Origin of the sequence: Bacillus sp. MMSF_3353 (genome assembly GCF_030733445.1) — a bacterium.
Taxonomy (GTDB): Bacteria; Bacillota; Bacilli; order Bacillales; family Bacillaceae_G; genus Bacillus_A; species Bacillus_A wiedmannii.
In genome coordinates this window covers 115344-173014 of record NZ_JASHJA010000001.1, presented here as the reverse complement: position 1 = coordinate 173014, position 57671 = coordinate 115344, and the positions used below count along the sequence as shown (strand labels likewise).

Genomic DNA, 57671 nt, shown 5'->3' with positions numbered 1-57671 from the left:
CGTTACGACTCTTATATTTCTTTTTCAGTAAACTAGACTTATAATAAAAAACAATACATATTTTATTAAGAAAGGACTGTGATTACAAGGTATCATGAAAAAGATAATCATTATTTCTGCCACTACTATTGTAATCGGTATCACTTCTTTCGCTTACTTTAGTTCTAAATCACCACTACAAAATGAGGCGAAAGCTGTCGAAAGTCAACAGCATAGTAATCACCAAAAAGAAGAGATTCCTGCTTTTCCAAAAGCTGATCATACTGCAAAGAAGCTAGAAAATGATTTTTCCGTTGTAACAAATCCAGAGTCTAATCTTGTCTTAGTTAATAAACATCGAAAACTACCAGACGGATACATACCTGAAGACTTAACAAGACCAAACGTACCATTTACTAGTCCAAAAGATAAAGAAAAAACATTGCTGCGTAAAGATGCTGCAGATGCGCTTGAAAATATGTTTGAAGCGGCAAAGAAAGAAGGACTTGAACTTACAGCTGTATCTGGTTATCGTTCATACAAACGCCAAAAATCATTACATGATACATACGTTAGACGTCAAGGAAAAGCTGAAGCTGATTCAGTAAGTGCCATTCCTGGTACGAGTGAACATCAAACTGGTTTAGCAATGGATATTAGTTCAAAATCTGCTAAATTCCAATTAGAACCTATTTTTGGAGAGACAGCCGAAGGAAAATGGGTTGCAAAACATGCCCATGAATTTGGCTTTGTAATTCGTTATTTAGAAGATAAAACAGAAACAACAGAATATTCATATGAACCGTGGCATTTGCGCTACGTTGGTAATCCATACGCTACATACATATATAAACATCATTTAACATTAGAAGAAGCAATGAAAGACAAAAAATAAGAGAGCAAATTGCTCTCTTATTTTTCTTTCACTCTATCATTGTAGTAATTTTTTCTTCCATTCTTCAGGCCACGGTTCGCCTTTTCCCGTTTTTTTCGATGCTTGAACCATCATTCCACGGCCGACTAAACATGCTTCTCCTTCTGCATTCTTCACCATGTAATGCAAATCTAAAGAAGAATTCCCAACCGATCCCGCTTTTACATACACCTTCAACTGTTCATCAAAATATATTTGCTTAATAAAATTACATTGTAAATCTGCAACAACGATCATCGTTTCTGAAGATTCATGCGTCCATTCTTGCATAAATCCAAGTTCTTTAAACAATGCGATACGTGCTTCTTCAAAATAGGTAAAGGCAACGACATTATTTACATGCCCAAACATATCTACTTCACCAAAACGAACTTTTACAGGATTGTAAAATGAAAAACCACTTTCCCATCGCTCAAAGTCTTCAATATAAGAAATCCTCTTCATTGTTTCCTCTCCTTTTCGCCTTCAAAATAAACAGAATAAACAGAAAAATAAAGTTATAAATATTGCCTCTTCAACATGAAGAGGCAATATTTATTAATAGTTATTGTCGCTACCAAAGAAATCTTTAAACGATTGAATTGTTGTATCACGGTTTAATGCCGCAATTGAAGTTGTTAATGGAATACCCTTCGGACATGATTGCACACAGTTTTGAGAGTTACCACAGTTTGCAAGTCCTCCATCTCCCATAATTGCACGTAAGCGATCTGCTTTATGCATTTCACCCGTTGGATGTGAGTTGAATAAACGAGCTTGTGATAACGGTGCTGGTCCAATAAAGTCAGATTTACTATTTACGTTTGGACATGATTCTAAGCAAACACCACATGTCATACATTTTGAAAGCTCATAAGCCCATTGACGTTTCTTCTCAGGCATTCTTGGTCCTGGTCCTAAGTCATACGTACCATCAATTGGAATCCAAGCTTTAACGCGTTTTAGAGCGTTAAACATGCGACTACGGTCAACTTGTAAGTCACGTACAACTGGGAATGTCTTCATCGGTTTTAAGCGAATTGGTTGTTCTAACTGATCAATAAGAGCTGTACATGATTGACGTGGTTTTCCGTTAATCACCATCGAACATGCGCCACATACTTCCTCTAAACAGTTCATATCCCATGCAATCGGAGTCGTTTGGTTTCCTTTTGAATCAACAGGATTACGACGAATTTCCATCAGTGCCGAAATAATGTTCATATTTGGACGATATGGAATTTCAAACTCTTGGTCAAACGCTTGAGCGTCTGGTCCATCTTGTCTCGTAATGATGAGGCGGATTGTTTTCTCAGACATGTTGCTTATCCCCCTTCTCTTCACCCTTAGCAGCTACATCATGTTTTGAGGAATAGTCACGTTTACGTGGTTTAATTAATGAAACATCCACTTCTTCGTAATGGAATGCTGGTGCATTTCCTTCTCCTTCAAATTTCGCCATCGTAGTTTTTAAGAAGTTTGCATCATCACGATTTGGGAATTCAGGTTTGTAATGCGCCCCGCGGCTCTCATTACGGTTATATGCGCCAATTGTAATAACACGTGCTAACTCAAACATATTTGCAAGTTGGCGTGTAAATGAAGCACCTTGGTTACTCCATCTCGCTGTATCGTTAATGTTAATGCGTTTGTAACGCGCCATTAACTCTTCAATTTTCGCATCAGTTTCTAGTAGCTTTTTATTTTCACGAACTACTGTAACGTTATCTGTCATCCATTCTCCAAGCTCTTTATGAAGAACATATGCATTTTCGTTACCATCAAGCGTTAAAATATTGTTAAATTTCTCTGTTTCGATTAATTCATTTTGCTCATATACAGTAGATGAAACAGCATCAGACGATTTAGAAAGACCTTTCATATACTCAATCGCGTTCGGTCCTGCTACCATACCACCGTAAATTGCTGATAATAGTGAGTTCGCACCAAGGCGGTTACCACCGTGCATAGAATAATCACACTCACCTGCTGCAAATAAACCTGGAATACTTGTCATCTGCTTATAATCAACCCATAGTCCGCCCATTGAATAGTGAACTGCTGGGAAGATTTTCATTGGTAGTTTACGAGGATCATCACCTGTAAACTTCTCATAGATTTCAATAATTCCACCAAGTTTAATATCTAGTTCTTTCGGATCTTTATGAGAAAGATCTAAGTACACCATGTTTTCACCGTTAATACCTAGTTTTTGCTCTACGCAAACGTCAAAGATTTCACGCGTTGCAATATCACGAGGTACAAGGTTTCCGTAAGCCGGATATTTTTCTTCTAGGAAGTACCATGGTTTACCATCTTTATATGTCCAAACACGGCCACCTTCACCACGTGCCGATTCACTCATAAGACGTAATTTATCGTCTCCAGGAATTGCCGTTGGATGAATTTGAATGAACTCGCCGTTTGCATAATATGCGCCTTGTTGATATACAGCAGAAGCTGCTGTACCTGTATTAATAATAGAGTTAGTTGATTTCCCAAAGATGATACCAGGGCCCCCTGTTGCCATAATCACAGCATCAGCTTGGAAACTTTTAATCTCCATTGTTTGTAAGTCTTGTGCAACGATTCCTCGGCACACACCTTCGTCATCAACAACAGCTCGTAAGAAATCCCAACCTTCATATTTCGTTACAAGTCCTGCTACTTCGTGACGACGTACTTGCTCATCTAATGCGTATAGTAATTGCTGTCCAGTTGTTGCACCAGCAAATGCTGTGCGGTGATGTTGTGTTCCACCAAAACGACGGAAATCAAGAAGCCCTTCTTCCGTACGGTTGAACATAACACCCATACGGTCCATTAAATGAATGATACCAGGTGCTGCTTCACACATTGCTTTAACTGGCGGTTGGTTCGCTAAGAAGTCCCCACCATAAATTGTATCGTCAAAGTGGATCCATGGAGAATCCCCTTCACCTTTCGTATTTACGGCACCGTTAATTCCACCTTGGGCACATACAGAATGTGAACGTTTTACTGGTACTAAAGAAAATAGTTCAACATTTACTCCTGCTTCCGCCGCTTTAATCGTTGCCATTAAGCCGGCCAAGCCACCGCCGACTACTATAAGTTTCCCTTTCATGCTCTCCCACTCCTTACTGGTTTGCTAGCTGTGGATCGATGAACGCTAATAATGCACTCACACCTACATAAGATAGACCTAAGAAAATAGCTAATGTTACATAAGTAGAGATTCTTTGTGAACGTGGAGATACTGTAATTCCCCAGCTTATGCAGAATGTCCATAGTCCATTTGCAAAGTGGAAAATTGTTGAAACAACACCAACTAAGTAGAATGCAAACATAGCTGGATTGTTTAAAATATCTGCCATCATATCATAGTTTACCTCTTTACCTAGCATTGCTTGAATACGAGTTTCCCAGACGTGCCAAGAAATGAAAATCAGTGTAACGATACCTGAAATTCTTTGGAAGACGAACATCCAGTTACGGAAATAACCGTAAGAAACCGCATTGTTCTTAGCTGTAAATGCAATATATAAGCCATATATAGCATGGTACAGTATCGGTAAAAAGATGATGAAAATCTCTAGCGCATACCGGAATGGAAGGAGCTCCATAAAGCCTGCAGCTTTGTTAAAAGCCTCTGCTCCTCTTGTTGCAAAGTTGTTTACAATTAGATGTTGCGTCAAAAAGACACCAACCGGGATGACCCCCATTAATGAGTGCCACTTACGAAACGTATACTCGCGGCCTTTCATGTCCCCATTACCCCCTTGAATGTTTGACTGCTGTTTTCAGATTAATTTACAACAATAATGTTTTTTCACTATTGGCATAAGAAAAACTGAAAAAATTATTCGAAATATTTCAGCATAATTTGATAACAAGTTCATTTTACCCCTATTTTTGTCGAAGCGTCAAGAAAACGTATACATAATTTGCATATAATTTGCCAATTCTTTTTCCCTTCTTATATATTCAGATTTTCCCAAAGAAAAATCTGTTTTTATAAATGAGAAATGTTATATAATAATCCCTATAGAAAGAGGGGAATATTGTGAGTAAAAATACAATCGATACAACATCTTTAGAAGATGTTTCATTGAACGCCTTCGCTTATGAATTGCTACGTGAAGAATTACTACCTGATTTAATCGGTAACGATTTAGATGGTATTTTATACTGGTCTGGTAGAAACCTTGCAAGAAAATATCCACTAGAAACAATTGAAGAAGTCATTCAGTTCTTTGAAAAAGCTGGCTGGGGCACTTTAAGCATTATTGAACATAAGCGTCGTGAAATGCAGTTCCAACTTAAAGGCACACTCATCGCTGAACGTCAAAAACAAAACAGACATTCTTCTTATCAATTAGAAGCTGGATTCATCGCTGAACAAATTCAAAAGCAACGAAACGTAGTTGCAGAGTCCTATGAAGAAAAGAAAAAACGTTCAGACTCTATTACATTTCTTGTGAAATGGGATATAAAAGATCTCATTGAAGTGTAGCATTACCTACAGTCAACTAGACATATAAGTTTAGTTGACTTTTTTGTATTTTCATTCAGTTAGGTTTATTTTAAATCTTCAGAAATTATACCAAAAAATAGAAGACGTTGTAAACTACAACGTCTTCTTATCCGCTAAATAAGTATAAATCGTCTCTGCGACATTTTTCGGCATACCCGCTTCGACAAATTCCGTTACAGAAGCTTCTTTCATCTTTTTTAGCGACCCAAAATGTTTCAACAATATCTTTTTTCGTTTATCTCCAATTCCAGGAATATCATCCAGTGCTGATTGAATGACAGATTTCCCGTGTAATTGACGATGGAATGTAATCGCAAATCGATGCACTTCATCTTGAATGCGCTGCAATAAATAAAATTCTTGGCTATTTCGCTCAAGCATCACAGGTTCAGGTGGATCTCCAATAATTAAATGGGAAGTTTTATGTTTGTCATCTTTTACAAGCCCTGCCATCGGAATATATAAACCGAGTTCGTTTTCTAGAACATCACTTACAGCTGCCAGATGCCCTTTTCCACCATCAATAATGATTAAATCTGGTAAAGGCAAACTCTCTTTCAGCGCCCTTGTATAACGGCGTCTCACAACTTCTCTCATAGACTCATAATCATCTGGTCCTTGAACCGTTTTAATTTTATATTTCCTATATTCTTTTTTAGCTGGTTTCCCATCGATAAAAGCAATCATTGCAGAAACAGGATTTGTCCCTTGAATATTTGAGTTATCAAACGCCTCAATACGATAAGGTGTTTCAATCCCGAGCTGCTTCCCTAAATGATCTACCGCCTTAATCGTTCGCTCTTCATCACGTTCAATTAAGTAGAATTTCTCTTCAAGAGCAATCTTCGCATTTTTATTTGCTAATTCTACAAGATCTTTTTTCTTACCACGTTTCGGCTGTGTCGCTTCAACTTCTAAAAAGCGCTCTACTAACTCTGAGTCTATACTTCCTGGAACGACAATTTCCTTCGGCTTAAAATGACTGCTGTTCTCATAAAATTGACCGATAAACGTTAAAAATCCCTCTTCTGGTTCATCGTAGATTGGAAACATAGAAACATCACGTTCAATTAGCTTTCCTTTTCGAACGAAGAAAACTTGAACACACATCCATCCTTTATCAACTGCATACCCAAACACATCACGATCCACTAAGTCACTCATAATCATTTTTTGTTTTTCCATAATCGCATCGATATGAGCAATTTGATCCCGCAACTCTTTTGCACGTTCAAATTCTAGTTTCTCTGAAGCTTCATACATCTTTGTTTCTAATTCTGAACGAACTTCTTTATGCCCACCATTTAGAAACTTAATAATTTCATCTACAATTTCTTTGTTTTGTTCTTCCGTCACTTCTTTCACACAAGGCGCTAAACATTGACCCATATGATAATATAAACAAACTTTATCTGGCATATTTGAGCACTTACGAAGCGGATACATACGATCTAGCAGCTTTTTCGTTTCATGAGCTGATTGTGCATTCGGATAAGGACCAAAATACTTTCCCTTATCCTTTTTTACATTTCGCGTAATAAGTAATCGCGGCTGTTTCTCAGCTGTAATTTTAATAAAAGGATATGTTTTATCATCTTTTAATTGAATATTATATTTTGGATCATGTTTTTTTATTAAGTTTAACTCTAAAATGAGAGCCTCTAGATTTGAGGAGGTTACAATATATTCAAAATCTACAATTTCTCCTACAAGCCGCAGTGTTTTTCCATCATGCGAACCAGTAAAGTACGAGCGCACACGATTTTTAAGCACTTTTGCCTTTCCGACATATATAACCGTTCCTTGCTTATCTTTCATTAAATAACAACCAGGTTGATCTGGTAAAATAGCCAATTTTTCTTTTAAATGTTCGTGCACTCGTTACCCTCCATTTCTACATGCTTAGCATCTTTATTTTCACATGAAAACATACTATGCCAAAACACCCAACATACGTTCTTTTATTGTAACGGAAAGGTGTAAAAAAGGAAAATAAAAAAGGCTACCAAATGGTAGCCCTTTATTTTAGAAGTGTTTAGAAACTAATTCTACTAACGCTTCTTTCGGTTTGTAACCTAACGCTTGATCAACTACTTTACCGTCTTTTAATACGAAAAGAGCTGGAATGCTCATTACTTCGAATTGACGAGCAGTTTCTTGGTTTTCATCCACGTCTACTTTTACTACTTTTACTTTTTCGCCTAATTCTGCATCAATTTCCTCTAATACAGGAGCGATCATTTTACAAGGTCCACACCAAGGTGCCCAGAAATCTAATAATACAACACCTTCGCTAGTTTCAGCTGCGAAGCTTTGGTCATTTGCATTTACAATTGCCATTTTATTTCCTCCTTCAAGTATATTCTACCAAGAGTATATCATTAACTTATATACGTGGCGAATAATATGTATCGTTATGTATTGTAACAAAAAAGTGTTCCTTTATACTATATAAAAATACGGATTAAATACTAAAAAGATGAGAGACAGGGGATCTCTCACCTTTTCTATATATAGGGGTACTTCACTTGGAACTCAAGGGTACTCAAATCATGAATGTACTTTTAACTTTTTAAACTCTTCTGTTAAAAGAGGTAAGACTTCAAATAGATCGCCAACAATACCATAGTCAGCTACTTTGAAGATACTTGCTTCTGGGTCTTTATTAATCGCAACGATTATTTTTGAGTTAGACATACCAGCTAAATGCTGAATCGCACCAGAAATACCGCATGCAATGTATAGGTCTGGCGTAACAACTTTACCAGTTTGACCAATTTGTAATGAGTAATCGCAATACTCAGCGTCACAAGCACCACGAGATGCTCCAACAGCGCCGCCTAATACGTCAGCTAACTCTTTTAATGGCTTGAATCCTTCTTCACTCTTCACACCGCGTCCACCAGCGATAATAACTTTCGCTTCAGAAAGGTCAACACCTTCTGCCGTCTTACGGACGACATCTTGAATAATTGTACGTAAATCTTTCACATCTACTGTAATAGAAGACACGTCACCACTGCGAGACTCATCTTTTTCAAGCGTCGCAATGTTATTTGGACGCACTGTCGCAAATAAGATACCGTCTGTTACAATCTTCTTCTCAAACGCTTTACCAGAGTAAATTGGACGAGTAAAGATAACATTTCCACCTTCAACATCTAAAGCAGTTACGTCAGAAACTAGACCAGCTTCAAGCTTCGCTGCTAATTTTGGTGATAAATCTTTACCCAGTGCTGTATGTCCAAATACAATACCTTCTGGCTTTTCTTCAGCATATACAGCTGAAAATGCTTGTGCATAACCATCAGATGTATATGATTTTAATTTATCATTTTCAACTGTCACAACGCGATCTGCACCGTAATGAATCAATTCATTTGCAAAAGAGGCAACGCTGTCTCCAACTAGCAGCCCTACTACTTCACCGCCTTCTGCAATTGTTTTTGCTGCTGCTACTGCTTCAAACGAAACGTTACGTAGCGATCCATCACGAACCTCACCCATTACTAATACTTTACGAGCCATAGATTTTCCCTCCTGCATATATAATTTCGTATTTTATTAGATTACTTTCGCTTCTGTATGGAGCAACGATACAAGTTCTTTTACTTGATCTTGCAGCTCGCCTTGTAACACTTTTCCTGCATCTTTCTTAGGAGGCAAATAGATTTCAATTGTTTTTGTCTTTGCTTCCACATCATCTTCTTCTAAATCTAAATCATCTAATTCTACTTCTTCTAGTGGCTTTTTCTTCGCTTTCATAATACCTGGAAGCGATGGATAACGAGGTTCATTTAAACCTTGTTGTGCTGTTACTAAAACTGGTAATGAAGTTTCAATCACTTCCGTATCACCTTCAACATCACGCTCAATCTTCACGTTTGTACCGTCAATTTCAAGTTTTGTAATTGTCGTTACGTACGGAATATTTAACGCTTCTGCTACGCGTGGACCAACTTGTCCAGATGCACCATCAATTGCAACGTTCCCGCCTAAAATTAAATCTACATCTTTATCTTTTAAATATTCAGCAAGTACTTTTGCTGTCGTGAACTGGTCACCATTTTCCACATCATCTTCAATATTAATTAATACAGCTTTATCGCAGCCCATCGCTAATGCCGTACGAAGTTCTTTCTCACTATCTTCGCCACCGACTGTTACAACAGTAACTTCGCCACCTTGTGCGTCTCTTACTTGAATTGCTTCTTCAATCGCATATTCGTCGTAAGGGTTGATGATGAATTCCGCTTCGCCATCGTAAATTGCACCGTTTTTAATTACGATTTTTTCTTCTGTATCAAATGTTCGTTTCATGAGTACGTAGATGTTCATTCCATTTACCCCCTTGTTTTTCAGAAAGATTCTATCAATTTTAATTTTCTGTTAATTTATATTAAAAAAATAATTGAACTACCTGCCACTAAATGAAGGCTTACGTTTTTCTAAAAACGCTGCTACACCTTCTCTTCCATCTTCACCCGTAAATACTTCACCAAAGATTTGAGCTTCGCGTTGTACACCTTCATAATAATGAGACGATTTCGTCGTTTGCAATAACTCTAGTACAGCACGAGTCGTCGCTGGGCTTTTTCCAGCAATCTGTTTTGCAACTTTAAGCGTATCATCTAAAAATGTTTCTTCAGCAAAAACTCCGTTAACAAGTCCCCATTTTAATGCTTCTGCACCAGTAATCGGTGTACTTGTTAACATCATTTCACAAGCTTTCGCTTTCCCAACATAACGTGGTAATCGCTGTGTACCTGCAAATCCAGGAATTAATCCAAGTGTTAATTCAGGTAAACCAAGTTTTGCACTTTCAGTTGCAAAGCGCATGTGGCAAGACATAGCAAACTCAAGGCCGCCGCCAAGTGCCGCTCCATGAATTGCCGCGATAACTGGTTTTGAACATTTTTCAACACGCTCAAACGTAACTTGTCCAAGCTGCGCTAATTCTGTCGCTTGCTTCGCTTCAGTAACAGATGTAAATTCTTTAATATCTGCTCCCGCCGAGAAGAAGCGCCCTTCACCGTGAATAACAACAACACGAATGTTATCATCCTTCTCCACTTGATCAATTAATTCAGTAACGTCATGCATAACTTGTGAAGACATCGCGTTTGCCGGCGCATGATTTAACGTCGCCACCGCGATATGATCTTCAACTCTTACAGATAGGAATTTCAACATGATCCCTCCCATTATTGACGATAACCACAAGCTGCAATAAGTAGCCCATGTACCGTTTTTGAAAGTGCGACCAGATCATACTTATGATCGCTCATTACCCAATTGGTCACAACTTCATCTACTGTTCCAAAGATCATTTGTCTTGCCACGCGAACATTTAAATCCGCTTGGAATTCACCTTGCCTTATACCTGTCTCTAAAATCTCATCCATAACTTGTAAGTAGCCTTTTAATACTTCATTTATTTTTAGGCGTAAGTCTTGATTGGACTGTCTTAGCTCTAATTGCGTAACGATAGCAAGAGGATCATTTTGTGATAACAGCAAGAAGTGCGTTTCTACCAACATGAATAACTTCGATACAGCGCTTTCAATTCCTGCTGTTTTTTGACGAATTGTTTCGACAAAATCTCCCATCTTCTCTTGGAATAAGGATATTAATATATCTTCTTTATTTTTAAAATATAAATAAATCGTGCCATCAGCTACCCCAGCTTGCTTTGCTATTTTAGAAACTTGCGCTTGGTGGTACCCATTCTCCGCAATCACAATGACTGCCGCATCAATAATTTGATTGTATTTCGGTCTATTTTTCTTCACTTTACTGTCCCCTTCAAGAAGATGACTGAATGAATAGTCATTCATATTCTTATAATACTGACTATTTAGAAAAGTGTCAATCCTATTTTTTCAAAAAGAAAGGGCCTTAGCCCGTTTGCTCATCCTCATTTTTTCTTTTCTCTTCATCTATTAGGACACGGCGTAAAATTTTTCCGACTGTCGTTTTCGGCAGTTCATCTCTAAACTCATATACTTTCGGCACTTTATAAGCCGCTAAATATTTACGCGCAAACTGGTTTAATTCTTCCTCAGAACACTCCGCACCTTCTTTTAACACAACAAATGCTTTAACTGTCTCTCCCCGGTACGGATCGGGAACTCCAATCGTCACTACTTCTTGCACTTTTTCATGCTCATATAATACTTCTTCTACTTCGCGAGGATACACATTAAATCCACTCGCAACAATCATATCTTTCTTACGGTCTTTCACATAGAAAAATCCATCTTCATCCATGTAACCAACATCCCCTGTATGAAGCCATCCGTCTTGTAATACAGCCGCTGTTTCTTCTGGCTTATTCCAATACCCTTTCATAATTTGAGGACCCTTTACAACAATTTCACCAATTTCACCCGGAGGTAAAGCCTCTCCAGTTTCAAGTGACATAATGTTTGCCTCTGTATCTGGCCACGGCACACCAATACTTCCTGGCACGCGTTTTTCCCACAAAAAATTCCCATGTGTAACTGGCGACGACTCCGTTAATCCATAACCTTCTACCAATTTCCCACCTGTAACTCTCTCAAACTCTTCCTGTACTTCTACAGGAAGCGGGGCAGATCCACTAATACAAGCTTGAATAGAAGAAATATCATATTCTTTTAAGAGGGGACTATTTAATAGAGCAATATAAATGGTCGGTGCCCCTGGAAATAGTGTGACTTTATGTTTTTTTATCGCTTCAAAAACCATTTTCATATCAAACTTCGGAATCAGCACCATTTTATATCCTTGCATAATACTTAAATTCATTACAGCTGTCATCCCATACACATGAAAGAACGGAAGGACACCAAGAATTACTTCTTCCCCTTCTTTACAATTATATAGCCAATGAGCTCCCATTAAAGTGTTCGAAACAAGGTTTTTATGCGTCAACATAACGCCTTTCGGAAATCCAGTTGTTCCTCCTGTGTACTGTAAAAGGGCTAGATCATTTTCAGGATCACAAGGAACTTCAACATTAACATTACTTTCTCTTTCTACTGATTTCCATAGATGAATCGTTTCGCTTTCCGACACATTCACAACAAGATTTGCCTGCTTTTTTTGTACAAATGGATAAAGTAAATTTTTAGGGAAGGGTAAAAAGTCCGCAATCCGAGTTACGATAATATGTTCAATTTTTGTAGCAGATTGAATATTCGTTACTCTTGGAAACACTAAATCGAGACAAAGAATTACTTTTGCTCCCGAGTCATGAAGCTGGTATTCTAATTCTCTTTCTGTATATAGTGGATTTGTTTGTACTACGATACCTCCCGCAAGTAATGTACCATAATAACCAATTACAGATTGCGGACAGTTCGGCAACATAATAGCAACTCGATCCCCCTTTTCCACACCGAGCTTTTGAAGATAATTTGCAAACCTCTTCACCTTATCGTGGAAGTCTGAAAATGTAATATCCTTCCCCAAAAAGTGAAGCGCTTTCTTTTCTGGATAACGAGAAGCCACCTGTTCCACATATCTATGAAGCGGCTGAATATCATAAGAAATCATACTTGGAATTTCTTCTGGATAACTTTTCAACCATGGTTTTTCCATCTTCATTCCCCCTTCAAATACATAAAAATAAATGAATGTTCATTCATGATGGTTGGTTTCATTATATTATAGTCGCCATAACGTTACAATCATAATATTCTGACTTTTATATAACTATGCTTCACTCCATTAACTTCTTATTATATGTACAAACTCTCCTAATCTATAAAAAAATAAGAGAGTTATTGTTTAGCTTAATCTTATTATCGTTAACACAGCTCCTGGTGTAGTTGTTGATAATGTTGCAACAGCTAACAAACCAAATAGTTGCAAACTAATAGCATCTCCTGCTGCAAGAGTTGTAATGATTGTTGCACTAAATGATGTAGTTGCTACCGCAGGAGAATTAATTGTCCCAGCAAGTGGTGCTCCATTAATTGTAATCCGTGAACTGACTAATAATGAAGCCGTTATATTAATCGTGTATGAAATATAATAATTCCCAGCATTTGCAACCGTAAATACTGTATTCCCCCCAGAAACAGTAATACCTGGACCGATGTTTTGATTATTTGGAAGCGGGACATTCGTTCCACCAAGAAGTACCGATATAGCTGTTCCTGACGTATTATTTGCAAATGCATACGTCGCCGTGATACTTGTACCTGTTATTCCCGTTGCTCCTGTTGAACCCGTTGGACCTGTTGGACCCGTTGCTCCTGTTATTCCTGTTGCTCCCGTTATTCCTGTTGCTCCCGTCGGACCCGTTGTTCCTGTTATTCCCGTCGCTCCTGTTGGACCTGTTGCTCCTGTTACTCCCGTCGCTCCTGTTGGACCTGTTGCTCCCGTTACTCCCGTTGGACCTGTTGCTCCTGTTATTCCTGTCGCTCCTGTTGAACCTGTTGAACCTGTTACTCCCGTCGGACCTGTTGGGCCCAGCTTAGGAACTGTCCCATCACAACTAAAACAGCAAGAATCAACATGTACACCATTTTGATTATTACACTCACAATACCCATTGATATTATTGCGCCATGAAGACATGTTGACCACTTCCTTCACATTCAATCTTTTAAGTACAATCGCCGAGTTAAAAAACATCTATTTAAATAACAAAGAAATACTTTACCTAGTCGGGATAAACACAGATTTATTCCATACATTCTAGTAATTATTACATGCGATTCGCTCTCTTTTTGCTTGTACTTTCGCCTTCTTGCTCAAACGAAATTCTTTTTCTTCATTCTGCATATCCATATAAACTTCAATCCAATTAGTGTATTCATCAGTGGACTACTTGCAGTTGAAATTTTCCTTTTTTTCATGGAAATTAGGATTTAGCTCAACAGCCCTTGCTTTAATAGAAATCGGTATTTCAGCTCTCGGCTCAACAATTATTCAACTCTTTATCGTTACGCAAATTTGAATGTTGCTGTACTTGGAGCACCTTATTTCTTATGGTTGGTGAGAAAAAGTTGGAAGAAAGTTAAAAAGGAGCTTCTTGGAAGTCTCCTTTTTTATTCATTCTTATAAGGTCAAAAGGAAACTATCTTTTTTTCACGAATGTAACCTATGAACTAACTAGGAGGGATAAATATGTACCAAACTATTGAAGGCTTCTTGCAATCATGGACATACGAGGCTGAGTCTACTCAAAAGATGCTCGATACATTAACAGATGAGTCTTTATCACAAGAAATTGCACCTGGGCACTGGACATTAGGCAGAGTTGCTTGGCATATCGTGACTGCAATTCCAGTTATGCTATCTGGCACAGGGCTTAAGTTTGAAGGAGAATCGAAGGATTATCCTGTACCAACTTCTGCAACAACAATTGCTGATCAATACCGTAAAGTGAATGTAGCTTTTGTTGAAGCTCTTCAAGGCGAATGGACTGATAAAGACTTAGCTACTATTAATGACTTCTTTGGTCGTCCTATGCCGAATTCTATATTTTTAATGACACTCATTAATCATCAAAATCACCATCGCGGACAAATGACTGTTTTAATGCGCCAAGCTGGTTTAACCGTCCCTGGCGTATATGGTCCTGCAAAAGAAGAATGGGCCGCGGCTGGAATGGAAGCTCCTAAAATGTAACCACAAAAAAAGACAAGGTGTTTACACATCTTGTCTTTTTCTGTAACTTGTTTCATGTGAAACTATTTTTTGCTAAATGGTTGTTTTATGGAAAAAATACGTTAAAATGAATACATATTATGAGGAGGGGCAACCAAATTGAATACAAAAAATAAAAAAATAGCTATGGGAACTATTTTACTAACTTCTATTATCGGAGTTATCAGTGTGTCTCTTTATTGCACAAGTTATGGTACCCCTTGGGGAAAACAAACAGCAGTTACGGAATCAAAAGAATATATTACAAAATACTTTAATCTAGATGCGGAAGTCAAAAATACTTCTTACGATGCTAAAATGAATAGCTATGCAATCTCCTTTGAAACAAGTAAAGACGGAGAGTTTACTATTGAATATAAAAGTCCTAATAACTTTAATATTTCTCCAGGAGTACAAGCGTATTTAAGCAAACACTCCAAGTTTACAGAGTAGTAACGAAGCATGCATATACAAAAAAGAGTTGGTGTAACGCCAACTCTTTTTTCTTATTCTTGTCATACAGTTACATCTTCCTTCTCTATATTTTTAATTCCGTAACATGCAATCACAACTCCAATTGCTGCCAATGCTAGTTGAAGAGGAAGGAAAGTTGCTACAGAAAACGTAGTGCTATTCATTGCAATTGATACAACGATAAGGGATGAAACAATTGTAGTTGGCACTGAACGTTTACGCATTCCGAAATATAGTGGGATTAAACTTATTCCCGCAGTTGCAACGGCTAAAGGAACAAGGTTTATCCCTTCTTGCATCAATTGATCTACTGTGAATGAATTAGGAAGAATTGAAAAATAGCTATCTACCCCAAAGAACATTCCTACTACTAAAATATTAGATAAAATAACTGTTATAAATGTTAATGTTGCTGTAATAACCAACTTACTAACCATCATTTTCTTTCGGTTAATTGGATAAGAAAACATAAGTAGTATTGTTTTGTTTTTATATTCACTAATTATTAACCTTGCGATTAACACACTACCAAAAATAATAAATGTTGCTCTTACTAATGTACTAGCCATTAACAAAACCATCTGTGGATCTCTTATTTCTGGATCTCCTTCTATTTGAGAAACGATGCTCGTAAAGATCAGTAATGCCAGTATAGCGATATTTGCAATAATCGCTCCCCTCACATACCATCCAATCTTAAATTTCTTCAGTTCTAGCTTCATAAGACGTAGCATAATAGTCCTCCTTTCATTTACATTTTAATCGATATAAATTACCCCTGTTTTACTTAAAATCTCCACTTTGTTTTTTGCATCACCAATCGTTCCTGCTTTTATCTTTTCTGTATTTTTATCTTTCGTAAGTCCTTTTAAATCTATCATTACGTCAGACGAATTACTTTTAGCCGTAAGTTTCAATGAAGCTGGAACACCTTTATATCTTACGCCAATATCTCCTGACTTTGTTTCTACAAATAATGATTTTCCTTCTTTCATATCTTTCAGTAATACTTCACCGGATGTTGAAGTGATGTTCATATTTTCGTTTTTTATATTTTTCACATAATTATCGCCAGTAGTAGAAGTTATATTTACTTCTTGTAATGAACTATCTTTTAACATTAAATCTCCGCTTTCGGATGTAAATTCACCCTTCTCTGCCGATAGTCCTACAACCATTCCATCTCCAGACTCACTTTTTGTCACAATATTTTTCACTTCTATATCCCTTATTTTCACATCACCCGATTTATTATTTAATACAATTTTATCTATTTCTTTCTTCGGAACAACTATAGATATACTATTTTTCTTCCTAAACGTAAAACCATTAAAGAATCTGGTCGCCTTTTGTTTTTGCTTAACTATAACTTTATTCCCTTCATGTTCTATTTCGACAGGATCTATCTCTTCATCTACTCGTTTACCTTGAGCCAAAATTACTATTTTGTTAGCGTCTGTACTTTTAAATTCAATATCCCAGTTTTCATTGTCTACTTCTATTTCTTTTATATGATTTATCTCAAAAGACTTTTCTTTCTTAAAATCTTTCCCCTGAAACACCTTAAAACCAAAAACCGCACTAGCAATTGTAATTACTAATATTGCAATTACTATTATTTTTTTCACCAGTCATACCCCAGTTCGTTGTTGTTTTATGCTTGCTTCACGCCACATCGATTTTGTCGATTTTACGATACGATAGATAACTAATGAAAATCCCTAATAAACAGAGCACTATTGGGATAGCTATAAAATCAAACATACTTACTTGATTGCTTTCAGCCCCAACGTTACCACTAATCAGCATCCCAATTATTACTGCAGAAGTAATCGTTGTCGGTGTCGATTTCTTTCTCATCCCAAAAAATAAAGGAATTAAACTTATACCAGATATCATAAATGCACTTATAATAGTAACTGGAACGATAGCTATTATTTCACCTATCGTAGCTGGCGTTTCAATCAGTCCCATCATTGGACTCACAAAATATACGAGCAAACTAATAATAAAAGTAGCGATAATCGTGCTCACAAAACAAAAACAAAAAACAATTGTTAATTTCGCTCTCATTAACATTTTCCTTTGCAGTGGGTACATAAATGATAGTTGGATCGTTTTGTTCTTATACTCATCAATTACTAAACGTGATAAAATGACCGAACTAAAAATAATGAATGTTATTCTAATAAAAATATTTACTAAAGCCATGTTCTGTGTAAAGTCAGAGAAGAGCATGTCTTCCTCAGCTTTCATTCCCCATGCCATAAGGCTTACTGCAACGAAAATTGCTATAATACAAATTGCTACACTTTTAAAGTAACTAGATAATTGATGTTTCTTCCATTCGAGCTTCATTAATTTAAACATATAAACCACGCCTCCATTCTTTATATAACTGTCTCTACACTGGTAACATTCTAATTCCAGCCGTAACTACGCTTAACATTCCTATCATTAGTAGAATCAACAACCATTTCCTCTCTGGTTTCCTATAATATAAAATCCCACTTATGAACAGTACGATCAATCCGCTTACTAGATTCACTAACAATCCGTTAAGCATGAATACCCTCTCCATCCATTACATTTAAGAAATATTCTTCTAAGGAACTATGTTTCTTATTAATACTTTCAATTTCTACATCGTTCATAATAAGTGCTTTTGAAATGGCTTGCTGTGTCGCCGCCAATTCATACACACGAATCATATTTCCACTCATTATTTTGTAATTTTTTATACCGAGTTTATCTTCTAAAATATAAGCTGCACGCTTCACATCAAGAACAGTAATTTCAATGTACTCTGTTTGTTTTCCGTTAATACTCTTCATTGAAACTTCTTTTATTAGTTTTCCATTTTGAATTACACCAATTGTATCCGCCATTTGTTCCATCTCGCCTAAAATATGACTAGAGACTAATAACGTAATACCATATTCTTTGCAGAGCATTTTAAATAAGTCTCGTAATTCTTTAATACCAATTGGATCTAAGCCGTTAATAGGTTCATCTAAAATGAGTAATTCTGGCTTTGTCATGATTGCCCTTGCAATACCAAGTCGTTGCTTCATACCTAATGAAAAATCTTTTACTTTTTTATCATCTATACCGTGCAATTTCACTAAATTTAAAGCATGATCAATTGCGTTCTTGTCGTAATACCCCATATATTCACAATGTAATTCTAAGTTTTCCTTCGCCGTTAATTTATCATAAAAGATTGGATATTCGATAATTGTCCCCATGCGCTTTAACAATTCATAAGATGTATCCGTTAACTTCTCACCAAAAATTTCAATATCACCGCTCGTCGGTTTTATTAAATTTGTAATCATTTTCATAATCGTTGTTTTACCTGCACCATTCGGTCCTAAGAAACCGTATATCTCTCCTTTTTTCACATGCATGTTGACGCTAGAAATAACTTCTTTCCCTTTAAACACTTTCGTTAACTGATTCGTTTTTAATATATATGTCATGTCACTGTCTCCTTTCGCACTACCTTATACTTCTATAATAGACAACGGAAATCTCTTTTTTCTTACCCGTTCCTTACAAATTCCTTACGCTGAAAAAAGCTTGTAGAATCTACTTCTCTACAAGCTAAAACAGCATCTTTTTTAATACAACTGTAAAAATCGTTTTTTTATATGGCTTACTAGAAAGGTTAATTTTTCCATCCATCGCTTCCACAAGCCGTTTCGTAATCGTTAACCCTAAACCGCTCCCTTGGTACAATCTATTTCTTGAATCTTCAAGTGTGTACATACGCTCAAACACTTTATCAATATGAGATTCATCAATTCCTTTCCCTGTATCCCATACATCTATATACACACTCGTTTCATCATCTCTTAACCTCACACCAAGTGTCTTTCCATCGTCTCCATATGTAATTGCATTTGATATTAAATTATTCAATACTCTACCTAATACTTCTACATTTCCAAGTGCATATATATTTCTTTCTGGTATATCAATATGAACTTGAAACCCTTTCGCCGTCACTAAATCATAAAAAGATAAAATCTTCTCACGACAAACTTCATTCATATTTACTTTTGTCATCTCGATTGCCTTGTCACCAGATTCTAATTTTGCTAAATCAAAAAACTTATGAATCAATTCCATTACTTCTAGTGTTTTTACATGCACCTTTTCAAGTAATATTTGCTGTTCTTCTTTACTCATCGCTTTATCCTTATTTAACATTTCTGTATATCCAAGAATAACTGTTAGTGGCGTCTTTAAATCATGTGAAATATTTGAAAGCATTTTTCTCATCGAAATTTCTACTTTTGCATGATCTGCATTCGTTTTCTGTTTTGCAGCTAGTAATTGATTAATTGCCACTAATAATTTTTGTAATTGTAGATTATCTGTCATAACGAGTAACTTCTCGCCTGTTTGTTCATTTACAATACTTTCTAGCTTTTCATATGTGTATCGTAAATTTTTGCTACTGTTTTTTCTCATTTTATACTGTATGTAAATGACACATAACAATGTAAAAATAATACCTATTAACAAATTGACCATATTACATCACTTCCAACTTATAGCCGATGCCCCATAACGTTTTAATATACTCTGGATTAGATGGATCACTTTCAATTTTCTCGCGCAATCTTCTCATATGAACATTTATAACATTATCATCACCGTAATACTCTTCGTTCCAAACTAACGTATATATTTGCGCTTTCGTAAATACACGATTTTGATTCTTTACGAATAGCTTTAAAATCTCAAATTCTTTTAAAGTAAGTTTGAGCGGCTTTCCGTTTTTTTCAACCGTAAAATTAATTGGATTAATTGCTAAATCACCAATTTGAATCATCTTTTCTGTTGTTTCTGTAGCTGAATATTTCGTAGACCTCCGAATACCCGCTTTTACACGTGCAGCCAATTCAATCATAGAAAACGGCTTACAAATGTAATCATCTGCTCCAAGTCCTAATCCAACAGCTTTATCAACATCTGTATCTTTTGCCGACATCATTAAAATCGGAACGGCACTTTTTTCCCGAATGATTCGCACAACCTCTAAGCCATCTAGCTTTGGCATCATAATGTCGAGGATAACTAAATCAAAGGATGATTTAAAAAATGCTTGCACCCCTTCTTCTCCGTCAGACGCGATTGTAACTTGAAAACCTTCCTTTATTAAATACTTTTCCACCATCTCTTGAATTGAAATATCATCTTCAACTAATAAAATATGATGTGACATATGTCTATCCCCTTTTTTACAAACATTAACATTTCAATTGTATCGTAACGAATGAATACTGGAAAGAATTATATGAATTTTCAAACCAACTTCCCTTCCTTCCTTAACAATGATATGATAAAATTCACTACTATTGTTCATAATTAACTTTATATAAAGGAGACTTATCATGTCAGAAAACAAAAAAGTAAGCTTAGCTGATTTAATGCGTGAACAACTTGCAAAGAAAAAGCAAGGAAATGGAAATGGTGCAAATAATACAAATCAAAGCCAAGCAACGAAAAAATTACAAAACCAACAAACGAAGAAAACAAACAACCAACGTAGACGTACAGGTGTATAAATGAACGGACAAAAACGTTCTAATATCGCACCCGGTCTTGAAGTTGATATTGTATTAAAACAAGATCAACGCACCGGTAAATTAACACGTGGAATTGTAAAAGATATTTTAACAAACTCCCCTTCCCACCCTCATGGCATTAAAGTACGATTGCAGGACGGGCAAGTCGGTAGAGTACAAAATATCGTTCAATAAGAAAAGGAGCTCAAATAAACTCGAGCTCCTTTTTCTTTATTACCCTTTAATTTTCTCAATGAAAACTACTTTTAAATAGTCTCCTTCTTTGAATTGATCAATGGTACGAAAATCTTCTGGTAAAGAATGTTCTTCTAATATTTTATATTTGCCATTCATTTCTTTAAATGCCGTATCGATAAATCCTTTAAACTTTTTCATATCAAATGCGCTACAGTTTGTAGAAGCAACGATAATCCCGTTATTTTCTGTAATCGCAATTGTTTCTTTTAGTAAGTTTTTATAATCTTTCGCTGCACTAAATGTATATTTTTTTGAGCGTGCAAAACTTGGAGGATCAAGTACGACCATATCAAATTTCATCTTTTTCTTAGCTGCATATTTGAAGTAAAGAAATACATCTTCTACAATAATATCTTGCGCTTCATAATCAACTTCATTTACACTAAACTGCTCAATCGTTTTACTTAAACTACGATTTGCAAGGTCGACACTCGTCGTTTTACTCGCTCCGCCAAGCGCTGCAAATACAGAGAAAGCACCTGTATAAGAGAACATATTTAATACTGTTCTCCCCTTTGCATATTTATCACGAATTTGTTTTCGAACGTTACGCTGATCTAAAAATACACCAACCATCGCTCCGTCATTTAAATAAACAGCAAAGTTCACACCGTTCTCTTTTACGATAAGCGGGAACTCACCGCGTACTCCTGCTACGAAATCATCGCCTTCAATGTATTTCCCTTTCGTATCAAAACGCTTTTTCTCATAAATACCTTTAAAGTTTGCTACTTTTTGAAGAGCTGCTATAATCTCATCTCTGAAAGTATAAATCCCTTCACTATACCAACTTACTACATAATAGCCGTCATAATAATCAATAATTAAGCCTCCAAGACCATCACCTTCACCATTTAGGGCACGGAATGCTGTCGTATCACTTGATTTGTAAAATTGCTTTCGTTTATGTAAGGCAGATTTTATTTTACTTTCAAAGAAAGATTGATTAATTTGTTCACTCTCTTTTCTCGTTAAAATCCAGCCGTATCCTTTATTTTGTTTTCCATAATAACCTTTTCCGACAAAATTGTTCTTCTCATCTACTACTTTAATGATTGTTCCTTCTTCCTGAACATCATTTAAATTTTGAATCGCATCTTTTAAAATAAGCGGATATCCACTTTTAATTTCTTTTATAAATTTCGGTTTTATTTTTACAGTTACTTCTGATCGCATATAATAACTTCCTTTCCATTTGCATGCTTTCTCTATAGGAAGCATTTAAAAAACGAGCCTGAAAAAACAGCCTCGTTTCACTATACCATATTATTGCTTTGCTAGTACAACTCGCTCATTCCCTCACTTAACCGCCACATATTTACTACATTTTGAAATGGAAATCTTACTGTCCAAAATAATCAAAAAACTTATTTATTTCACATTTACCATTGACATTGATAATGATTTTCATTATCATTTAATGTATATGAGTTCTCGAAAATAAAGGCTACATTTATAGGAGGAATAAAACATGATTATTGTTACAAATACAGCTAAAATTACAAAGGGAAATGGACATAAATTAATTGAGCGTTTTAATAAAGTAGGTCAAGTCGAAACGATGCCAGGCTTTTTAGGATTAGAAGTTCTTTTAACGCAAAATACAGTTGATTATGATGAAGTAACAATTAGCACACGCTGGAATGCAAAAGAAGATTTCCAAGGTTGGACGAAGAGCTCAGCATTTAAAGATGCTCATTCACATCAAGGTGGGATGCCAGAATATATTCTTGATAATAAAATCACTTACTACAATGTTGAAGTTGTACGTATGCCAATGGCTGCAGCACAGTAAACATATTTCTTTTTTAAAGTATAGAATATGAGAAGCGTTACCACTTCTCATATTCTATACTTTTTTTACTATCTCTTTACTAGTTTCGCATGCACGACTAACCTTCCTGCTTCCGGATCAAGTGCATAGTCACACGTCGAAAGTGTTACGATTTGATCACTCGCTGTCAATTTTGTATCCGTTTTGTACAGCGATTTTTCTTGAATTTTCTCCAAAAACGATGTGTATTCCGTATCATTGCTAAAATCCGTTTCAATGTAATAAAAATCAGTTGTTGTTGTATACACCGAGAACACTTCAAGATCATATCCTTCAAATAATGTATCGTAATATAATTTACGATGCGACATGAAGAACTCTTCATCTAACATTTTCTTTAAACTTCCAAACATAGAACCATCTTTCATACGGTGACCATATAAAATAGTATTTCGATTTTGAGATTTCACATCATTACGATAGTCCATAAAAATGCTGCCTGCTCTCATATCTTCACCTTTATAATTACGAAATAAATAGTAATCATTGTCTTTCGCCTGAACGATTGGATAATTAATTTGTGTATCATCCATCGTAATCCATCCAACTATTTCTTGGTTAATTTGCTGCAGAGCTTTGAACTGTTTACGTACTTCCCCGTCTTGTGATTGCTCTTCCATCGGACTCTTTTCATAAATGTTTTGTGCTTCGGCCATTACTTTACGATTTTCATAGTAATCCATGAAAATATCACCTAATTCATATACTGAATAGAAAAAGGTACCTAAAAAAACAACTGTAAGTATTCGTTGAAAAAAAGAATTCTTCTTCCGTTCTTTTTTACTACTCAAATCATCACCTCAAAACGGATTGTTCGCATATTTAAATACCCATTGGGACCATATACAACCCTGTATCTTCATCTTGCTTTACAACGACATCTACACCGTATATCGTCTTTATCATACTTTCTGTCACAACATCATTCGGCTTACCTTTCGTAACAATTTCGCCGTCTTTCATAACAATAATATGATCACTATAGCGAATCGCCTGATTGATATCATGTAATACCATAACGATCGTCAATCCATGTACTTCATTTAACTCTTTTACTAGCTCTAATATTTCAAGTTGATAATAAATATCTAAATATGTTGTCGGTTCATCTAAAAAGAGCATTGGTGTTTTCTGAGCTAACGTCATGGCAATCCAAACACGTTGTCTTTCTCCACCAGATAAGGCGTGAATCTCTTTATCACGTTTACTTAGCAAATTCGTACATGCTAAAGCCCTTTCGATTGCTTCTCTATCTTCATCAGTTTGCGAGGAAAAAATATTTTTATGAGGCATACGACCATAACTTGTTAATTTCTCTACCGTCATGTCTGCCGGTGCTTCATTTTGTTGATGGACAACGGCTAACTTTCTAGCAAACTCTTTCGGTTTATATTGACTAATCGCCTTCCCATCGAGTATTATCTCTCCGCTACGAGGGTCGTGATTTCTTGACATCACACCAAGTAATGTCGATTTCCCGCAACCGTTTGGACCAATAATTGTTGTAATTTTACCAATTTCTATTTCACTACTAACCGACTTTAATCGATCCGTTACATTATCATACGAAAAGGTTACATTTTTAATTTCCATGAACTTTATCACTCTTTCTAAGCAAGAATATTAAGAATGGGCCACCAATCACTGCCATAATCGTCGCTGCTGGAATTTCGTTAGGTGGCACAATTAACCTTCCAATCGTATCCGCCGTCAAAATTAATAACGCTCCTGCAAGAGCAGAAAATGGAATTAATACTTTATGATCCGAACCGACTAGTTGTCTTGAAATGTGCGGAACGAGTAATCCTACGAAAGCAATAACACCTGCAATTGCTGTTGATACTGCTGCTAAAAGTACTGCAATAGCAGAAATAATAAGACGAACTCTCGTCACGTGCAAACCTAAGTTTTTCGCAGTCTTATCTTGTAGCGATAATAAGTTACACCAAGCTCCTACAAACAGAGCAAGAATAAGACCAATCGTTCCATATGTAACCATTATTTCTACATCGTCCCACGTCTTCATCGTTATGTTAGAAGTCGTCGTTTGCTTAATACTCTTAATGAAGTATCCGCAAATCGTAATGAACGATTCATTTAATCCAGTGAACATTGCATTAATAGCTATACCAACTAAAATAATGCGAAGCGGACTTAACCCTGACTTCCATGAAAATGCATAAACGAGATAACATGCAAACGCACCACCTAAAAAGGCGAATACTGGTGTCCAGAAAAAGAATTGCGGGAATAGCGTAATAATAACAAGTGTCATAAAACTTGCTCCAGAAGATATCCCGATTACCCCAGCATCAGCAAGTGGATTTTTCATAACAGCTTGAAAAAGCACACCTGAAACGGCCAGAGCTGCTCCAGTAAATAGTGCAATAATAATACGTGGGAAACGTAAATCTTTAATCACTTCAACATCTTCATTTCCCCCTGTAAATATCCCTTGCACAAGCTCAACAATACCTATTTCTAAACTCCCTTTCATCGCTGACAATGATGTCATAACAATAAGCAATGCAGTAACAATGAGGAAACTCCAAGTTTTTTTATTCATTCCACTCTTCCTTTATATTAAAATGCATCACGGATACATCATTTTTTTCAATTCATCTAACGCTTCCATTGCTGCTAAATTACCTGTCGTCCCAAATAAGCGCTCTTCTAAATCGTAAACACGGTTATTTTTAACGGCAACGAAATGTTTCCAAATATCATTTGTTTTAAATTCTTTATCAAACATTTTCACAACTTCATCAGGCATACCATGAGCTGCTCGTAAAATAATATCTGGATCAGCTTTTTTTAAATACTCTGTATTAGAAGCTAAATACTCTACTTGTTCACCTTGCGCAATATTTTTGCCACCTAGTTGTTTCACTAGATCTCCAATATAAGAATGCTCTGTTGCTACTAAATAACTCCCTGGTACACCTAATAAAATAAGCACTGTCGGTTCTTTCTTTCCCTTTACTGCTTTTTTAATCTCTGCAACCTTGTTATCTAACTTCGTTACAACTGCTTCAGCCTGCTTTTCACGTCCATATTGCTTACCTAAATCGCTAATGGAATTTTGCATATTTTTCAAGCTTGTTAAATCTAAAAAATTTGCTTTCGTGCCCACACCATCAAAAACTGGCTTTAATTCATATTCAAGTGTTGTCACGGATAATACTTCTGACGGCTTTAATGACTTTACCTTTTCCATATCAGGACTCATCGGATTCCCGACTTCAGGTAAACCTTTATATCTCTTTGGTAAATCTTTCGTACTTGTTGGAATACCAATTAAATCTACTTCTAACGCATCCATAATTTCAGTAACAGCAACTGTCGTTGCAACAATTCTCTCTTTACTCTCACTCTTTACCTGTTTTGCTGCTTCTTTTTTGGGCGCCGAGCATCCAGCTATACTCACTAATAGAATGATAGCCATTAGTACACTAGCAATTTTCTTCACTCTCAATCACCACTCCTTTCCAAACAATATGAAACAAGTCTTGATGCATGCGAACATGCATCAAGACTCCAAAAATTACAATCTTCCTGCTCTATATTTACGAACTAGTAAAGCAAGTGACCCAAGCAATAGCACCATGTATAAACCTAGTTGTGCTGTATCTGCCGTTTTTGAGTTTTTCTCTTTTTTTGAATCATTTTTTTGATCTTCTTTTTTCTTCTTATCATCTGCATTTCGGTTAAAATCAGGATTATCTACTTTTTTTACATTATCTACTTTCGGTGTAATCACTGGATTGTTCGGATTATTTTTTGGATCCTCTTTAATCGTGCCTAACACACCAATATTATTTGTATCAAATTGAATTTGGACATCGTAGAAATGATGGTAGTTCATTTCGTTGATATCAACTTTTACTTTTGCATTTAATTTTGCAAATAAATCACTTACTTCAAATTGCACTACTCTCCTATTTGCATTTTTATCTTCGCTTACTACTTTCGCATCAGCAAAAAGACTGTTATTTTCCGTTTGGAATTTTGTAATCCATGCACTATTTTTCAACGTCATCTCAATGTACTTTTTACCATCTTTAACGATTAATTTTGCTGGGTGTACAGTATAGTCATGCATCTTTGAAAGCTCATTTGTTTTATCTTTTAACACTTTAAATGGAATATCATATTGACCATCCACTAAATTTCTTGGATCAACTATTACTTTTGGCTTACTATTTCCGCCTTGGTTATCGTTTCCGCCTTGGTTATCGTTTCCGCCTTGGTTATCGTTTCCGCCTTGGTTGTCGTTTTCGCCTTGGTTACCTAAAACTTTAATACTATCTTGATCAAATACAAATTGAACATCGTAGAAATGGTGATAATTCATCGCATCAATATCTACTTTTACTTTTGCGTTTAATTTTTTAGATAAATCATCTACTTCTAACTCTACTACTTTTGTATTTTGCTCTTTATTCTCACTTAATACTTTTGCATTAACAAAAGAACTATTCTTCTCAAACTCAAACTTTGTAATCCATGCACTATTCGTTAATGTAAACGATACATACTTCTTACCATCTTTCACTTTTAGTACAGCTGGACTCTTTGTATATGTGTTCATCATTGAAATTTCTTCTGTTTGATCTTTTAGAACTTTGAAGCCAATGCTGTATTCACCATCTTTAAGGGCTTTTGGATCAATGGTTGCGTTGTTACCTTGGTTGTTGTTTCCACCTTGGTTATTGTTTCCGCCTTGGTTATTGTTTCCGCCTTGGTTATCTAACGGTTTAATGCTACCTTTATCAAATGCAAATTGAATGTCATAAAAATGGTGATAATTCATTGAATCGATATCTACTTTTACTTTTGCATTTAACTTTTTAGATACATCGTCTACTTCTACTTCCACTACGCGTGTATCAGCTTTTTTATCTTCACTTAATACACTCGCATCAACGAACGAACCATTTTTCTCAAATTCAAACTTTGTAATCCATGCACTATTCGTTAATGTGAATGATACATATTTTTTACCATCTTTCACCTTTAACACGCCCGGACTCTTCGTATACGTGTTCATCATTGAAATTTCTTCTGTTTGATCTTTTAAAGCTTTGAAACTGATGCTGTATTCACCGTCTTTAATTGTTTCAACATTCGGCTTCTCTACTTCTGGTTTCTCTACCTCTGGCTTTTTATCACCGTCTGGTTGCTTTTCTTCGTTCTTAATTGGCTCAAGTTTATCTTGTTCAAATAAAAGTTGTACATCATGTGTTTGCTTATAGTTTCTTGATGCCATTTCGATAAATACTTTTGTATTTAATTTTTTTGATAAATCGTCCACTTCAAACTCTACTACTCTTGTATCTTTTTCTTTATCTTCACTCACTACTTTTGCATCAGCAAATGCGCCATCTTTTTCCGTTTGGAAATTTTTAATTAATGAGCTACTTGTTAGTGTTACAATTGCCTTTTTCTTACCGTTTTCTACTTTTAATACTCCTGGATTTACCATGTAATTATTCATCTTAGATTCTTCATCTGTCTTATCTTTTAACACTTTAAATGGAATACTATAATTCCCATCGCTAATTGTGTTAGAATTGGGTTGTTGATCTGGGTCAGGCTTTTGGTCGGGCTTCTGACTTGGATCCGGTTTTTCATTTGGATCTGGCTTATTTGCTGGATCCTCTTTTTCATTTGGTTTTTCTACATGAATCGGTGTAATACTATTTTGATCAAATGCAATACGCACATCATAGTCATGATGATAATTTAAAAAGTCTATGTCTACTTTTACTTTCGCATTTAATACTTTCTCTACATCGTCCACTTCAAATTCTACTACTCGTGTATCTTTTTCTTTATCTTCACTACTTACATTTGTCGCAACAAACTGGCCACTTTTTTCTGTTTCAAACTTCGTGATCCATGAACTATGTTCTAACGTAAAGGATACCTTCTTCTTCCCATCCTTCACTTTTAAAGTTCCTGGACTTACAGAGTATTGATTCATCATAGATTCTTCATCTGATGTATCCTTAAGAACTTTGAAACCGATTGAATATTCACCGTCAGCTAGTTGGCTTGCTGCTTGAACTGCAAGAGGTTGTAATGTTGATACGAATGTAAATATCATTAAACACATCGCAACAACAATTTTAAGATATCTATTCAATGGAATAACGCTCCTTTATTTAGTTTTGACGTACTTTACGAATTAAGAAAACACCTGAAATAAGAATTAACACTGCAAATAATCCGATGCGTGCTTCATCGCCTGTTTTTGGGTTATCTGTTTTTTCAGCTTTTCCACTTTCATTTGTTCCTTTGCTTGCCTCTTTATTTGCTTCTTTACTCTCTTCTTTCTTCACTTCTTCTTTTACTTTTGTATCTGTTTTTGTTTGATCATTATTCTTTGTTACAGTAGTTGCTTTATTTTCTCCACCTACCGCTTTTACATTTGCATCAAATGCAAAGCGAATTGTGTAGTTATGGTCATAATTTACGTTAGGTACAACAACATGAATTTTTACAGCTGCTGGTTTAGATAGGTCGTCTATTTTAAACTCTACAATTCTTTTATCTGCAGATTCATCTTTACTAACAACTTTTGCATCAACAAAGTTTCCGTTCTCTGGTGCTTTAAATTCTGTAATCCAAGCACTATGATTCATAGGAATTTGTACTCTCATCTCACCATTTTTCACAATTAACTTAGCTGGTTTTTCAAAATAATCATTTGCCATTGAAGCTGAATCATTTTCTGCTTTTTGTATGACATAGTTAATATCGTAAATACCGTCAGCTACATTTGCCGAAGCTTGTCCAAATGGCACTACGAAAAAAGCTAGCATACATACGAATGTCATAATAAAAGCGGGTAATACAGAAATCTTTCTCATTTGGCTTACTTCCTCCTTGTTTATCTTTCATCCATACTCTTTGAAAATGATAATTATTCTCAATATATAAGAAAAAATAATAATCCTCTATCATTATTTAATTGTAATTTATTTATTTATGTAATATAGATATTATTGATTATCATTCTCACTAAGTGTTAAAAATAATATCCCTCCCTATTCCTTATAAAGAGCGATTTACATTTTAACATAAGTCCCTATTTCTTTTGATGATTATCATTCTCAATGAAGGTCAAAAAAAATAAAACTAACCATTCTCCTACTCTATCACCTCTATCTACAAAATGATATCGTTATAGAAAACCTTATACCTTTCACTCCTCACTTTCCTTCTAATATTTCCACAACTAAGTCAATCTTAGCCTAATGCTAATTTTTTTGTCAACTATATTACGTATAAAATTTTTAATATCTAAATTTCCCTATATGCAATTTTTCCTACAAAAAAAGAGACTTTCTTTCATAGAAAGCCTCTTTTCACTATTTTTCTACAGCAACTTCTTGCTTTTGAAATAAAGAAACTACATATCCAATTGCAATTCCAATGATACCCGGAACTAGCCAACCAATCCCTACACTATATAGTGGAATTTTATCTAAGATAGGAGCAAGGGCCGCTACTTGAAGATTTGCATTATGCAATCCATCAAAGAAGCTAATTGCAAATGCTCCTACAATACCGCCTACATACATAGCTAATGGAAGACGAATATAGTTTTCAACAAGTGATAATACAATCAGTACGATACCAATTGGGTAAATTGCAATTAAAATCGGTAATGCTAATGCGTTTAACTGAGTTAACCCAAGGTTTGCTACCATAAATGCTAATACACAGAAGATGAAAACAACCTTTTGATAAGAAAGCTTTGGTAATAAGGAAGAAAAATATTCCCCACAAGCTGCAACAATACCTACAGAAGTTGTTAAACATGCCGCTGTAATTGCGATCCCTAATAATAAAGTTCCGTAACTACCAAATAAATGATTTACAACGTTTGTTAAAATAATTCCTCCATTTGCTCCCATTCCAAGAGACACACTAGAAGCTCCCAGATAAGCAAGTGCTAAATAAACAAGTAGTAAACCGAGCGCTGCAATAAATCCTGCAAAGATTGTTACTTTTGCAATGCTGTTCTTATTTGTAACGCCTTTTGCTTTTAAAGCATTAATAACAACATTTCCAAAAACAAGTGCTGCAAGTCCATCTAAAGTTAAATATCCATCAATAAAACCTTTAAAGAGCGGAGCATTATACGCTTCTGTCGGTGCACCAAATTCTCCAATTGGTGTAATAATTGCTTTACCTACGATAATTGCTATAACAGCTAACAAAATTGGAGTTAATACTTTACCTATGCGGCCCACTAATTTCGATGGGTTTAAAGCTAAATAGAAAGTTACTGCAAAGAAAATGAATGTAAAGATAACAAGTGGATACGATTGACCAGCTATATCACTTGGTAAAAATGGTGCAACACTCATTTCATAAGCAACTGTTCCTGTACGCGGAACACTTACGAATACGCCTAAACATAAATAAATTGCAGTGATAAAAACAAGTGCGAATACAGGGTGTACACGTCCCGCTAGCTCATTAATATCTCCCTTTAGAGCTATAACAATTACCCCTAATAAAGGTAATCCAACACCTGTTACGATAAAGCCAAATAACGCGATCCATACGTCTGTTCCAGCACCTTGCCCTAAAGCTGGCGGGAAAATCATATTACCTGCACCGAAAAATAGTGCAAACAACATTAAACTTATTGCAAACATCTCAGAAAACTTTAAAGATGATTTCATTTCTACTAACCTCCTAAATATTCTTGCATTGACAAAATATTCTGAATTAAAGACCGTCACATATCCTCTTTCAAGCATACTTCCCCGTAAAAGAACGCAAAAAACACCCGTCCCTAACAAAGGGACGAGTGTTGAAATCGTGGTTCCACCCTTATTCTAATAAAATGAATTTATAACAAAATAAACTCATTTTATAGCTCGTGTAAATTGATAACGGTTTTATCCGCCAAGAATTACAATGCATCATGCAGTTCACTCTTGAAGTTTAGAGGTGGTAAGTTTGTCTTTCCGTATTAGGAAGCTCACAGCCTAGGCTTCCCTCTCTGAGAATCGTCAAAAACAACTCATGTCCTCATCATTACTTTTATAAAATATCTTGTCGAAACTTGTTGTTTTTTATTATATGGGCTATTTTTTAAAAAATCAATAGTTTTATTTTTTCTGACAAAAAAATATAGGGAGAAAATTTTTCCTCCCTAAAACTGATTTATTAAAATGTCTAATTCCTCAGATGTAACGCTCCGCCATTTTCCCACTTCAAGATCGTCTATCTCTATATTCAGAATACGAACCCGCTTTAGCTTTGTTACAGTAAATCCGAAAGCACGGCTCATTCTACGAATTTGTCTGTTCATTCCTTGCGTTAAAACGATGCGAAATGTAGACTGATCCACTCTCGTCACTTTACAAGGCTTCGTCATGCCATCCTTAATCTTTACACCGCTGGACATCTCATCAATAAACCAATCTGTAAACGGCTTATCAACCGTAACAATATATTCTTTCTCGTGTTCATGATCTCCGTGTAAAATTTGATTCGCAATCGCACCGTCATTCGTTAATAAAATTAATCCTTCCGACGCTTTATCTAATCGTCCAACAGGAAAGATACGCTCTGGGTAATTGATATAATCAATAATGTTATCTTCAATATGCTCGGCTGCTGTACAAGTAATACCAACTGGTTTATGAAAGGCGATATACACCTTTTCTTTCTCTTCTTTTACAATAACCTGTCCATCAATCGTTACCACATCACCATCGCTCACGAGTGCACCGTGCGTACATATTTCACCGTTAATAGCCACGCGTCCTGCTTTAATGAGACGGTCTGCTTCGCGTCTTGAACAGGATTTTGCTTCGCTTATGTATTGGTTGATTTTCATAGCTTATTCCTTTTCCTATATATTAAAAGCGTCAATCTATGGCAATATCACTCTGCCACGATTGACGCTCTTTTACTTCGCAAAAACAACTAAATAAATAACCCCAATTACCAAAAATATTCCGCAACAAGCTAACAATACTTTTGCAAGTTTGTCCATAAACATATAATGGTTCCCCTTTGTTTCGTTGTTTGCTATTTTAATTCGACAACTGTTACGCCTAGGCCTCCCTCGCCCATGTCACCGTAGCGGTAGTTTTTCACACCGCGGTGTTTCTTCAAGTAATCTTGTACACCTTGGCGAAGCGCTCCTGTTCCTTTACCGTGAATAATTGATACGCGCGGATAGCTTGCAAGCTGTGCATCGTCTAAATATTTTTCAACGCGCATCATTGCATCTTCATAACGTTCACCGCGAAGATCGAGCTCTAACGAAACGTGATAATCTCTACCCTTCACACTTGCGACTGCTTTTTTCTCAGTTTGCTTCGGTGTATTAATGTATTCCATATTGGATTCTTTCACTTTCATCTTCAGAATACCAATTTGTACGCTCCACTCTGTATCACTTACCTTTTCAAGTAATTGACCTTTTTGGCCGAACGTTAATACTTTTACTTCATCGCCTGCGCGTAATTGTTGTTTTGGCGCTGTGTTTTTCACGTTTACTTTTTGTTTCTTCACAAGCTCTGGCGCCGTACCTTCTAGACGGCTCTTCGCTTCAATAAGCTCATGGTCTTTCACGTTTATAAGCTGTGCTTTACGCAATTGACGAAGTTCTTGAATAATGCCTTCTGCTTCTTTCTTTGCAGCTTCGACTTTTTCTTCCCCTTCTTTTTGCACTTTTAATAATTTTTCATCGCGCTCATCATTAAATTCAATAATTTGACGCTGTAATTCGCGATGCAGTTTTTCAGATTGCTTGCGAAGTGCTTCTGCTTCGTTCCAGTCACGCTCTGCATTCTTTTGACTTTCTTCTAACTTCGCAATCATATTTTCAATTTTGTTTGTATCTGTACTAATGTGGTTACGAGCTTGATCAATCACGCGATCAGATAGTCCAAGGCGCTTCGAAATTTCAAAAGCATTACTACGTCCTGGTACACCGATTAATAATTTATACGTTGGGCTTAATGTATTCACGTCGAACTCAACGCTCGCATTAATAACTTTCTCACGGTTATATCCGTATGCTTTTAATTCTGGGTAATGCGTCGTAGCAACAACGCGAGCACCACGATTACATACTTCATCTAAAATTGAAATTGCTAATGCAGCCCCTTCTTGCGGGTCTGTTCCAGCACCTAATTCATCGAATAAAACTAAGCTTTCAAAATCAGCTTTTTCTAAAATATCAACAATGTTCACCATATGTGAGGAGAACGTACTTAAACTTTGTTCAATCGATTGCTCATCACCGATATCGGCAAAGATATTTTTAAATACACAAATCTCTGACTCATCCATTACTGGAATGTGAAGGCCAGATTGCGCCATTAATACACAAATACCAACTGTTTTCAGCGTAACTGTTTTACCACCTGTATTCGGCCCCGTAATAACAATTGTCGTGAAATCTTTACCCAACATAATGTTATTTGGCACGATAATTTCTGGATCAATAAGCGGATGACGTGCTTGTCTTAAATCCATATAGCGCTCGTTATTTACAATTGGCTTCGTTGCTTTTATACGCTTCGCATAAAAAGCTTTCGCAAAAATAAAGTCAAGATTCGCAACTACTTCTACGTTAGATAAAACGATATCTGCTTCTACTGCCACTTCTTCTGTTAACATCAATAAGATGCGTTCAATTTCTTGTTTTTCTTTCACTCGTGCTTCTTGAAGCGCGTTATTTAACTCTACAATGACTTGTGGTTCAATAAATAACGTTTGCCCAGAAGCTGATTGATCGTGAACAATACCGCCATATACACCGCGGTATTCTTGTTTTACTGGGATTACGTAACGTTCGTTACGAATCGTTACAATCGCGTCAGACAGCATCTTTTGCGCGTTAGAAGAACGCGTCATGTTTTCTAACTTTTCACGAATACGACTTTCCGCAGTACGAATTTGAGTACGAATACCACGCAGTTTATCACTTGCGCTATCGACTACTTCACCGCCATCACCGATGCAATTTGTAATTTTCTTTTCTAAATCATATAAAGATATAATTTGAGCGACATGAGTTTCTAAAATAGGAAGCTCAACACCATTATCAACCATATCTTCAATGAAACGTTTCATATTGCGACTACCATACATCGTATTTGCAATATCAAGTAGTTCATTTGGACTTAACATACTCCCAATCTTTGCACGCTTCACATTTGAGCGAATATCCGTAATACCACCTAATGGTGCACTACCTTTTAAACGAATGACTTTCGCTGCTTCATCCGTTGTATCTTGCATTTCTACAATTTCTTCAAAATCAGTGCTTGGCACTAAATGCTTCACTTTGTCACGGCCAAGTGAAGAGGCTGTATGTTCAAGTAATTGTTCTTTTACTTTATTGTATTCTAATACACGCAACGTTCTTTCTAACATGTTGCAGGTCCCCCTTGTGTTACTTATTACGTTTAATATAGTCTAATAAACGTTCGATATCCCACGTGTTAATCACGTTATCTTTTTGAATCCAACCTTTACGTGCTGCGGCTACACCTGTTTCCATATCTTCTAACATTTCAAGCGTATGAGCATCTGTATTAATCGCTACTTTTACACCAGCATCTTGTGCTTGTTTTAATAATTTCGCGCTTAAATCTAGACGATTTGGATTCGCATTTAATTCTAAAACTGTATTTGTCTCTTTTGCGAGTTCAATTAATAAATCTGTATCTACATCGTAACCCTCACGACGCCCAAGAAGGCGTCCTGTCGGATGGGCAATCATTGTGACATGCTTATTCTCCAGCGCAGCACGAAGACGTTTCATAATCGTTTCACGGTCTTGTGAGAAGCTAGAGTGAATCGCTCCAATGACATAATCTAATTCTGCTAATACTTCATCATCAAAATCAAGTGTTGCATCTGGTAAAATGTCCATTTCAATTCCGCGTAAAATTGTAATGTCTGGATACTTTTCGTTCATACGTTCAATTTCTTTCGCTTGTTCACGAAGGCGCTCTTTCGTTAAACCATTCGCTACTTTTAAGTATTGTGAATGGTCGGTAATTGCCATAAATTTATAACCACGAGCACGACATGCCTGTACCATTTCCTCAATCGAAAAGGCACCGTCACTCCACGTTGTATGCATATGTAAATCACCTTGTATATCAGAGAACTGAATTAAGTTCGGATACTCTTTAATTAATTCAATTTCTTTTCCATCTTCACGCACTTCTGGTGGAATGAATGGAAGACCGAAATGAGAGAAGAACTCCTCTTCTGTTTCAAATGTTCTCACTTCACCTGTTTCTAAGTTTTCTACACCGTACTCACTAATTTTCTCGCCTCTATCTTTCGCGATTTGGCGCATTTTTACGTTATGGTCTTTTGATCCTGTGAAATGATGAAGAGTTGTAATAAATTCTTCAGGTTTTACTAAACGGAAATCGATTGAAATATCATATTCATATTGAAGACGAACAGAAACTTTCGTATCTCCACTTGCGATTACTTCAATCATATTATTGAATTGCAGTAAATGCTCACGTACTGTAGCTGGTTCTGACGTTGCAATGATAAAGTCTAAATCTTTCACTGTTTCACGAACTCGGCGCAAACTACCAGCGCGAGAGAAACGAATTACTTCAGCAATATTCGACAATTTCTCCTCTATTTCCCCGGCAATAGGCAATACCATTGCGATTGGTAAACGCTCTGGACGAGATCCTACTTGATCGATTGCTTCTAATATTTTCTCTTCTGTCTTCTTACCGAAACCTGCTAAAGCTTGTACTTTATTTTCCTCACAAACCGCTTTTAGCGATTCCATATCAACAACACCAAGTTCTTTATATAACTTAGCTACCTTTTTACCACCAAGGCCTGGCAATTTTAATAACGGTAATAAACTACTTGGCACTTCTTTCTCAAGCTCTTGTAATACTTCAGATGTTCCCGATTCTATATATTCTTGAATAACTGCCGCTGTTCCTTTTCCAATGCCCGAAATCTTCGTGAAATCTTCAATTTCAGAAAGACTGCGATCGTCACTTTCTAACGCTGCCGCCGCCTTACGAAATGCAGATATTTTAAATGGATTCGCGCCCTTTAGTTCCATAAACAGACCGATTGTCTCTAATAATTTAATAACTTGTTTTTTATTTACCTTCATCATTGCCCCGCCTTTCTTTCATAGAAAAAAACTCCTCTTTCCGAAAAAAGAGAAGTTATACTCTGCTACCTGTCTGCCATAGTTCCTTCACCTTTTCAGAAAGAATCGGTGTATCGTCTACAATTATTTTGCTAATTGATGATTTTTGTAATGGTGTTTGTATTTGTTCAATTGGAAGAATGTTTCCAACGATAATTAAAACAAACAAAATAATATATACTTCTAAAAATCCGAGGATTGCCCCCGCAAACGCATTGACTTGCTTTAAAACCGGTATTTCTGCAAACATATTTAACAAATTACCAAGTAATGAAAGTGCAATTTTTGTAATAATAAACAATATGATAAACGCAAGCGCTTGATAAAATACTGTCTCAATATTATTTGCATCAATCCATTCTGGAACAGATACATTTTTATCAAATGGATACGGAATAAATTTCGCAAGTGCTGGCGCTAAATCTTTACAGTACCAGTATGCAACAAGGTATGCGATAATAAAGCTTGTTAACTTTACAAGTTGCAGAATAAACCCTCTGCGTAAGCCGAGGAAAAATCCCATAACAAGCAGTAAAATGATAATAATATCAATCATGTTATTCCATTCCTTTTTTTGTCATACTTTCTTTCAATTTCTCATGTTCTTCTTTTAATTTTATGTAATCGTGTATGACGTTTACCGCCGTCAATACCGCTAGTCTACTCGTGTCAAGCGAAGGATTCTTGGCATTGAGTTCGCGCATTTTATCATCCACAATCGCTGCTACCATGCGGATATGACTTGTACTTTCATCGCCAACAACTGAATATTGTTGACCATAGATTTCTACATTAATTCGACTTTTCTTTCCCTTTTGTTGTGACAACTCACCGGCCTCCAATCACGTACAGAATCCTAAAGTTTATCATACCATGAACCATCATATTATGGAAACAGAAAGAACAATCCGATATGATAAAAATAACAATATAAAAAAAGGGGCGACCACTATGTCAAATTCTATCGTAATTCAAACAAATTCTACAGTAATTGAAGACATGAAACAACAATACAAACAGGCACTTAGCCCAAAAACCCCACAAGGCGGAATCTTCATGGCAAAGGTGCCGTCTTGCACCATTACAGCTTATAAATCTGGAAAAGTAATGTTCCAAGGTGGCCGTGCTGAAGCAGAAGCTTCTCGTTGGCAAACTGTCTCTCAAACACCGAAAACAGCTGTAAAAAAATCTGTCGATTCACACCGTTATGCACCCCCTGCTTCCATCGGTACAATGTCTATCGTAGGGTCAGATGAAGTTGGTACTGGTGATTTCTTCGGACCGATGACAGTAGTTGCTGTATATGTGGACGCAAAGCAAATCCCACTGTTAAAAGAACTTGGTGTAAAAGACTCTAAAAACTTAAATGACGATCAAATTACTGCCATTGCAAAACAACTTCTACATGTTGTTCCTTACAGCTCTCTTGTCCTTCATAATGAAAAATATAACGAGCTATTTGATAAAGGAAACAACCAAGGTAAGTTAAAAGCTTTACTGCATAATAAAGCTATTACAAACTTATTAGCTAAAATTGCACCTACAAAACCTGAAGGCGTCTTAATCGATCAATTCACACAACCTGATACATACTACAAATATTTAGCAAAGCAAAAGCAGGTACAGCGTGAAAATGTTTACTTCGCAACGAAAGGTGAAAGTGTCCATTTAGCAGTAGCCGCTGCTTCTATTTTAGCTCGTTACTCATTCGTAAAACAGTTTGATGAACTAAGCAAAAAAGCCGGTATGCCACTTCCAAAAGGTGCTGGTAAACAAGTTGATATTGCAGCTGCTAAATTAATTCAAAAGCTTGGTAAAGAACGATTACCTGAGTTTGTGAAAATGCATTTCGCTAATAAGGAGAAGGCGTTTCGCTTATTAAAAAAATAACTATTTTTTAGTATCGACATGATTTATATGAACTAAACAAGGCGAAAAGAATTGGATTCTTTTCGCCTTTTATGGATGATATATGATTTTTGGCTATTCATATTACAACACTTGCATATATTTAAGAGAATATAGCTCCTGCAATAGCAATTACAACAATAATAGCAACTACACAACCTATCATGTTCCATATCGCCTCAGCAAAGAAATAATAAATGAATCCAGCAATAATCCCTAAAACTGGTGTTCCAATAAACGAAAAAATTATGCCTACAATAATTGCCATAACAATACTACCTCTGCTCACATAACTTGCATTGTAGTTAGTGTTATTTTCATGAACTACATTTGCAGCTACCTCACTATTATTATAGTTTGTATGCTCCACCTCGTTATAACCATCCATTTCCATTCTCTGTTCTAAATCTCGTAAATAATTACTTATTTCCACATTCTCATTTTGATTCATATCCTGAATTATTCTTACAATTCGCGGCAAACAAGAATGCGTTATATCAATTTCGTCCGTCTGATCTAATAACATATTAATTACAGCTTGCTTTTCTTCATCATTTTGAGGAACTCTTTTAATTATTTCCCCAATCCTTTCACAGTACGCTATTCTTTCTTGTGCATTTGTTAAGTAGAGTAAATCAAGTAAGAGGAACATGTCTTCAATTCCTGGTGTGCAACTATTCAACCTTCGTTCCAGTGCTTGAATAGCATTGTCCCATTGTTCTAAATCTAGATATATATTTGATAAATGGATATATCCATACGACTTATTTGGATCCAGTTTTATTATTTTATTCGCTTGACTAATAGCTTTTGAATATTCTTTTTTCGTTTTGTAAATTTTATACAATAGAAATTGATAATCCAGATTTGATGGATGCTCTAACACTAATTGCTGCGCAACCTTCTTAGCATTACTAATTAAATCCATCTCATAATAGCAATGTGCTAAATAATAAAGAGCCTCTGCATCATCTGGATAATCCTCTATTAAGTCTTTCAGAATAATCACTGCATCTGTATACATATCTCGATTAATATAATCATTTGCTTGATTTAACAAGCGTCCATATTCTCCACCATTTTGAAGACTTCTATCATATGCTATTCGCTGTTCTTCATTCATTAATTCTTCATATGCTTTTGTTAACTGCTTAAATTCTTCAGGATATTTCTCATTTGAATACATCCTAATCTTACGAAAGTAAGCTTTTTTAATTTCATCTTGTGAAGCACTTTGTTCTATCTCTAACAATTCATAATATGTAAGATTATTCATATTACTCTCCTAACAATGTCCCCAGTAATTTCTTTGCCTTTTGTCCTGTCCATTTATCTGCATACTCTTTGTCTATTTTTTTCAGTATAGTAACCGCTTCATCTTTTTTACCTGTATCCATAAAGTATGTCGCCTTCGATAAAAGAACAGCATCCGTATAATCAGAATTTTTAAAGTTAGAACTAGAATTATTTAAAAATTCATCATATAGTTTTTCTATCCCTGTATAATCTTTCATTTCTATTTTAGATAGAATGGTAAAGTATAGTGCATCATCCGCTATATCCGAATCACTTAGCAGTTTTCTAGCATTAGTAAATACCGTTATTGCTTTTTCATAATTTCCTTGTTTATATAAAGACCTTCCATCTTTGTATAATTCCCAAGAAGCCTTATACTTTAATGCTTCATTTTGCATGAGACTAGACTCTAAAATTGCTGTTTCTTGGAATGACTGTTTTTGATTCTCTTTAATCTGTTTCTCTAAAGCAGTATTTTTTTCTTTTAATGACTTTTCGGCTTTCTTATGCTGTTGCTCTTGCTTTTTTTCATTTACCGTTTTTGCAGCAACTTCCTTTTGATAAGACTCTTTCATATGTTGTATAAGATACCCTCCAGCAAATAGGGACAGCACAATTACTGAAGCATAGAGTGTATGAAGAATCCAACCTTTTTTCTCCTGTACCGCAGGCTCCGTTACCTCAAATAACTTATACTTCTTCTGCAAGATTAAAATGGATTGCTCGTCCTTTACATATTTAGGAAATCGTTCAAACTCTTTCAGAGTCAGGTCTACACTCTCTACCGCTAGAAGACAAAGTAAATATGCATAATACACCTTTGCAGGTAGTGGGTATGTTTCTCTCTTCTCCAAAACTGTTCCCAATAAGCCCTTTGCTTCTGCATATTTCCCTTTTTTCATCAAAACTACAGACTTATTATACGAACGATATAACTCTTCATATTTAGGCAATACCGCTTCTACTTTTTTCATCGTTTGTCTTTGCGACGCATTTATATTACGCTGGGCCTTCCATAAAACAATCCCTTTTTGAGGATATCCCGTATATACTTCAAGTAACCCTAACAGCCAATTAATTCGTGAATCTCCTGGTAAAAGAGCTGCAAGCGAAAGGATTAACTCTTTCGCTTGCAGAATACGTCCTTGCTGAACAAATCGGATACACTGATTATATTGATTTGCTATATGTTCCATAATCGTCTCCTCTATCTTTTTACACAAATTCAATTAATAAATCAGTTAACTCTTCATCATATTTCTGAATTGAAATACGATCATTACGACTTAAAGCCACTTTTAAATTTGATACAGTTTCTTGTAATTTTTGCTTTTCTTGTTCTCCTACGTCTTGCATTAATTTTTCTGCACGATATAATGTCTTTTTAACATCTTCAAAATACTCTGATTCAGCCCAATCTTTTTCCAAGCGTACTTTCGCTTGCGTCATTTCACGTTCGTCCATAACACCCACTTGAGAATTAATGACTTCTGTAATTTTCTTTCCTGTACTCACAATCGTCGCTTCAATTTGTAAAATACCATTAATGTCATAAGTAAACTGGATTTCAATTTCTTCGTGTCCTGCTAACTGCTTTGGAATTCCCTCCAGAATAATGTCATCTTTATTCAACTTTGTATTCTCAAAAACTTTTTCATTTTCTCCTTGATATACTTGAATAATAACTTGATCTTGATAATCACTCATTGTATAGTATGTCTTTTTTTCTGTAACTGGAACTTTTGCACCTTTATTAATAATTGGATCAAAGTATCCACCTATAAATTGTCCGCCAACATTTTTCACAATATCTGTTCCTAATGTATACGAACAAATATCAAGAACCATTAATCCATCTGTTGAATCAATTGCTCCACTTTTAATTCCCGCTTGTACTGCAGCTCCCAAAGCCACTACTTCATCAGGATTAATATCCTTACGAATTGGACGTTGTAATTTTTCTTCTACAATTTTTTGGATATAAGGAATACGTGTAGACCCGCCCACTAATAAAATTTGATCAATACTTGTTAATGATAAATTACTTTCTTTTAATGCTGTATCTACCTCATGTAATGTGGAAGCCGCTAATTTTTGGATCAATTGCTCAAACTGCCCGCGAGATAGTTCCATATCAATCGTGACAGGCGCACCATTATGAATACCTACAAATGGAACCATAAATCGTACTGACATTTGAGTCGATAAAGATTTTTTAACTCTCTCAGCTTCTTCTTTTAATAACAATCGAACTTCTTGCTCCGATTTACCTTCGATTTGATATAAATGAATCCCATGAATCATTTCATATTCCTTTACTACCCAATCTACAATTGCATTATCAAAATCCATACCACCTAGCTTATTATTACCAGCACTAGCTTTTACTTCTACTACACCTTCAAAAATTTCAATAATTGAAACATCGAAAGTACCACCACCTAAATCATAGACTAGAATGTGTTGGTTTTGGTCCGAATTCTCGAATCCGTATGCAATAGCAGCTGCAGTCGGCTCATTAATAATACGTTCCACTTTTAGCCCTGCAATCTCTCCGGCCTTTTGTGTCGCTTTCCTCTGTGAATCGGAGAAATACGCAGGAACTGTAATAACAGCTTCTGTTACTGCCTCTCCTAGTCTCTCTTCTACACTCTCTTTTAAATACTTTAATATAAGAGCCGATACTTCTTCTGGACGCAGTTCCTTTTCTCCAATCGAAACCCTTTCTTCCGTTCCCATTAATCGTTTTACTTCAAGAACAGTACGATCCGGCAAACTTTTAATTCCCGATTTCGCATCTTCACCAATAATAATTTCGCCTTTTAAATCCTTTTGTACAACCGAAGGTGTTGTGCGGCTTCCTTTTTTATTTTCAATAATCTCCGGTTTTCCATTCTTTAAGTATGCAATAGCTGAATTGGTTGTCCCCAAATCGATTCCTACAATAGCCATAAATAATTCCTCCTAATATGATTAATAGACAGTGATCACGTATGCTTTTCTTAAAATTTCTCCTGTAACAGCATTGCGAAAACCTCGTTTATTTACTGTATATACTTGATATTTTTCATAACCTTCTGGAACTTCATTTAAAGGAACAGTTCCAACCCCTTCCATTACAGTCCCATCAAACAATTCCCCTTGAACAGAAATCTCTTCAATTTCTTCTTTTTCAAGTAGAAATAACGCTTTTTTAAGCGTTGTTTCCAGGCTATCTCCCCAGCTATTTCCTTCTACTTGCTTAGAAATGTTATAAACATTATCCAGCAAATCGAACATACTAATAACAAGTAAAGCTAACTTTTTTTGTTTTCTCTCAAATTCTACTAAACTAGTTTTTTCTTCAACCGTGCCTTTTTCTTGTACATATTCTTCCATCGTTGATTGTAACTCTTGTGCAATTTTAAAAAAGGCACGATTTCCTTTTTTAATTTCATCACGCAGTGTATCTACTGCTGGTTGTAAATCCGAATAATCTTGTGGTTCATATATTTCAAATGCTGTTTCTTCTAAAAAAGTTAAACCTGCAATATCGTTTTCTATCATTTCCATATAAGTGTCACCCAAATAAAACTCTCCCTTCATATCATGAAATAAAAAATCAAAGAACAATTGCTTAAAACGACTTTCTGTTGTGGCTACAAAACGGCTCCACTTGTCTTCATAATTCTGATCTGTATATAACACAAACTTCATCTCTTCAAAACACCCTTGAATATATAACTGATATAAGTTTGCACTATGACCAATAAAGAATTTGAGTATGTGTGAAAAAGTATATTCACATTGTTCCTCTCGCACCCTTTTAACCCCTTAATAAAGAATTTTAGTCGTTCTCTCTACTCTATTAATAATCTCTTCATCAATGCTATCCAATTCTTTTTTTTGCCCTTGCGAAACTGCATAATAAGCTTTTTGTAGAATAATTTCCTCTACAAGATTTCTCATTAACCTACCATTCCCATGACTTTTAGGATTCAGTTCTATTTTCTTATTTAAAATATAGCGAACTCTTTCTTTCGCACCTGATGTAATTTTATATTCCTTTTTATCAAACATTAAATCTTGTATTAATAATAATTCGTCCACTGTGTAATCTGGAAAATCGACATAAATATTAAACCTTGAGCGAAGTCCTGGATTAGACTCAATAAATTCATTCATTTCATTAGGATATCCAGCAAGAATAACAATTAAATTTTCCCGATTATCTTCCATCGCTTTCACAAGCGTGTCGATTGCCTCCATTCCAAAGTCATTTGTACTGCCGCTTCGTGTTAAAGAATAAGCTTCATCAACAAATAAAACGCCACCTAGCGCTTCTTTAATTTTCTTCATTGTCTTAGGAGCAGTATGTCCAACAAATTCTCCAACTAGTTCCGAACGATCAGTTTCAACTAGATGTCCTTTCGACAATACTCCTAAAGCTTTAAAAATTTTTGCGACCAATCTAGCAACTGTCGTTTTCCCTGTACCCGGATTTCCAGTGAATACCATATGAAGACTTAAATTGTCTGTCTTCATTCCTTGCTCTTTACGCATCTGATTAAAAATAACTAAATTATATATTTCTTTCACTTTTTGTTTTACACTTTGTAAACCAATTAATTCATCTAATTCTGCCATCGTCTTTTCAACTGAAACGATTTCTTTCTTTTCTAACAACTGTTTAGCAAACAAAAGATTCCTCTCTATCTCACCTTCTAATTCTGCTATAACATTCAAACACTCTTGACTTTCTTTTTGAAGATTGTTGTATTGTAAAGCCGTTCGAAAAGAAAATCGTGCTCGTTGTATTGCTTGTTTTACTTCTTTAACGTTATAAGGGCTCAACTGTTTTAAATTATCTACTAGTTCTTTATGAATATATAAATGCTTTCTTCGCAAAACAGCGTGCCCATATTGTATATAATAACTTGCATTATCTTGTGTAAATGATAACGCTGACAGCCAAAATTGTTCAGCCTTATCATCTTCACCTTTTTTTTCATGCAAACATGCTAGTTTTTCATACCACCTACCTATTTCCTTACTCATATCTTTCTTCAAAGGAAATAAATCATTTTCAACTTTATATAAAAGCCTAAACGATCTTATAAATAAGTATGAAGTGGTTTCTAAATCTTCGCTCACTAAAGCAATTTCCATTTGTCTCTTTATATCTTCAAAAGACTCTAAAATAAATTCCCTTTTCCCAACATTCAATACGTTCACCTTTTATCATCTTTATATTTTAATGTACAAAAAAATATGCAGCGCCACAACCCTTAAAACACCCTGATCAATACTCTTAATTTTAACAAAACATTACATTTTCTTCTATAAAATTCTATTCTTTAAATCCTAATATTTAAATTTTAACAATAAAAAAAAAAAGAAAATCCCATTCGTGAATATCAAAATATGAAAGAAACTATATAATATCATCAAGGATAAATTGTATTTCCGTAAGATTACGATAACTTTTTCTTCTTTGGATATAAAACCTATATGACCATAAACAAAGAGTATATTATTTCAGATAATTGAGTACTTCAAAGAAAAGAGGAACAAATGGAAGTTTTTTAACCTTCTCCTACAAACTCCTGTTTTTTTGTTTCCCCTACTACTATCCTTATAATTTTGTTACAATTAAAATATACAGATTATTCTAACATAGGAGGAGATTCCCATTGCTACTTCTACAAATGATTCTAAATATTTTACTAGGCGATCCACACGAAAGACAGTTTGAAATTAGAGAAAACATTCAGCTACTAAGTGAACAACGAGAGTTCAACGATTTAATAGAGCGTTATGGCCGTTCTTTCTTATTAAACTTTCGGATTCGAAGATTTATCGGGAAACACGATGCCCGCTTGTTAATACATAATCCAGCAAAACTACAGTACTTCTGTGAGGAACTTGAATCTATGATTAGAAAAAAAGGATTGTTTACATAAGGAGATATTTCATATGAACGCTGTAAAAGTTAAAAAGGTATTATATGTTTTCGTACACCTCGTGGGCCCACTTTCTTACCTCACTATTTCTACCATTTGGGGAGCTTTTTTCACTACTAAATCTACATTCGAAAATATATCTGATAATCTTGGTGTGATGGCTATCTATTACGTGCTTATGAGTTTACTGTGGTTTTTCTATTTAGATCGATTAGACAAAGATGTAGATAAAATTACAAAAGAAATTAAGGTGTAATACATATAAAAAAAGGAGAGCCGCCAAGACTCTCCTTTTTTATGTTAACTTCTTTTCTGCTTCTTATTTGATGAAGATACTTTATGAGAACCTGTTTCATGTGCCGTCGTTCCTTGTCCTTCTATTTCTGGAGAACCAAGGCTTGATCTTGAATGATCTTTTTTCACTTTTTTACTCATTTATATTCACCCCTTCGTGTTACTTTTTGCTACGAGGTAATAAACTATGCAAAATAAAAAGCGAGAGGAAATCCTCTCGCTTTTTTCATATTTTAGAATTCAGAAGAACCTGGAGTTCTTGGGAATGGAATTACGTCACGGATGTTAGCCATGCCAGTGATGTACATTAGGAAGCGCTCGAAACCTAGACCGAATCCAGCGTGTTTTGTACCGCCGTATTTTCTAAGTTCTAAGTACCACCAGTAGTCCTCTTCGTTCATACCTAATTCTTTAATTCTGTCTACTAAAACGTCCATTCTTTCTTCACGTTGGCTTCCGCCGATTAATTCGCCGATGCCAGGAACTAGAAGATCAGTAGCAGCTACTGTTTTTCCATCTTCATTCATACGCATGTAGAACGCTTTAATGTCTTTTGGATAGTCAGTTACGAATACAGGGCGTTTGAAAATTTCTTCTGATAAGTATCTTTCGTGCTCTGTTTGTAAGTCAATACCCCATTCTACTGGATATTTGAAGTCAGCACCTGACTCTTGAAGCACTTTAATTGCTTCTGTATATGTGATACGACCGAAGTCAGAGTTGATTACGTTGTTCATGCGCTCAAGAACTGTTTTATCAACGAAGCTGTTGAAGAATTCCATTTCTTCTGGTGCATGCTCTAGTACGTATTTCATTGCATATTTCAGCATATCTTCTGTAAGATCCATTACGTCGCCTAATTCAGCGAATGCAATCTCCGGCTCAACCATCCAGAACTCAGCTGCATGACGAGTTGTGTTAGAGTTTTCTGCACGGAATGTAGGTCCGAATGTGTATACGTCACGGAATGCTAATGCATAAGCTTCAGCGTTCAGCTGTCCACTTACTGTTAAGTTTGTTTCTTTGCCGAAGAAGTCTTTTGATTCATCAACTTGTCCGTCTTCACCTTTTGGTACGTTGTTTAAATCTTGCGTTGTTACGCGGAACATTTCGCCTGCACCTTCTGTATCACTACCAGTGATGATTGGTGTATGAACATGTACGAATCCACGCTCTTGGAAGAACTGGTGAATCGCAAATGCTGCGACAGAACGTACACGGAACGTTGCAGAGAATGCATTTGTTCTTGGACGTAAGTGAGCGATTGTACGTAAGTATTCAAACGTGTGACGTTTCTTTTGAAGTGGGTAATCAGAATCTGATAAGCCCTCGATATCAATTTTTTCTGCTCTAATTTCAAATGGTTGCTTCGCTCCAGGCGTTGCAATTACTGTACCTTCTACTTTAACTGAAGAGCTAAGTGGAAGTTTTGCAATTTCTTTGAAGTTTTCTAACTCTGTATCGAAAACGATTTGAACGCTTTTAAAGAAGCTACCGTCGTTTAATTCGATGAAACCAAATGCTTTTGAATCACGTAAGTTACGAATCCACCCTGATACTTGTACTGTTTGACCTGCGTATTTATCTGTATCTCTATACAGACTTTTTACTAATGTGTTTTCCATAGTGAAATTCTCCTTTGCACATATATTTAAATACAAAAAAACCTTTCATCCATAAAGGGACGAAAGGTTAAACTTCGCGGTACCACCCAATTTGTCATAAAGACCAACTTTAACTCGTATGTAATACATACTTCCCGGTTTGTAACAGGCCGGATTCCCGTCTAAGTCTACTCTTGAATACAAGATTCAATTTCGGTTAGCAACTCCAAGGTGTTCTTCACATATACCGCCTCATCAGGCTCTCACCGTCCCTGACTCGCTTTGGATTATAGTATATACTACTTTTCCTTATCATCGTCTTTCATTTTGTTAAACTAAAATTAATGTACTACATTCGAGAGAAAGATGCAAGATACCCAAAAATATATCAGCGATTTTTGTAATATATCGATTTTCCGACAATCGTGCCATAAAAAAATTGCCGGGCTTAATCCGGCAATTTCTCATTACTTACGTAACTCCGCACCAAACTTCTCTTCTACCGTTGTTAATACACGGTTATGTGCTTCTGTTACTTCTTCGTCTGTTAACGTACGTTCTGCATCGAAGTATGTCATAGAGAATGCAAGTGATTTCTTGCCTTCTTCCATTTTTTCACCTTCGTATAAGTCAAATAGCGTTACGTCTTTCAGAAGTTCTCCGCCAGCTTCAGCAATAACTTGCTTCATTTCACCAGCTTTTGTTTCTTTCGTTACGACAACAGCCATATCACGTGTCATAGATGGGAAACGTGGAATTGCTGTGTAGTAAGTTTCTTCTGCGTCTGCACCAAATACTTTTACAAGAGATAATTCGAATACGAATGTATTTTTCACATCTAATTGTTTTTCTGCTTCTGGGTGCAATTGACCGATGAAACCAATTACTTCGCCATCTAATACGATGCCAGCTGTACGACCTGGGTGCATCCCTTCACGTTTTGCTGGTGCATAAGTGATTTGGTTTGCAACGCCAAGTACGTCGAATAATCCTTCTAGTACACCTTTCACAACGAAGAAGTCTACTACTTTCTTCTCACCTTGCCATGCATGGTGAAGAGCAAGTCCTGTCATAACACCGGCAAGATGTTGTTCTTCTTTCGGAAGTTCTCCTGCTTCTGTTGGTAAGAAGACAGAACCTACTTCGTATAAAGCAACACTATCGTTTTTACGTGCCACATTATATGAAACAGCTTCTAGTAATTGCGGTACTAAGCTTAAACGAAGTTGGCTACGCTCTTCACTCATTGGAAGTGCAAGATTTACAGGAGCTTTTTCATTTGGCTCGACCATATATTGCTTCGCTTTATCAGCGCTTGTTAATGAATATGTGATCGCTTCATATAAACCAGCACCCTCTAGGAAGCGACGTACTTTACGACGTTTCGTTTGTGCTGATGTTAATTTACCACGAGTCATTGTTCCAGAAGGTAATGTAACTGGAATGTGGTCATAACCGTATAGACGACCCACTTCTTCTACTAAGTCTTCTGAAATTGTAATATCAGGACGACGTGCTGGTACATTCACATGGAATGTTCCTTCTACTTCTGTGAATGGGAATTTCAAGTTTGTGAACATTGTACCCATTTCACTTGCAGAAATATTTGTACCTAATACACGGTTTACTTTTTCAGCAGTAACAGATACTGTACGCTCTTGTACTTGTAAGTTGTCAGCTTCTACTACACCTTCAAGTGCTTCTCCGCCAGCGTATTTCGCCATTAAAGCAGCTGCGTGTTGAATTGCTTCAAATGTACGTGTTGGATCGATTCCTTTTTCAAAACGTGCGCTTGATTCACTGCGAAGACCTAAGTCTTTTGATGTACGGCGCACTGTTTGACCTGCAAAGTATGCAGATTCAATTAAAACGTTTACTGTCTCATTTGTAACTTCAGAGTCCGCTCCGCCCATTACACCAGCAACAGCTAAAGCTTTTGTTCCGTTTGTAATTACAAGGTGGTGGCTTTGTAACGTACGCTCTTGATCATCTAACGTTTCAATTTTTTCGCCTTCTTTTGCAAGACGAACAACGATTTCTTTTGAACCTAATTTATCGTAATCGAATGCATGTAACGGTTGACCGTATTCCATTAAAATGTAGTTTGTAATATCCACTACATTGCTAATTGGACGAATGCCAGCTGCCATAAGGCGCGTTTGCATCCACATTGGTGATGGACCAATCTTTACGTTCTTCACCATTTTTGCAATATATAATGGGTTTTCTTCTTTCGCTTCTACACTTACAGAAATGTAATCAGAAGTTTTTTCTGCTGTTTCTTGTAAGCTGATAGCTGGAAGTTTTACTTCACGGCCATAAATAGCAGCGACTTCATATGCAACACCTAACATGTTTAAGCAATCTGCACGGTTTGGTGTTAAACCAAGCTCAAGTACTTCATCATGTAAGTTTAAAATTTCAAGTGCGTCTGCACCAACTTCAGCGTCACTTGGGAAGATGAAGATACCGTCTGCATATTCTTTTGAAACTAACTTTCCATCAATACCAAGCTCTTGAAGCGCACAAACCATACCGTGAGAAGCCTCACCACGTAGTTTTGCTTTTTTAATTTTGAAGTTGCCAGGAAGTACAGCACCAACTTTTGCAACTGGTACTTTTAAACCTTTTGCAATGTTAGCAGCTCCACAAATAATTTGAACTGGCTCTTCTTCACCGATATCGATTAAACATTTGCTTAATTTATCAGCTTCTGGGTGTTTTTCACATTCTAATACGTGACCAACTACAACACCTTTTACACCTTTATTTAATAATTCAACACCTTCTACTTCAATACCACTTTTCGTGATTTTGTCTGCTAGTTCTTGTGCTGTTACATCTTTAATATCTACATACTCTTGTAACCAACGATATGATACGAACATACTTATCCTCTCCTTCCCTTACGCTCGTTTGAATTGTTGTAAGAAACGTACATCATTTGTATAGAAATGACGAATGTCATCTACGCCGTATTTCAACATTGCGATACGCTCTGCGCCCATACCGAATGCGAAACCTTGATATTCTTTTGAATCATAACCAGCCATTTCAAGTACGTTCGGATGAACCATACCTGCGCCTAAAATTTCGATCCAGCCAGTTCCTTTACAAGTGCCGCAACCTTTGCCGTGACACATCATACAAGAAATATCCATCTCTACAGATGGCTCTGTGAATGGGAAGAAACTTGGACGAAGACGGATTTCACGATCTTCACCGAACATCTTTTTCACGAATACTTGCAGTGTACCTTTTAAGTCACTCATGCGAATGTTTTTATCAATTACAAGACCTTCAATTTGCATGAATTGGTGTGAATGCGTCGCATCATCGTCATCGCGGCGATACACTTTACCAGGACAAATAATTTTAATTGGGCCTTTTTCTTTATTATTTTCCATCGTACGTGCTTGCACAGAAGATGTATGTGTACGTAGTAACGTTTCTTCTGTAATGTAGAATGTATCTTGCATATCACGCGCTGGGTGATCTTTCGGTAAGTTTAATGCTTCGAAGTTGTAGTAGTCTTTTTCTACTTCTGTTCCTTCAGCTACTTCATACCCCATACCGATGAATACATCTTCAATTTGCTCAACAACAGCTGTTAACGGATGGTGACAACCTGTTTCAACAGGACGGCCTGGTAGTGTAACATCAATTGTTTCCGTAGCTAATTTCGCTTCAATTACTGCTTTTTCTAAGTTTCCAATTTTGTCTTCTAAACGCGTTTGAATCGCTTCACGTACTTCATTTACTAATGCTCCCATACGTGGACGCTCTTCTGCTGATAATTTTCCCATGCCGCGTAATACTTCTGTAATTGGACCTTTTTTTCCTAAATACGCTACGCGTACGTCGTTTAAGCCCTTTAGCTCTTTCGCTTCTTCAATAAGCTCTAACGCTTTTTGCTTTAGCTCTTTTAAACGTGCTTCCATTTGGAACCCTCCTAATTTTAAAAATAAAAAAACCTCGCTCCCAAAAAGGGACGAGGTAAATTCGCGGTACCACCCTAAATTGACAGACCAGGTCTGCCCACTCATTAGTTATAACGATCAATTCTGACCGGAACGCCTTTACATATATATGGTCCTGGCGTCAACTCCAGAGGTGAATTCACTTCCGTCTACCATAAGAATGCTTTCAGTCTAAGGCATTCTCTCCCTATATGGCGATTTTGTAAGTTACTCTTCTCTATCAACGTTTTTCGTTATTTAACTTTTAATATAATATACTTCAACTTATTATAAGAAGTTTTTTATTTGTTCGCAACTGGGCTTTGTAAATAATACGTTAAAATCCCTGCTGCAACCGCAACATTTAATGATTCTGCCCCGCCGTAAATCGGAATATACAAGTTTTGATCCGTTTTTGCAAGAATTTCTTGACTTACGCCGCTTCCTTCATTTCCTACAATTAATGCAAAACCACCAGCTGGTGTTACTTCACCATACGGAACTCCATTTTCAAGAGCTGTTCCATATACAGGAACGTTATTTTCTCTTAACTTGTCTACCCACTCTTCTAAGTTCCCTTTTACAACTGGTAAATGGAAAATAGAACCTTGTGTAGAGCGAAGCACTTTACTATTATATGCATCAACGCATCCTTCTCCAAGCACAACAGCATGAATACCAGCTGCATCAGCTGTACGAATAATTGTCCCTAAGTTGCCCGGGTCTTGAAGACCATCTAATAAAAGAAACTTTCCATCTGCAAGAGCTACTTCACTCTCGTGTTTCTCACAAACAGCAAATACCCCTTGCGTCGTTTCTGTTTCACGGAGTACTTTTACGATTGCTTCAGGTACGATATACATTTCCACATCATTAACTGTCCAATCTTTCGGAAGATCTGTCTGATCAGAAACGATAAGTTCTGTTACAACTCCTGCTTTTAAAGCTTCTTCCACTAAGTGGAATCCTTCTACAAAAAATAAACCTTTTTTATCGCGCTCTTTTTTCGTCTGCAGCTTTTTCCACTGCTTCACACGCGGATTTTGCACTGAATCAATGTTTTTCATAATATGTATTTCCCTCTCTTCTTGTCTTATCATTATAGCCTATTTTTCATACATATTTACATAAAAAAGAACAAAAACTAACGTCAGTTTCAATTCTGAAGAAGAGGTGAAAATAATGAGTTTTAATTTACGCGGTGCTGTATTAGCGAATGTATCTGGAAATTCACAAGATCAATTACAAGAAACGATTGTCGATGCAATTCAAAGCGGTGAAGAAAAAATGCTTCCAGGTCTTGGCGTTTTATTCGAAGTCATTTGGAAAAATGCTGATGAAAATGAAAAACACGAAATGTTAGGAACACTAGAGCAAGGATTAAAAAAATAAACAATAAAAGGTCACCTTAGAAAAAAACTAAGGTGACCTTTTATGTCTATAAAATTTTTCTTCTCCTAAACATTTCTACTTTACTAACGCTACACAGATGGAGTACAATATTCAAAATACATTTAAACCGATCGATTTTCTTTATAGACACCATTAGATAAAAGGAGTGAATGTTTTATGCAACGTATTACGCTTGAACAAGTTTTTAAACATCACATTACACAAAAATATGTAAACCGTTCTGGAATGGTCCACGCGATTGCTGTCGCTTACCATGCGTTTCACTTAGCGAAAAAGCATCATGCCTCAGTCGATGCTGCAACAAAAGCTGGTTTCCTTCATGATATCGGACATCACACATGGTACAGCGAGGGAGAATGGGATTATGACTTGTATAAAAAGAATGATATACATGCGATTAAAGGAGCAGAAAGAGCTCATAAATTGCTTATTAGATTAGGAGAACATCCGAAACTAGCAAAAGAAATTTCTATCGCGATTCTTCTTCATACAGATTCTTTCTTAGTACAGCAAGAAATTGAAAGAACATCTCTTCAAAACATTATTAAATGGGCAGACGAAGCAGATGAAGAACCGGGCGGAGCGCACCATTATAGAACGATTTCTTATGAAAAAGCATTAAAAGCTATTCAACAGTTAGACCGATTGGTAGAACGTGAATTGCAAATAGAGCAATCAAAATCGAATAACAAGGCAGAACATAGTTATCAATGAGAAAGAGGCATCACTATAGGGTGATACCTCTTTTATTATTTTATGGAAAATACACCTTTATATGTAATATTTAAATATTACATATAAAAACAAAATACTTTATAATTAAATATACAAATATAAAGAGGTGATTTTACAAATGCAACCCGCTACACAACTTTCTAATGAACAGAAATACTCTATGTCATGGGGACAATTTATTAGCTCCGTTTTATTCGCTTTTTTCGGAACCGGACTTATTACTGTGTTCCTCGCAATGCCCTTAACAATTTATACAGCCGGTCTTACAGATAAAAAACAAATTGCCCTGTATGAATCTATTGCAAATACTGCAAGTATCGTATTACAACTAGCCGTGTTGTTATTCTTCATTTTTAAATTCGAACCCGCAAAAAAATTACTACTAAAATCTTTTAACTTTAAAGCACTTAAAGAATGGCGTACATACGTATACTTACTTCTTTTCTTCGCTACAAATATTTTACTCAATTACATCTTGTTAAATTATATGTTCCAAGACGCAACAAAGCAGCAATCTTCCGCACTTAACTTAGACGTTTTCAAGCAGTATCAAATATTATTACTTCTCGGCTTCGCAATACTTACACCAATTTTTGAAGAGCTGATTTTCCGTGGTTTTATACTCCGCTTCTTCTCAGAACGCTTTCCATTTTGGATTGCAGCTATCGTAACAAGTTTCTTCTTCGGTATCGCTCATACATACTCACTTGGCGTAATGGTAATTACTTTCTTCATGGGATTATTAATGGCTATTTTATGTAAAAAAACAAAATCCATTATTCCAGCTATGTTATTTCATATTATGAATAATATGTTGGCATTCTTGAGTTAGAAAGAGGTATCATCGCGATACCTTTTTTATTAATTCGTATCATTACTTCTCATTTCTATCAATTTATACATATTTATTAATAATATCCAAAATAAACCTCATGTAGTAAAATATAACTGATTACTATAGAAGGAGACTATATATGTTGAGCTTACTTTGGGTTGTTTATATGCCACTTCTTGTTTTATGCGGATTGTTCGGTGGTATTTTTTTAATTGTTACTAGCATGAAACATCGTAAATTATTTGTTGGTTTAATGGGGCTACTTAGCTTCTCCTTTGTCACACTACCTTTTGTTTTTTGGGGCATGGGAGTGGATAGCAATGCAATCCTCCCTATTTCAACAACTTTATATTGGATACTGTTTTCTTTAACTGGATTATTAGCAGGGATAAGTGGAGTCCAAACCAAAATTAAAAGTATACGTAATATGGGATTCATTATTTTCATCGCTGGTATATTAGGGGTTATCTTCTGGTTACTCATGACTGTAGGTGATTCATACTATATATAATATTTTTTAGAACCCCATAAATCGGAGGTAATACAAAAGTGTTCGGAATATTAACTTGGATGATTTTCGCTCTTACTTTGATGTTATGCGACTTCATCGTTGGCATTTTTTTAATTATTGCTGGTATTAAATGTCGTAAATCACTTACTATTATGGCTGGTTTCATTAGCATATCGCTTATTGTTGTTCCTATCATTTGTATAGGTTATGGAATAGATTTAGAGGGGATTGTTCCAATTTCGGGAACTTTATATTGGTGTTTCTTCTCTTTGGCTGGACTATTAGCTATTATAAGCGGAAGACAAATATCCAGTATTCGTGCTATGGGAATGGTTTTATTTATAACAGGACTGTGCTCCGTAACTGGTTATCATTTTTTATATTTAACTCTTTAAACAGACAAAAAAGCAGGGAAATTAATTCCCTGCTTTTCTATTTGGTTTATTGCCTGATGGTAAGAAGAACGATAATACCCAAGCAATCCCTGCGAGTATCGTCGCAATTAAGAAGGCATCGTTAATACCGTTAATTGCAGATAACTTCGAAATTTGTCCAAATAATAGTTGCGTGCTCATCGCATCTCCTGCTTGCGCTGATCCAGCGATCGCTGCTAAACTTTGCCCCATGCCGTGTACTTTATCAACTAAGATTGGGTTTGACGTTGTTAACATGTTGCCGTAATCTGCTACGTGAGCAGTCGTTTGCTGCGTCATAAGTGTGATTAAAATCGCTGTTCCAATTGAACCAGCTACTTGTCTTGACGTATTTTGCGTTGCTGTACCGTGAGAAATTAATTTCATCGGCAGTGCGTTCATACCTGCTGTCATAATTGGCATCATAATGAATGACATACCAATCGAACGTATAATATAATCCGTCATAATAACGCTATACGGTGTATCCATCGATAACGTTGTGAATTCATATGTCGCAAACGTTGTAATGGCTAAACCGACAATTGCTAACGGACGAATACCATACTTATCAAATAGTTTACCTGCAATAGGTCCCATGATCCCCATAATTAATGATCCTGGAAGTAGTAATAAACCTGATTCTATCGGTGTGAAACCGCGAATGTTTTGCAGATATACCGGAAGTAATAACATACCTCCGAATAATGCCATCGTAACAATTGCATTAATTACTAAAGTAAAAGTAAATACTGGGTATTTAAACACTTGTAAATCAAGCATTTTGTTGTCCGTTGTTAGCTCTCTCCAAATAAATACCGCAATACCTACTACACCAATGATAAGTGAAATAACAACCTCTGCACTAGTCCAACTATTATTTCCTGCTTCACTAAATCCGTACAATAAGCTACCTAGTCCAATACTTGAACTAACAACACCGAATACATCTAACTTCGTTTTAGATACCGGCTGAGCTAGTGTAAAGAATTTTAAAGATAGGAATGTAATAATTAAACCGATAATAAACATCGCATAGAACATTAAGTTCCAGCTATAGTTTTCAATCACCCAGCCCGTTACAGTTGGTCCGATAGCTGGTGCTAAAATCATCGCTACACCTAGTAATCCCATCGCTGCTCCGCGCTTATGAGGCGGGAATAATGTCATGAAAATATTCATACCAACCGGCATTAAAATACCTGCACCCACCGCCTGAATAACGCGGCCCGTCATCATCATTGTAAAGTTTCCTGAAATAGCACAAATGATAGATCCTACCGTGAAGAATAACATTGCCGCTACGAATAATTTACGATACGTAAATCGTGAAACTAAAAAGGCACTAATCGGTACTAAAATACCA

57 protein-coding genes and 3 other annotated features (1 of these 60 only partly in view) are annotated in these 57671 nt (G+C 36.0%); of the genes, 15 read left to right on the top strand and 42 right to left on the bottom strand.

Annotated features, from left to right (window positions below; genetic code table 11):
* Positions 1–94: 94 nt before the first annotated feature.
* A complete protein-coding gene (locus RBB48_RS00920; protein ID WP_048541274.1) occupies positions 95–874 on the top strand; it encodes a M15 family metallopeptidase in 780 nt (259 codons plus the stop codon).
* A gap of 36 nt (positions 875–910) precedes the next feature.
* On the opposite strand, the gene RBB48_RS00915 is transcribed toward RBB48_RS00920, so the two are convergent.
* From RBB48_RS00915 to sdhC, 4 genes are all read right to left on the bottom strand, one after another.
* Positions 911–1357 (bottom strand): acyl-CoA thioesterase, encoded by a 447-nt coding sequence (locus tag RBB48_RS00915; protein WP_000822749.1) that lies wholly within the window; start codon positions 1355–1357, stop codon positions 911–913.
* A gap of 93 nt (positions 1358–1450) precedes the next feature.
* A complete protein-coding gene (sdhB, locus tag RBB48_RS00910) occupies positions 1451–2212 on the bottom strand; it encodes a succinate dehydrogenase iron-sulfur subunit (RefSeq protein ID WP_001291827.1) in 762 nt (253 codons plus the stop codon).
* Entirely contained in the window at positions 2205–3998 is a 1794-nt protein-coding gene (sdhA, locus tag RBB48_RS00905) for a succinate dehydrogenase flavoprotein subunit (protein WP_000676749.1), read from the bottom strand. The genes sdhB and sdhA overlap by 8 nt, the downstream gene beginning before the upstream one ends.
* Positions 3999–4011: 13 nt before the next feature.
* A complete protein-coding gene (gene sdhC / locus RBB48_RS00900) occupies positions 4012–4638 on the bottom strand; it encodes a succinate dehydrogenase cytochrome B558 (RefSeq protein ID WP_000678354.1) in 627 nt (208 codons plus the stop codon).
* A 299-nt stretch (positions 4639–4937) separates the two neighbouring features.
* Here sdhC and RBB48_RS00895 point away from each other — a divergent pair, with 299 nt between their 5' ends.
* A complete protein-coding gene (locus RBB48_RS00895; RefSeq protein ID WP_000042225.1) occupies positions 4938–5387 on the top strand; it encodes a YslB family protein in 450 nt (149 codons plus the stop codon).
* A gap of 114 nt (positions 5388–5501) precedes the next feature.
* Here the strand turns inward: RBB48_RS00895 and uvrC are convergent, their stop codons facing one another.
* The 8 genes from uvrC to RBB48_RS00855 all read right to left on the bottom strand — a co-directional run bounded on the left by uvrC (position 5502) and on the right by RBB48_RS00855 (position 13976).
* Positions 5502–7286, bottom strand: coding sequence for an excinuclease ABC subunit C (gene uvrC, locus RBB48_RS00890; protein WP_000544269.1), 1785 nt, complete (start codon positions 7284–7286; stop codon positions 5502–5504).
* Positions 7287–7433: 147 nt separating this feature from the next.
* Positions 7434–7748, bottom strand: a complete 315-nt coding sequence (trxA, locus tag RBB48_RS00885) for a thioredoxin (RefSeq protein WP_001018943.1) — start codon at positions 7746–7748, stop codon at positions 7434–7436.
* Between the two features lie 210 nt (positions 7749–7958).
* The gene (gene etfA, locus RBB48_RS00880; RefSeq protein ID WP_000101967.1) at positions 7959–8936 is read right to left on the bottom strand and encodes an electron transfer flavoprotein subunit alpha; all 978 of its coding nucleotides are present in this window, start codon (positions 8934–8936) and stop codon (positions 7959–7961) included.
* Positions 8937–8972: 36 nt separating this feature from the next.
* Positions 8973–9746 (bottom strand): electron transfer flavoprotein subunit beta, encoded by a 774-nt coding sequence (gene etfB, locus RBB48_RS00875; RefSeq protein ID WP_001029035.1) that lies wholly within the window; start codon positions 9744–9746, stop codon positions 8973–8975.
* Between the two features lie 78 nt (positions 9747–9824).
* Positions 9825–10601: an enoyl-CoA hydratase gene (locus RBB48_RS00870; protein ID WP_000911294.1), complete on the bottom strand. Its 777-nt coding sequence runs from the start codon at positions 10599–10601 to the stop codon at positions 9825–9827.
* Positions 10602–10612: 11 nt separating this feature from the next.
* Positions 10613–11200, bottom strand: coding sequence for a fatty acid metabolism transcriptional regulator FadR (locus RBB48_RS00865; RefSeq protein ID WP_088064524.1), 588 nt, complete (start codon positions 11198–11200; stop codon positions 10613–10615).
* 106 nt (positions 11201–11306) lie between these two features.
* Complete coding sequence (locus RBB48_RS00860; protein WP_137014403.1) at positions 11307–12992, bottom strand: long-chain-fatty-acid--CoA ligase; 1686 nt, start codon at positions 12990–12992, stop codon at positions 11307–11309.
* A 189-nt stretch (positions 12993–13181) separates the two neighbouring features.
* Positions 13182–13976 (bottom strand): BclA C-terminal domain-containing protein, encoded by a 795-nt coding sequence (locus RBB48_RS00855; protein ID WP_306007318.1) that lies wholly within the window; start codon positions 13974–13976, stop codon positions 13182–13184.
* 552 nt (positions 13977–14528) lie between these two features.
* Between RBB48_RS00855 and RBB48_RS00850 the strand changes: the two genes are divergently transcribed.
* Positions 14529–15032 carry a DinB family protein gene (locus tag RBB48_RS00850; protein ID WP_149213775.1) on the top strand — a complete coding sequence of 168 codons (504 nt, stop codon included), beginning with the start codon at positions 14529–14531 and terminating at the stop codon, positions 15030–15032.
* Positions 15033–15170: 138 nt separating this feature from the next.
* Positions 15171–15503 carry a YfjL-like protein gene (locus tag RBB48_RS00845; RefSeq protein ID WP_087985349.1) on the top strand — a complete coding sequence of 111 codons (333 nt, stop codon included), beginning with the start codon at positions 15171–15173 and terminating at the stop codon, positions 15501–15503.
* A gap of 62 nt (positions 15504–15565) precedes the next feature.
* Here the strand turns inward: RBB48_RS00845 and RBB48_RS00840 are convergent, their stop codons facing one another.
* The 6 genes from RBB48_RS00840 to RBB48_RS00815 all read right to left on the bottom strand — a co-directional run bounded on the left by RBB48_RS00840 (position 15566) and on the right by RBB48_RS00815 (position 20760).
* Positions 15566–16258 (bottom strand): ABC transporter permease, encoded by a 693-nt coding sequence (locus RBB48_RS00840; RefSeq protein WP_306007317.1) that lies wholly within the window; start codon positions 16256–16258, stop codon positions 15566–15568.
* Between the two features lie 24 nt (positions 16259–16282).
* Entirely contained in the window at positions 16283–17152 is an 870-nt protein-coding gene (locus RBB48_RS00835) for a DUF4097 family beta strand repeat-containing protein (protein ID WP_306007316.1), read from the bottom strand.
* A 37-nt stretch (positions 17153–17189) separates the two neighbouring features.
* Positions 17190–17894 (bottom strand): ABC transporter permease, encoded by a 705-nt coding sequence (locus tag RBB48_RS00830; RefSeq protein WP_306007315.1) that lies wholly within the window; start codon positions 17892–17894, stop codon positions 17190–17192.
* Between the two features lie 188 nt (positions 17895–18082).
* Positions 18083–19006 carry an ABC transporter ATP-binding protein gene (locus RBB48_RS00825; protein ID WP_088064530.1) on the bottom strand — a complete coding sequence of 308 codons (924 nt, stop codon included), beginning with the start codon at positions 19004–19006 and terminating at the stop codon, positions 18083–18085.
* A gap of 124 nt (positions 19007–19130) precedes the next feature.
* Positions 19131–20066, bottom strand: a complete 936-nt coding sequence (locus tag RBB48_RS00820; RefSeq protein WP_097889221.1) for a sensor histidine kinase — start codon at positions 20064–20066, stop codon at positions 19131–19133.
* Position 20067: 1 nt separating this feature from the next.
* The gene (locus tag RBB48_RS00815; RefSeq protein ID WP_088610296.1) at positions 20068–20760 is read right to left on the bottom strand and encodes a response regulator transcription factor; all 693 of its coding nucleotides are present in this window, start codon (positions 20758–20760) and stop codon (positions 20068–20070) included.
* Between the two features lie 169 nt (positions 20761–20929).
* Here RBB48_RS00815 and RBB48_RS00810 point away from each other — a divergent pair, with 169 nt between their 5' ends.
* Together RBB48_RS00810 and RBB48_RS00805 are read left to right on the top strand one after the other, a co-directional pair.
* Positions 20930–21103 (top strand): hypothetical protein, encoded by a 174-nt coding sequence (locus RBB48_RS00810; RefSeq protein WP_048544295.1) that lies wholly within the window; start codon positions 20930–20932, stop codon positions 21101–21103.
* A complete protein-coding gene (locus RBB48_RS00805; RefSeq protein ID WP_001014310.1) occupies positions 21104–21298 on the top strand; it encodes a YwbE family protein in 195 nt (64 codons plus the stop codon). It begins immediately after the preceding gene.
* A 39-nt stretch (positions 21299–21337) separates the two neighbouring features.
* Here RBB48_RS00805 and RBB48_RS00800 read toward each other — a convergent pair whose 3' ends face one another.
* Positions 21338–22537: a class I SAM-dependent rRNA methyltransferase gene (locus RBB48_RS00800; protein WP_048565759.1), complete on the bottom strand. Its 1200-nt coding sequence runs from the start codon at positions 22535–22537 to the stop codon at positions 21338–21340.
* Between the two features lie 295 nt (positions 22538–22832).
* Here RBB48_RS00800 and isdG point away from each other — a divergent pair, with 295 nt between their 5' ends.
* Entirely contained in the window at positions 22833–23156 is a 324-nt protein-coding gene (gene isdG / locus RBB48_RS00795) for a heme oxygenase (protein WP_000587825.1), read from the top strand.
* Between the two features lie 68 nt (positions 23157–23224).
* Here the strand turns inward: isdG and srtB are convergent, their stop codons facing one another.
* The 12 genes from srtB to zapA form a co-directional block, all read right to left on the bottom strand.
* Positions 23225–23986, bottom strand: a complete 762-nt coding sequence (srtB, locus tag RBB48_RS00790; RefSeq protein ID WP_088064532.1) for a class B sortase — start codon at positions 23984–23986, stop codon at positions 23225–23227.
* Between the two features lie 31 nt (positions 23987–24017).
* Positions 24018–24788: an ABC transporter ATP-binding protein gene (locus tag RBB48_RS00785; RefSeq protein ID WP_000403736.1), complete on the bottom strand. Its 771-nt coding sequence runs from the start codon at positions 24786–24788 to the stop codon at positions 24018–24020.
* Positions 24778–25761 (bottom strand): FecCD family ABC transporter permease, encoded by a 984-nt coding sequence (locus tag RBB48_RS00780; RefSeq protein ID WP_087985361.1) that lies wholly within the window; start codon positions 25759–25761, stop codon positions 24778–24780. The genes RBB48_RS00785 and RBB48_RS00780 overlap by 11 nt, the downstream gene beginning before the upstream one ends.
* Before the next feature lie 27 nt (positions 25762–25788).
* Positions 25789–26664, bottom strand: a complete 876-nt coding sequence (isdE, locus tag RBB48_RS00775; protein WP_088064533.1) for a heme ABC transporter substrate-binding protein IsdE — start codon at positions 26662–26664, stop codon at positions 25789–25791.
* Positions 26665–26739: 75 nt separating this feature from the next.
* Positions 26740–29343 carry an NEAT domain-containing protein gene (locus RBB48_RS00770; RefSeq protein ID WP_306007314.1) on the bottom strand — a complete coding sequence of 868 codons (2604 nt, stop codon included), beginning with the start codon at positions 29341–29343 and terminating at the stop codon, positions 26740–26742.
* Between the two features lie 19 nt (positions 29344–29362).
* Entirely contained in the window at positions 29363–30070 is a 708-nt protein-coding gene (gene isdC, locus RBB48_RS00765) for a heme uptake protein IsdC (protein ID WP_097889219.1), read from the bottom strand.
* 501 nt (positions 30071–30571) lie between these two features.
* A complete protein-coding gene (gene brnQ6, locus RBB48_RS00760) occupies positions 30572–31897 on the bottom strand; it encodes a branched-chain amino acid transport system II carrier protein BrnQ6 (protein WP_088609274.1) in 1326 nt (441 codons plus the stop codon).
* A gap of 117 nt (positions 31898–32014) precedes the next feature.
* Positions 32015–32265: a binding site (T-box leader), on the bottom strand.
* A gap of 108 nt (positions 32266–32373) precedes the next feature.
* Complete coding sequence (locus tag RBB48_RS00755) at positions 32374–33063, bottom strand: 23S rRNA pseudouridine(2604) synthase RluF (protein WP_306007313.1); 690 nt, start codon at positions 33061–33063, stop codon at positions 32374–32376.
* A gap of 194 nt (positions 33064–33257) precedes the next feature.
* Positions 33258–35618, bottom strand: a complete 2361-nt coding sequence (locus tag RBB48_RS00750; protein ID WP_097889217.1) for an endonuclease MutS2 — start codon at positions 35616–35618, stop codon at positions 33258–33260.
* 19 nt (positions 35619–35637) lie between these two features.
* Complete coding sequence (gene polX, locus RBB48_RS00745; RefSeq protein WP_097889216.1) at positions 35638–37356, bottom strand: DNA polymerase/3'-5' exonuclease PolX; 1719 nt, start codon at positions 37354–37356, stop codon at positions 35638–35640.
* Positions 37357–37411: 55 nt separating this feature from the next.
* On the bottom strand, positions 37412–37951 hold the full coding sequence (locus tag RBB48_RS00740; RefSeq protein ID WP_000565411.1) for a CvpA family protein: 540 nt from the start codon (positions 37949–37951) through the stop codon (positions 37412–37414).
* Between the two features lies 1 nt (position 37952).
* Positions 37953–38222 (bottom strand): cell division protein ZapA, encoded by a 270-nt coding sequence (gene zapA, locus RBB48_RS00735; protein ID WP_000082701.1) that lies wholly within the window; start codon positions 38220–38222, stop codon positions 37953–37955.
* A 124-nt stretch (positions 38223–38346) separates the two neighbouring features.
* On the opposite strand from zapA, the gene rnhC reads away from it, so the two are divergent.
* Positions 38347–39285, top strand: a complete 939-nt coding sequence (gene rnhC / locus RBB48_RS00730; protein WP_097889215.1) for a ribonuclease HIII — start codon at positions 38347–38349, stop codon at positions 39283–39285.
* A gap of 121 nt (positions 39286–39406) precedes the next feature.
* On the opposite strand, the gene RBB48_RS00725 is transcribed toward rnhC, so the two are convergent.
* The 5 genes from RBB48_RS00725 to RBB48_RS00705 form a co-directional block, all read right to left on the bottom strand.
* The gene (locus tag RBB48_RS00725; protein ID WP_097889214.1) at positions 39407–40579 is read right to left on the bottom strand and encodes a tetratricopeptide repeat protein; all 1173 of its coding nucleotides are present in this window, start codon (positions 40577–40579) and stop codon (positions 39407–39409) included.
* A gap of 1 nt (position 40580) precedes the next feature.
* Positions 40581–41795, bottom strand: coding sequence for a tetratricopeptide repeat protein (locus RBB48_RS00720; RefSeq protein ID WP_097889213.1), 1215 nt, complete (start codon positions 41793–41795; stop codon positions 40581–40583).
* 19 nt (positions 41796–41814) lie between these two features.
* Positions 41815–43551, bottom strand: coding sequence for an Hsp70 family protein (locus tag RBB48_RS00715; protein ID WP_097889212.1), 1737 nt, complete (start codon positions 43549–43551; stop codon positions 41815–41817).
* A 21-nt stretch (positions 43552–43572) separates the two neighbouring features.
* Positions 43573–44295 (bottom strand): nucleotide exchange factor GrpE, encoded by a 723-nt coding sequence (grpE, locus tag RBB48_RS00710; RefSeq protein ID WP_257132092.1) that lies wholly within the window; start codon positions 44293–44295, stop codon positions 43573–43575.
* 117 nt (positions 44296–44412) lie between these two features.
* On the bottom strand, positions 44413–45813 hold the full coding sequence (locus RBB48_RS00705; protein WP_306007312.1) for an AAA family ATPase: 1401 nt from the start codon (positions 45811–45813) through the stop codon (positions 44413–44415).
* A 458-nt stretch (positions 45814–46271) separates the two neighbouring features.
* On the opposite strand from RBB48_RS00705, the gene RBB48_RS00700 reads away from it, so the two are divergent.
* Entirely contained in the window at positions 46272–46541 is a 270-nt protein-coding gene (locus RBB48_RS00700) for a hypothetical protein (protein WP_088064539.1), read from the top strand.
* Between the two features lie 13 nt (positions 46542–46554).
* The gene (locus RBB48_RS00695; RefSeq protein ID WP_088064540.1) at positions 46555–46797 is read left to right on the top strand and encodes a hypothetical protein; all 243 of its coding nucleotides are present in this window, start codon (positions 46555–46557) and stop codon (positions 46795–46797) included.
* Positions 46798–46841: 44 nt separating this feature from the next.
* Here RBB48_RS00695 and RBB48_RS00690 read toward each other — a convergent pair whose 3' ends face one another.
* The 5 genes from RBB48_RS00690 to RBB48_RS00670 all read right to left on the bottom strand — a co-directional run bounded on the left by RBB48_RS00690 (position 46842) and on the right by RBB48_RS00670 (position 53498).
* Positions 46842–46976 (bottom strand): YuzL family protein, encoded by a 135-nt coding sequence (locus tag RBB48_RS00690; RefSeq protein WP_087985370.1) that lies wholly within the window; start codon positions 46974–46976, stop codon positions 46842–46844.
* Positions 46977–47068: 92 nt separating this feature from the next.
* Positions 47069–48460: an asparagine--tRNA ligase gene (gene asnS / locus RBB48_RS00685; RefSeq protein ID WP_097889209.1), complete on the bottom strand. Its 1392-nt coding sequence runs from the start codon at positions 48458–48460 to the stop codon at positions 47069–47071.
* Positions 48461–48512: 52 nt separating this feature from the next.
* Positions 48513–48764, bottom strand: a binding site (T-box leader).
* Positions 48765–48906: 142 nt separating this feature from the next.
* On the bottom strand, positions 48907–51327 hold the full coding sequence (gene pheT / locus RBB48_RS00680) for a phenylalanine--tRNA ligase subunit beta (protein ID WP_098230313.1): 2421 nt from the start codon (positions 51325–51327) through the stop codon (positions 48907–48909).
* Positions 51328–51345: 18 nt separating this feature from the next.
* Entirely contained in the window at positions 51346–52380 is a 1035-nt protein-coding gene (gene pheS / locus RBB48_RS00675) for a phenylalanine--tRNA ligase subunit alpha (RefSeq protein ID WP_000388220.1), read from the bottom strand.
* A 43-nt stretch (positions 52381–52423) separates the two neighbouring features.
* Positions 52424–52652, bottom strand: a binding site (T-box leader).
* Positions 52653–52700: 48 nt separating this feature from the next.
* Positions 52701–53498, bottom strand: a complete 798-nt coding sequence (locus tag RBB48_RS00670) for a TrmH family RNA methyltransferase (protein WP_137036649.1) — start codon at positions 53496–53498, stop codon at positions 52701–52703.
* A gap of 82 nt (positions 53499–53580) precedes the next feature.
* On the opposite strand from RBB48_RS00670, the gene sspI reads away from it, so the two are divergent.
* The 5 genes from sspI to RBB48_RS00645 all read left to right on the top strand — a co-directional run bounded on the left by sspI (position 53581) and on the right by RBB48_RS00645 (position 56287).
* Positions 53581–53790, top strand: coding sequence for a small acid-soluble spore protein SspI (gene sspI / locus RBB48_RS00665; RefSeq protein ID WP_000009511.1), 210 nt, complete (start codon positions 53581–53583; stop codon positions 53788–53790).
* Between the two features lie 177 nt (positions 53791–53967).
* The gene (locus RBB48_RS00660) at positions 53968–54525 is read left to right on the top strand and encodes an HD domain-containing protein (RefSeq protein WP_001189002.1); all 558 of its coding nucleotides are present in this window, start codon (positions 53968–53970) and stop codon (positions 54523–54525) included.
* A gap of 139 nt (positions 54526–54664) precedes the next feature.
* Positions 54665–55378, top strand: a complete 714-nt coding sequence (locus RBB48_RS00655) for a CPBP family intramembrane glutamic endopeptidase (protein ID WP_087985373.1) — start codon at positions 54665–54667, stop codon at positions 55376–55378.
* Positions 55379–55520: 142 nt separating this feature from the next.
* Positions 55521–55892 (top strand): DNA-binding protein, encoded by a 372-nt coding sequence (locus tag RBB48_RS00650; protein WP_088064544.1) that lies wholly within the window; start codon positions 55521–55523, stop codon positions 55890–55892.
* A 38-nt stretch (positions 55893–55930) separates the two neighbouring features.
* Positions 55931–56287, top strand: coding sequence for an ammonia permease (locus tag RBB48_RS00645; protein WP_088609283.1), 357 nt, complete (start codon positions 55931–55933; stop codon positions 56285–56287).
* A 21-nt stretch (positions 56288–56308) separates the two neighbouring features.
* Here RBB48_RS00645 and RBB48_RS00640 read toward each other — a convergent pair whose 3' ends face one another.
* A protein-coding gene (locus tag RBB48_RS00640; RefSeq protein ID WP_087985376.1) for a DHA2 family efflux MFS transporter permease subunit crosses the window boundary here: on the bottom strand, positions 56309–57671 show its 3' portion. It continues 437 nt past the right edge of the window; the window shows 1363 of its 1800 coding nt (coding positions 438–1800); its start codon lies off the right edge, out of view — the gene reads right to left on this strand; it ends in the stop codon at positions 56309–56311.

What these genes read in the sequence shown, in the direction of transcription:
- RBB48_RS00920 (WP_048541274.1), top strand. Translation starts at nt 95, where the DNA reads ATGAAAAAGATAATCATTATTTCTGCCACTACTATTGTAATCGGTATC.
- RBB48_RS00915 (WP_000822749.1), bottom strand. Translation starts at nt 1,357, where the DNA reads ATGAAGAGGATTTCTTATATTGAAGACTTTGAGCGATGGGAAAGTGGT.
- sdhB (WP_001291827.1), bottom strand. Translation starts at nt 2,212, where the DNA reads ATGTCTGAGAAAACAATCCGCCTCATCATTACGAGACAAGATGGACCA.
- sdhA (WP_000676749.1), bottom strand. Translation starts at nt 3,998, where the DNA reads ATGAAAGGGAAACTTATAGTAGTCGGCGGTGGCTTGGCCGGCTTAATG.
- sdhC (WP_000678354.1), bottom strand. Translation starts at nt 4,638, where the DNA reads ATGAAAGGCCGCGAGTATACGTTTCGTAAGTGGCACTCATTAATGGGG.
- trxA (WP_001018943.1), bottom strand. Translation starts at nt 7,748, where the DNA reads ATGGCAATTGTAAATGCAAATGACCAAAGCTTCGCAGCTGAAACTAGC.
- etfA (WP_000101967.1), bottom strand. Translation starts at nt 8,936, where the DNA reads ATGGCTCGTAAAGTATTAGTAATGGGTGAGGTTCGTGATGGATCGCTA.
- etfB (WP_001029035.1), bottom strand. Translation starts at nt 9,746, where the DNA reads ATGAACATCTACGTACTCATGAAACGAACATTTGATACAGAAGAAAAA.
- RBB48_RS00870 (WP_000911294.1), bottom strand. Translation starts at nt 10,601, where the DNA reads ATGTTGAAATTCCTATCTGTAAGAGTTGAAGATCATATCGCGGTGGCG.
- RBB48_RS00860 (WP_137014403.1), bottom strand. Translation starts at nt 12,992, where the DNA reads ATGGAAAAACCATGGTTGAAAAGTTATCCAGAAGAAATTCCAAGTATG.
- RBB48_RS00855 (WP_306007318.1), bottom strand. Translation starts at nt 13,976, where the DNA reads ATGTCTTCATGGCGCAATAATATCAATGGGTATTGTGAGTGTAATAAT.
- RBB48_RS00850 (WP_149213775.1), top strand. Translation starts at nt 14,529, where the DNA reads ATGTACCAAACTATTGAAGGCTTCTTGCAATCATGGACATACGAGGCT.
- RBB48_RS00840 (WP_306007317.1), bottom strand. Translation starts at nt 16,258, where the DNA reads ATGCTACGTCTTATGAAGCTAGAACTGAAGAAATTTAAGATTGGATGG.
- RBB48_RS00830 (WP_306007315.1), bottom strand. Translation starts at nt 17,894, where the DNA reads ATGTTTAAATTAATGAAGCTCGAATGGAAGAAACATCAATTATCTAGT.
- RBB48_RS00825 (WP_088064530.1), bottom strand. Translation starts at nt 19,006, where the DNA reads ATGACATATATATTAAAAACGAATCAGTTAACGAAAGTGTTTAAAGGG.
- RBB48_RS00820 (WP_097889221.1), bottom strand. Translation starts at nt 20,066, where the DNA reads ATGGTCAATTTGTTAATAGGTATTATTTTTACATTGTTATGTGTCATT.
- RBB48_RS00815 (WP_088610296.1), bottom strand. Translation starts at nt 20,760, where the DNA reads ATGTCACATCATATTTTATTAGTTGAAGATGATATTTCAATTCAAGAG.
- RBB48_RS00810 (WP_048544295.1), top strand. Translation starts at nt 20,930, where the DNA reads ATGTCAGAAAACAAAAAAGTAAGCTTAGCTGATTTAATGCGTGAACAA.
- RBB48_RS00805 (WP_001014310.1), top strand. Translation starts at nt 21,104, where the DNA reads ATGAACGGACAAAAACGTTCTAATATCGCACCCGGTCTTGAAGTTGAT.
- RBB48_RS00800 (WP_048565759.1), bottom strand. Translation starts at nt 22,537, where the DNA reads ATGCGATCAGAAGTAACTGTAAAAATAAAACCGAAATTTATAAAAGAA.
- isdG (WP_000587825.1), top strand. Translation starts at nt 22,833, where the DNA reads ATGATTATTGTTACAAATACAGCTAAAATTACAAAGGGAAATGGACAT.
- RBB48_RS00785 (WP_000403736.1), bottom strand. Translation starts at nt 24,788, where the DNA reads ATGGAAATTAAAAATGTAACCTTTTCGTATGATAATGTAACGGATCGA.
- RBB48_RS00780 (WP_087985361.1), bottom strand. Translation starts at nt 25,761, where the DNA reads ATGAATAAAAAAACTTGGAGTTTCCTCATTGTTACTGCATTGCTTATT.
- isdC (WP_097889219.1), bottom strand. Translation starts at nt 30,070, where the DNA reads ATGAGAAAGATTTCTGTATTACCCGCTTTTATTATGACATTCGTATGT.
- brnQ6 (WP_088609274.1), bottom strand. Translation starts at nt 31,897, where the DNA reads ATGAAATCATCTTTAAAGTTTTCTGAGATGTTTGCAATAAGTTTAATG.
- RBB48_RS00755 (WP_306007313.1), bottom strand. Translation starts at nt 33,063, where the DNA reads ATGAAAATCAACCAATACATAAGCGAAGCAAAATCCTGTTCAAGACGC.
- RBB48_RS00750 (WP_097889217.1), bottom strand. Translation starts at nt 35,618, where the DNA reads ATGTTAGAAAGAACGTTGCGTGTATTAGAATACAATAAAGTAAAAGAA.
- polX (WP_097889216.1), bottom strand. Translation starts at nt 37,356, where the DNA reads ATGAAGGTAAATAAAAAACAAGTTATTAAATTATTAGAGACAATCGGT.
- RBB48_RS00740 (WP_000565411.1), bottom strand. Translation starts at nt 37,951, where the DNA reads ATGATTGATATTATTATCATTTTACTGCTTGTTATGGGATTTTTCCTC.
- rnhC (WP_097889215.1), top strand. Translation starts at nt 38,347, where the DNA reads ATGTCAAATTCTATCGTAATTCAAACAAATTCTACAGTAATTGAAGAC.
- RBB48_RS00725 (WP_097889214.1), bottom strand. Translation starts at nt 40,579, where the DNA reads ATGAATAATCTTACATATTATGAATTGTTAGAGATAGAACAAAGTGCT.
- RBB48_RS00720 (WP_097889213.1), bottom strand. Translation starts at nt 41,795, where the DNA reads ATGGAACATATAGCAAATCAATATAATCAGTGTATCCGATTTGTTCAG.
- RBB48_RS00715 (WP_097889212.1), bottom strand. Translation starts at nt 43,551, where the DNA reads ATGGCTATTGTAGGAATCGATTTGGGGACAACCAATTCAGCTATTGCA.
- grpE (WP_257132092.1), bottom strand. Translation starts at nt 44,295, where the DNA reads ATGAAGTTTGTGTTATATACAGATCAGAATTATGAAGACAAGTGGAGC.
- RBB48_RS00695 (WP_088064540.1), top strand. Translation starts at nt 46,555, where the DNA reads ATGAACGCTGTAAAAGTTAAAAAGGTATTATATGTTTTCGTACACCTC.
- RBB48_RS00690 (WP_087985370.1), bottom strand. Translation starts at nt 46,976, where the DNA reads ATGAGTAAAAAAGTGAAAAAAGATCATTCAAGATCAAGCCTTGGTTCT.
- asnS (WP_097889209.1), bottom strand. Translation starts at nt 48,460, where the DNA reads ATGGAAAACACATTAGTAAAAAGTCTGTATAGAGATACAGATAAATAC.
- pheT (WP_098230313.1), bottom strand. Translation starts at nt 51,327, where the DNA reads ATGTTCGTATCATATCGTTGGTTACAAGAGTATGTAGATATTAAAGAT.
- pheS (WP_000388220.1), bottom strand. Translation starts at nt 52,380, where the DNA reads ATGGAAGCACGTTTAAAAGAGCTAAAGCAAAAAGCGTTAGAGCTTATT.
- RBB48_RS00670 (WP_137036649.1), bottom strand. Translation starts at nt 53,498, where the DNA reads ATGATAAGACAAGAAGAGAGGGAAATACATATTATGAAAAACATTGAT.
- sspI (WP_000009511.1), top strand. Translation starts at nt 53,581, where the DNA reads ATGAGTTTTAATTTACGCGGTGCTGTATTAGCGAATGTATCTGGAAAT.
- RBB48_RS00660 (WP_001189002.1), top strand. Translation starts at nt 53,968, where the DNA reads ATGCAACGTATTACGCTTGAACAAGTTTTTAAACATCACATTACACAA.
- RBB48_RS00655 (WP_087985373.1), top strand. Translation starts at nt 54,665, where the DNA reads ATGCAACCCGCTACACAACTTTCTAATGAACAGAAATACTCTATGTCA.
- RBB48_RS00650 (WP_088064544.1), top strand. Translation starts at nt 55,521, where the DNA reads ATGTTGAGCTTACTTTGGGTTGTTTATATGCCACTTCTTGTTTTATGC.